Genomic DNA, 57,671 nt, shown 5'->3' on the forward strand with positions numbered 1-57,671 from the left:
CCGCCGGGTCCTCCGGGCCCACCCGGCCCGGTGGTCCCGGTGGGCCGGGTGGGCCCGGAGGACCCGGCGGTGGTCCCGGTGGACCCGGAGGGCCCGGGGGACCTGGCGGAGGTACCGGCGGTAATACCACCAACAACAACAGTGGCAACACCACCAACACCAACAGTGGCAACACGACGAACAATCAGGGCAACGGGGACAACGAGATTTTCAGCCCCGACATTCTCACCGGCGATGTGCTCAACAATCCCGTGAGCAATGTGCTCAACGGTAATCCGCTCAGCAACGTGCTCAACGGGACAAATCTGGGCGGCGTGAATCTCGGTGATATCGCGAATGTCGGCAACGTGGGCGACGTGCTGAGCAACGTCGGCAATCTCGGCGACACCCTGAGCAATATCGGCAGCCTCGGTGACACGCTCAACGACGTGGGCAACCTGACCAACTCGGTCGGCGACATCAGCGGTCTCGGCGACGTGACCAACACCGTCGGAAACCTCGGCGACATCACCGGAATCGGCGATGTGATCGGCGGCGGCAACACGATCGGCGATGTCACCAACCTCATCAGTGGTGCCGACGTCGGAGATCTGCTGAGCGGCAGCACGGTTGGTGATGTCACCAACCTGGTCAGCGGTGCGAACATCGGCGATATCGCCAACGGCAGCACTCTCGGTGACATCACCGGTATCAACGCGCTCAACCAAGCTGCCCAAATCGCGACCGAAATGACCGACGCCTTCAACGCCGTGCAAATCGGCGACGCCTTCCTCGGCAACCTCAGCGCCCCCGTCACGGTGGTATCCGGTTCCCTCGGCGGCGTGAGCGGCGTCCTCAACGGCATCAGCCCGATCAGCAATATCTTCAACGATTTCAGTGATATCGGCGATGTGGGTCATGTGCTCGAGGAGCTGGCCATCGGCAATTTCGTTTCCGCGCTCAACAATGTGGGGAATGTGGGTGACGTGATCGGATCCGCCGGGGATATCAGCGGAATCGGTTCCGTGGGTGATGTGAGCAATGTGGTGGGGAATGTGGTCACCGATGTCGGTTCCGTCGGAGATGTGCTCGGTGATGTGACGAATACCGGTGATGTGGTCGGCGGCGTGCTCAACGGCGCCGGCTCGATCGGCGATGTGACCAATGTGGTGAATCAGGTTGTGGGCGACCAGAACCTGAGCAATGTGCTCAACGGGGCCGGGTCTGTGGGTGACGTGATCGGGGATGTCACGAATGTGGGGTCGGTGTCGGAGGTGCTGAACGAGGTGGGCTCGGTCGGCGAGGTGACCAACACGGTGGGGGATGTGAGCAATGTTGTCGGGTCGGTTGCGGGTGACATCGGGTCGATCGGTGAGGTGAGTGAGGTTGTCGGTGGGGTCGGCAACGTGAGCAACGTGGTCGGGGATCTCACCGAGGTGGGCAATATCGGCAGCGTGGTCGGCTCTGTCGGCGACGTCACCCAGAACATCGGTGATGTCACCGGGATCGGCGGGTCTGTGGGTGATGTGCTGTCCGACATCGGAAGTGTCGGCGGGGATGTGGGTTCCATCGGTGATGTGAGCACTGTGGTCGGTGACGTGGTCGGCGGGGATGTCGGCAACGTGATCGGCGGCGATGTGAGCAATGTCGTCAACGACGTGGTCGATGGCGACGTCCTCGGCTCCGTCGTTTCCGTGGGTGACGTGACCGATGTGGCCGGCACTGTCATCGGCGGTGATGTGCTCGGTTCGGTCGGCGACATCGGTTCCGTCGGTGACGTTCTCGAGGGCGGCATCGGCAACGTGACCCAGTCGATGGGCGACCTCACCGGAATCGCCGGTTCGGTCGGCGAGGTAACCGGCATCGCAGGCGACTTCACCGGTGTAGCAGGCGATCTCGCCTCCATCGGCGACATCTCCGGCGTAGCGGGCGACCTCACGAATACCGTCGGCGACCTCACCGCGGTCGGCGGCGACCTCGGCGCCGTGACCAACACGGTCGGTGACCTGACAGCGGTCGGTGGCGACCTCGGCTCGATCAGCGACGTGACCAGTACGGTCGGCGACCTGACCGGCGTCGGCGGAGACCTCGGTTCGATCAGCGAAGTCACCGGCGTGGCAGGCGATCTCACAAACACGGTCGGCTCCGTAAGCGACGTGACCGGTGTCGCCGGCGACCTGATCGGCACGGCAGGCGACATCGGTTCCGTCAGCAACGTGGTCGGCGATGTGGGTTCGGTCGGCGGCGACGTCGTCGGCTCCGTCGGCGACATTACCGGCATCGCGGGTTCGGTCGGTGAGGTCACGGGCGTAGCGGGCGACCTCACCAACACCTTCGGCGATGTGACCAACACTGTTGGGTCCGTCGGCGACATCACCGGCGTAGCAGGCGATCTCGTCGGCGGTGACGTCTCCGGTGTCGCCGGAGACGTGATCGCCTCGGTCGGTGATGTTTCCGGTATCGCCGGCGACGTGAGCGGTGTCGCGGGCGACGTCACCGGCGTGGCCGGCGACGTCATCGGTACCGCGGGCGACATCGGATCGGTGAGCAGTGTGGTCGGCGATGTCGTCGGCGGCAATGTGGTCGGCGATGTGTCCGGCGTAGCGGGCGACCTCACCAACACTTTCGGCGACGTGACGTACACCGTTGGTTCCGTAGGCGACATCACCGGTGTCGCAGGCGATCTCGTCGGTTCCGTCAGCGACGTGTCCGGCGTAGCCGGGGATGTGACCGGCGTGGCAGGCGATATCGGTTCCGTCGGCGACGTGGTCGGTGGTGATGTGATCGGCTCGATCGGCGACGTCACCGGCATTGCAGGCGACGTGAGCGGCGTCGCGGGCGACGTGACCCAAACCGTCGGCGATATCGGCAGCGTCGGCGGTGACCTGACCCAGAGCGTCGGCGACATCGGCAGCGTCGGCGGTGACCTGACCAACACCATCGGATCGGTCGGCGATCTCACTGGCATCGCAGGCGACTTCACAGGAGTCGCGGGCGACCTGACCCACACCGTCGGTGGCGACCTCACCGGAATCACCGGGGACCTCACCAACGTCGGCTCCGTAGGCGACCTCACCGGCATCGGTTCGATCGGCGACCTGACCGGTGTGGCGGGCGACCTCACCAACACCGTCGGTTCCGTCGGCGACGTGACGAACGTGGTGGGCGACGTCGCTTCAGTCGGCGGCGACTTGACCAACACCATCGGCTCCATCGGTGATATCACCGACGTCGGCTCGATCAGCGAGGTCACCGGGGTAGCCAGCGATCTGACCGGCGTCGCTGGTGACGTGAGCGGTGTTGCCGGCGACCTGACGAATACGGTCGGCTCGGTCGGCGATGTGGCGAACAACCTGACCGGCGTCGCGGGCGACGTAACGGGTGTGGCGGGCGACCTCACCAACACCGTCGGCTCGGCCGGAGACCTGACCGGTGTGGCAGGCGACGTACTCGGCAACTCGGGCGACATCACCGGAGTCGCGGGCGATGTAGTCGGTTCGGTGGGCGACGTGACGCAGACCGTCGGCGACGTCTCGGGCATCACGGGCGAGATCGGCGACGTAACCGGCGTCGGCGGCGACATCCTCGGCACCGTCGGCTCCATCAGCGACGTCACCAACATGGTCGGCGATATCTCCGGTGTAGCAGGCGATCTCACTTCGACCGTCGGTGATGTGACCGGTATGGCCGGCGACATCTCGGGTGCCGCAGGCGATCTTACGAACACCGTCGCCTCAATCGGTGATTGGACGAACACCGTCGGTGACATCACCGGCGTCGGCGGTGACCTGCTCAGCGACGTGACCGGTACGGTCGGCTCCGTCGGCGACGTGTCGGGCGTCGCGGGTGACCTGACGAACTCGATCGGCGACATCTCGGGTGTGGCAGGCGATCTCACTCAGTCCGCCGGCGACGTGACCGGCGTGGCCGGCGACCTGACGAACACCATTGGCTCGGTCGGCGATTGGACCAATACGGTCGGTGATGTCACCGGCATCGCGGGCAGCGTGGTCGGCGATGTGACCGGCGTTGCAGGCGACCTCACTCAGAGCATCGGCGACGTGAGCGGAGTCGCCGGCGACCTCACCCAGACCGTGGGCGACGTGAGCGGCGTTGCGGGCGATGTGTCCGGCGTGGCGGGCGATCTGACTCAGACCGTGGGCGACGTAAGTGGAATCGCCGGAGACGTCACCGGCGTGGCAGGGGATCTCACCAACACTGTCGGCTCGGTCGGCGATCTCACCAGCACGGTCGGAGATCTGACCGGTGTGGCCGGAGACGTGTCGGGGGTCGCAGGCGATCTGACCGGCGTGGCAGGGGACCTGACGCAGACGGTCGGTTCGATCGGCGACGTCACCGGTGTCGCGGGCGATCTCACCAACACGATTGGCGATCTGACCGGCATCGCGGGTGATGTGTCCGGTGTCGCGGGCGACCTGACGAACACGGTCGGCGATGTGAGCGGCACCGTGGGCTCCGTGGGCGACTGGACCAACACCGTGGGCGACTTGACCGGTGTGGCCGGTGACCTCACCAACACCGTCGGCTCCGTCGGCGACCTGACAGGTGTCGGTGGCGACCTGATCGGCTCGGTCGGCGACGTGAGCGGCGTGGCAGGCGATCTGACCAACACCGTAGGCAACATCAGCGACGTGACCGGTCTCGCCGGCGATCTCACCAACTCGGTAACCGGTGTCGCAGGGGATGCGGGCAGTGTGGTCGGTTCGGTCGGCGACGTCACCGGTGTCGCGGGCGACCTCACCAACACTGTTGGCTCCGTGGGTGATTGGACGAACACGGTCGGCAACCTCACCCAGTCCGTGGGCGACGTGACGGGCGTAGCGGGCGACCTCACTCAGTCGGTCGGCGACATCAGCGGAGTCGCGGGTGACCTGACCGGAGTGGCGGGCGATCTGACGCAGACGGTCGGCAACATCAGCGATGTCACGGGCATCGCGGGTGACCTCACCGGTGTCGCCGGGGATCTGACGAACACAGTCGGTTCGATCAGCGACGTGACCGGGGTCGCGGGTGATCTCACCAATACGGTCGGCTCGGTGGGTGACGTGACCGGTGTTGCGGGCGACCTCACGCAAACGGTAGGCGATGTGACCGGAACCGTTGGCTCCGTCGGTGATTGGACCAACACGGTCGGCAATCTGACCCAGTCGATCGGCGATGTCTCTGGGGTCGCGGGTGATCTGACCGGTGTGGCCGGTGACCTCACCAACACAGTCGGCTCGGTCGGCGATATCGCGGGTGTGGCAGGCGATCTGACGCAAAACGTCGGCGACATCACCGGTATGACCGGCGATCTCACCGGCGTCGCCGGGGATCTGACCCAAACCGTCGGCTCGGTCGGCGACGTGACCGGAGTGGCGGGCGATCTCGCGCAGACGGTCGGCAACATCGGTGACGTGACGGGTGTCGCCGGCGATGTCCTCGGCTCCGTCGGCGATGTGACCGGAACCGTTGGATCCGTCGGTGATTGGACCAACACCGTGGGCGACGTAACCAACGCCGTCGGCTCTGTCGGCGACGTGACCAACACGGTGGGCGATCTGACCGGCGTCGCGGGCGATCTCACCCAGACCGTCGGCAACATCAGCGACGTGACCGGCGTCGCCGGGGATCTCACCCAGACCGTTGGGGCCGTCGGCGACGTGGCGGGCGTGGCCGGCGATCTCACCAACACGATCAGCGATGTGACCGGCACCGTCGGATCCGTCGGCGACATCACCGGCGTGGCCGGAGATCTCACCGGCGTCGGCGGCGACCTGCTCAGCGACATCACCGGCAACACAGGCGATCTCACCGGTGTGGCGGGCGCCCTGACGCAGACGGTCGGTTCGATCAGCGACGTGACCGGTGTCGGTGGCGACCTCGTCGGGGACGTGACTGGAATCGCGGGCGATTTGACCGGCAACTCCGGTGACCTGACCGGCATTGCAGGTGACCTCACCGGGGTGGCGGGCGACCTGACCGGGTCCGTCGGTTCGATCGGCAACGTGACCGGCGTCGGCGGTGACCTCCTCAGCGACCTCACCGGCAATTCGGGCGACCTGACCAACACGGTCGGCGACATCACCGGTGTCGCCGGTGATCTACTCACCAACTCGGGCGACATCAGCGGTGTTGCAGGCGATTTGACCAACACTGTCGGTGATGTGAACGGTGTCGCAGGTGGCTTGGTCAACAATGCCGGTGACATCACCGGCGTGGCGGGTGATCTGGTCGGCTCGGTCGGCGACATCACCGGCAATACAGGCGATTTGACTGGCATCGCTGGTGACATCACCGGCGTGGCGGGCGGTCTCGTCAACGGGGATGTGACGGGTGATCTGATCGACGGCACGGTCGGTGACATCACCGGCGGCCTGGTGAACGGGGACGTGACCGGTATCGCGGGCGATCTGACCGGCGTGGCGGGCGGCCTTGTCAACGGGGATGTGACGGGCGATCTCATCGACAACACCGGCACGATTGCCGGGGTCGCAGGTGATGTGATCGGCAACAGCGGCGACATCACCGGTGATCTGATCGACGGTGAGGTGACCGGCATCGCGGGCGATCTGACCGGCGTGGCGGGCGGTCTCGTCAACGGGGATGTGACCGGCGATCTCATCGACAACGCGGGCACCGTCACCGGCGTCGCGGGCGACCTGGTCGACACCGGCGATATCAGCGGAATCGCGGGCGATCTCGTCGGCTCGGTCGGCGACATCGGCAACAGCGGTGACCTGACCGGCGTCGCGGGCGACGTGATCGGCAACAGCGGCACCATCGCAGGCGACCTGGTCGACAACTCTGGCGACATCATCGGGACCGTCGGAGACATCTCCGGAGTCGCGGGGGATCTCACCGGCGTGGCGGGGGATCTCACCGGAAACACCGGGGACCTCACCGGCGTCGCCGGCGATCTGACCGGCGTGGCGGGCGGCCTGGTCAATGGCGACGTGACCGGCGATCTCATCGACAACCCCGGCGATATCACCGGTGGTCTGATCAATGGTGACGTGACCGGCGACCTGATCGACGGCACCGTCGGCGACCTCACGAACGTCGGCAACATCAGCGATATCACCGGCGACCTCGTGGACGTGACGGGCGTGGTGGGTGGCCTCGTCAACGGCGACGTGCTCAGCGACATCACCGGCAATACCGGTGATCTGACCGGCGTGGTCGGCGATATCACCGACAACGGCGACATCGGCGGCGTGATCGGTTCGGTCGGTGACATCACCGGCAACAGCGGCGACCTCACGGGCGATCTGCTGGACAACACGGGCGACATCGGCGGCACGGTCGGTGACATCACCAACTCGGGTGACATCGGAGGCCTAATCGGCTCGGTAGGCGACATCACCAACAACGGCGATATCGCCGGCCTAGCAGGAGGACTCGTGAACAACACCGGAGACGTGGTCGGTGACATCACCGGCAACAGCGGAGATCTGACAGGCATCGCGGGCGGCTTGGTGAACGGCGACATCACCGGCGACCTGCTCGACAACTCGGGCACCGTGGTCGGCGATCTGGTCGACAACTCGGGCGCGATCGGCGGCGTCGTCGGCGACATCACCAACACGGGCGAGCTCATCGGGGACATCACCGGCAACAGCGGTGACCTGACCGGCGTCGCGGGCGACCTGGTCGACAACTCCGGCGGGATCCTGAGCGACATCACGAACAACGGTGATATCGCCGGTGTCGCAGGAGGTTTGGTGAACGGCGACCTCACGGGTGTGGCCGGCGACCTCGCCGCAGGCCTGGTCAACGGCGATATCACCGGTGTAGCAGGCGATCTCACCGGCGACCTGCTCGACAACAGCGGTGACATCGGTGGCCTCATCGGCTCGGTCGGTGACATCACCGGTGCGGGCGATGTCACCGGAGTCGCGGGCGATCTGACCGGCGTGGCGGGCGGCCTGGTGAACAACACCGGTGACATCACCGGCGACCTGCTCGACAATTCGGGCGCCATCGGTGGCGTGGTCGGCGACCTCACGAACACGGGCGACCTCACTGGCGGCCTTGTCAACGGCGACCTCACCGGTGACCTGATCGACGGCGATTTCACTGGCGCTGCAAGCGATCTCATCGACAACACCGGTGGCATCGGCGGCCTCATCGGCTCCGTCGGTGACATCACCGGCAACACGGGTGATCTCACCGGCGTGGCGGGCGACCTGACCGGCGGACTGGTCAACGGCGATCTCACCGGCGATCTGGTCGACGGCGATCTGACAGGTATCGCCGGCGGCCTCGTCAACGGAGACATCACGGGAGATCTGCTCGACAACTCGGGCGATTTGACCGGTGTGGCAGGCGATCTCACTGCGGGCCTTGTCAACGGCGATGTTGTGGGCGACCTGGTCGACGGTGACATCACGGGTGGTTTGGTGAACGGCGATTTGACCGGTGTCGCAGGCGATCTCACCGCAGGCCTTGTCGGCGGCGACGTTGTGGGCGACGTGGTGGGCGGTGACTTGACCGGCGTCGCAGGCGGTTTGGTGAACGGCGATGTGCTCAGCGACCTCACCAACACCGGTGACATCACGGGCATCGCGGGTGGCCTGACCTCGAACACAGGCGACATCACCGGCGGTCTGGTGGGTGGCGACGTTGTCGGTGACATCACCGGCGATCTCATCGACAACTCCGGCGACATCGGTGGCTTGGTCGGCTCGATCACCGATAACGACATCACTGGTGGCCTCGTGAACGGCGATGTGATCGGGGACGTCACCGGCGGTCTGGTCAACGGAGACGTCACCGGCGATCTCATCGACGGTGGCCTTGCCGGTCTCGTGAACGGAGACGTGACGGGTGACCTGATCGACGGCGACATCTCAGGTGTGGCAGGCGACATCACCGGCGTCGCGGGTGGCCTGATCTCGAACGCGGGCGACATCACCGGCAGCCTGGTGGGTGGCGATGTGATCGGCGATGTCACCGGCGATCTGGTGGACGGCGACTTGACCGGCGTCGCAGGCGATCTCACTGCCGGCCTGGTGAACGGCGACGTGGTCGGCGACGTCACTGGTGGCTTGGTGAACGGGGACGTGACCGGCGATCTCATCGACGGTGGCCTCGTAGCCGGCCTGGTCAACGGCGATATCACCGGCGACTTGCTCGACGTGACGGGCGGCCTCGTCAACGGCGATGTGACGGGTGATCTGGTCGACGGCGACATCACGGGCATCGCGGGCGGGCTGGTCTCGAACACCGGTGACATCACCGGCGGACTGGTGAACGGCGATCTGACCGGTGTTGCGGGTGACCTCACCGCAGGCCTGGTGAACGGGGATGTAACCGGCGATCTCTTCGACAACTCGGGCGATATCGGCGGCCTGGTGGGTTCGATCACCGACAACGACATCACCGGCGGTTTGGTGGGTGGCGACGTGGTCGGCGACATCACCGGCGGCCTCGTGAACGGCGACATCACCAACGGTGACTTGACCGGCGTCGCAGGCGATCTCACCGCAGGGCTGGTCAATGGCGATCTCGTCGACGGTGATCTGACCGGTGTCGCGGGCGGAATCCTCAACGGGGACATCGGGGATGTGACCGGTGATCTGGTCGACGGTGACGTCACCGGCGGTCTGGTCAACGGCGACATCGTCAACAACATCAGCGACATCACCGGTGCCGCAGGCGGACTCGTGAACGGCGATGTAGTCGGCGATATCGTCGACGCGGGCGACATCACCGGCGACCTCGTCGACGGCGATCTGACCGGCATCGCAGGCGGAATCGTCAACGGGGACATCGTCGGTGACATCACCGACAGCGGTGTCCTCACCGGCGACTTCCTCAACGATCTGTCCGCGGTCACCGGCGGCGTGGTCAACGGGGATGTGCTCAGCGACATCACCGGTGCCGCGGGTGGCGTGGTGAACGGCGACATCACCGACAACGACATCGTCGACGGTCTGGTGAGCGGCGACGTGCTCAGCGGCATCACCGACAACGACATCACCGGCGACCTGGCCGACAACGTGGGCAACGTGACCAACACCGGCGACGTAGCCAACCTGATCGGCCTCACCGGCTTGGCCGCCGCGGTCACCGGCATCGCGGGCGACGTCGGCACCGGCGACCTCATCGGCAACTTCGACCTCACCGGCCTGGCGAGCGACCTCTTCGACAACTCCGGCGACATCACCGGCGTCGCAGGCGGTCTCGTCAACGGCGACGTTGTCGGCGACATCACCGACAACGACCTGGTCGGCGGCATCCTCAACGGCGACATCACCAACACGGGCGACATCGGCGGCCTGGTCGGCGACGTCACCAACACAGGTGACATCGGTGGCCTGGTCGGCGACATCACCGACGTCGGCAACGTCACGGGCGACCTCCTCGACGGAGATCTCACCGGAATCGGCGCCATCGGCGACGTGACCGGCGACCTCGTCGACGGCTCCCTCGGGGACGTGACCGGCGACCTGATCGACGGTTCGATCGGCGACATCACCGGCGACCTGGTCGATGGCGGCCTGGTCGGCGACCTCACCGGAGTCGGCGCCATCGGTGATGTGACGGGCGACCTGATCGACGGTTCGATCGGTGACATCACGGGTGATCTGGTCGATGGCGGCGTCGTCGGCGATCTGACGGACGTCGGCAACATCACCGGCGACCTGATCGACGGAGGCCTGGTCGGCGGTCTGACGAACGTCGGTTCGATCGGCGATATCACCGGCGACCTGACCGATGTCGGTTCGGTCGGTGACATCACCGGCGACCTCATCGACGGCGACATAGTCGGCGACCTGACGGGAGTTGCCGGGGACCTCAACGGCATCGGTGACGTCACTGGCGATCTGATCGACGGTTCGGTGGGCGACATCACCGGTGACCTCGTGGACGGCGGCGTTGTCGGTGACCTGACCGGAGTCGCGGGCGATCTCACGGGCATCGGCGACATTGCCGGTGACTTGGTCGACGGTGACATCGGCGGTGATCTCACCGGTGTCGCAGGCGACCTGACCGGGGTCGCAGGCGACATCACCGGCATCGGCGCCATCGGTGACGTGACGGGTGATCTGGTCGACGGTTCGGTAGGCGACATCACCGGCGGTCTCGTAGGCGACCTGACCGACGTGGGCAATGTCGGCGACGTGACCGGCGATCTGATCGACGGAAACCTGGTCGGCGATGTCACCGGCATCGCCGGAGACCTCACGGGCGTCGGCGCCATCGGGGACATCACCGGCGACCTTGTAGACGGTGGCATCGTCGGCGACCTGATCGACGTCGGTTCTGTCGGTGACATCACCGGCGACCTGGTCGACAACGACTTCACCAACGTGGGCAACGTCGCAGGCATCGTGGGCGACCTGACCGACGTCGGCACCATCGGCGACGTGACCGGCGGCCTCATCAACGGTGACGTGACCGGAGACCTCATCGACGGTGGCTTGGTAGGTGACCTGACCGGCGTCGCAGGCGATCTGAACGGGATCGGCGACATTACCGGCGACCTCGTGGACGGTGACTTGTTAGGAGACCTGACCGGTGTGGCGGGCGACCTCAACGGCATCGGTGACGTCACCGGGGACCTGATCGACGGAGGCGTCGTCGGGGATCTCACGGGAGTGGCAGGTGACCTGACCGGTGTGGCGGGCGACCTCAACGGCATCGGCGACATCACCGGCGATCTGATCGACAACGACTTCACCGACGTCGGCAACATCGCCGGCATCGTCGGCGACCTGACCGAAGTCGGAACCATCGGCGATATCACCGGTGACTTGGTCGACGGCGGCATCACCGGTGACCTGATCGACGGTGACCTCACCAACATCGGATCGATCGGCGACGTGACCGGAGACCTCATCGACGGTGACCTCACCAACATCGGATCGATCGGCGACGTGACGGGCGACCTCATCGACGGTGACGTCACGGGCGATCTGATCGACGGCGGCCTCGTCGGCGACGTGACGGGCGAGCTCATCGACGGTGACGTCACGGGCGATCTGATCGACGGCGACCTCGTCGGCGATATCACCGGCGATCTGATCGACGGCGCTACCACGGGCGACCTCATCGACATCACTGACAACGACCTCATCTCCAACCTGACCGACATCGACGTGACCGGCATCGCCGGTGACCTGACCAGCACGGTGGGCGACATGACCGGACCTTTGAGCGGTAACGACATCTCGGGCACGATCGGCGACATCCTCAGCGGCAATGGCGGCGGGGGAGGTGGCGGCGGGACCGGTGACGTCACCTGGGTCGGCGACCTGGTGAGCATCACCGACTCGTTCAGCGACGTCACGAATGTGTTCGGTGATTGGTCGAGCATGATCGGCGACATCAGCGGTTCCTTCGGCGACCTGTCCGGCGCGTTCGAGAACCTGAACGTGAGCGATGTCTTCGGCGACGTGACCGGGGTCTCGGGCGACTGGTCCGCCATGATCGCCGGCATCAGCGACAACGCCCTCGAGATCACCGGCTTCGGCATCGGCGTGGTGAGCGAGCTGGTGAACGTGTCCGGCGACTGGAACAACACGGTCGAGGGCATCACCGGCAGCTTCGGCGATGTGGTCGGCATCGGCGGTGACGTGCTGAACGTCGGCGGCGACCTGGTCGGCTCGGTCGCGGGCGTGGGCGGTTCGGTCGGCGACATCACGGGCTCGCTCACCGGCGTGGCGGGCGACCTCACCGGCATCGGCGGCAACCTGTCCGACGTGTTCGGCGACGTGACCGGCTCCTTCGGCGACCTCACCGGTTTCGGTGGCGACGTCACCGGTTTCGTCGCCGACCTGACCGGCATCGGCGGTGACCTGACCGGCTCGGTCGGCGACCTCACCGCCTTCTTCGGAGACTTCACCGGTATCGCCGGTGACGTGGCCGCCTTCACGGGCGACCTGACCGGCACCTTCACCGGTGTCGGTGGCGACCTGATCGGCTCGGTCGGTGACCTCACCGGCGTCGGCGTGACCGGCGTTGTCGGCGAGGTGGTCGGCGATGTGACCGGCTCGGTCGGTGACATCACCGGCGCGACCGGGCTGATCGGTGATCTGGATCTGGCGAACACGATCGGCGACGTGACCGGCTCGGTCGACGTCGGCGATATCGGTGGTGATGTGACCGGCGTCTTCGGTGACATCGCGGGAGATGTGACCGGAGTCGTCGGCGCAGTCGGCGACGTGACCGGGGTGGTAGGCGACCTTGACCTTTCTGGAATTGGGGATGTGAGTGACATGGGTGACATCAATATCGGCGGCGAGAACAACATTTTCGGTGCGGGCCTCAACGATGTGAACGGCATCGGCGACAACTTCGGCGGCATCGCCGACAACTGGGAAGACGTGCAGATCCAGGGCATCGGCGGCCAGGTCGACGAATCGCTGAACAACTTCGGCGGCCTCGGCAACGGCGTGCTGGCAGGTGCTCTCGGCGAGGGCCTGGTCGGCGGCGACCTCACCGGAATCGGCGCCCACGATGTCACCGACGCGGTGGACGTGAACGACGTGTTCGACGGCGATGTCGCCGGCGTGGCAGGCGGCCTCCTGAACGGCGAGGGCGGCCTGGCCGGTGCGGGCGGTCTGCTCAGCGGCAACGACGTCACCGATTTCGCCGACTTCACCGACATCACCACGAACGGTATCGGTGCCGCGATCGACGAGAGCTCGGTCCTCAACGACGTGGTCGACGGCGGTGTGGCCGGTGTGGCAGGCGGTGTCCTGAACGGCGAGGGTGGTCTGGCCGGCGCGGGCGGCGTCTTCAACGGCAACACCTTCGAAGACATCACCGCCAACGGCGTCGGCGCCGCGGTGGACGACGTGTCCGATGTGGTCGACGGCGGCATCCTGTCCGGCAACACCTTCGAGGACATCACCACCAGCGGCATCGGCGCGGCGATCGACGAGAGCTCGGTCCTCAACGACCTGGCGGCGGGCGGCGGTATCGGCAACGGCAACGTGGTCGGCGGCATCGTCGGCGCGGTGACCGGCGACGGCGACGGCGGCCTGCTCGGCACCGGCGGCGTGCTCAACGGCGACGGTGGACTGGCCGGTGCGGGCGGCGTGCTCAACGGCGACGGCGGCCTGCTCGGCGCCGCGGGCGTCGGCAACGACCTGCTGGCAGCGGGCGGTGACGGCGGCCTGTTCGGCGGCGCCGAGGACACCACCATCAACGGCATCGGTGCCGCGATCGACGAAAGCGCGATCCTCAACAACGTGAACGTCGAGGACATCACCGGCATCGGCGGCAACGTCGACGACATGGGCGGCATCCTCAACGGTGACGGCGGCCTGGCCGGCGCGGGCGGCGTCCTCAACGGCGGCCTGCTCGGCGGCGGTGACGGTGGCCTGCTCGGTGGTGTCACCAACACCGGCGACGTCACCGGCGTCGGCGATCTGGTCGACGGCGGCGTGGCCGGAGTGGACGACGGCATCCTCAACGGCGCGGTGTTCGAGGACATCACCACCAATGGCATCGGTGCCGCGATCGACGAATCCAACGTGCTCAACAACATCACCACCAACGGCATCGGTGCGGCGATCGATGAGTCGAACGTCCTCAACGATGTGGTCGACGGTGGCGTGGCGAGCGGCCTGCTCGGTGGCGAGGGCGGCGTGCTCGGTAACGCGGTGTTCAACGACATCACCGCCAACGGCATCGGCGCCGCGATCGACGAGTCGTACGTGCCGATCCTCAACGATGTGGTCGACGGCGGCGTCGCCTCCGGTCTCCTCGGCGGCGAAGGCGGCCTGCTCGGCGCCGCGAACTTCGAGGACATCACCGCGAACGGCATCGGCGCCGCGATCGACGAGAGCCCGATCCTCAACGACGCCGTCGACGACGGTGTGGTGGACGTCCTCAACGGCGCCGCCTTCCAGGACATCACCGCGAACGGCATCGGCGCCGCGATCGACCAGAGCCCGATCGGCAACGACCTGGTCGACGGCCTGATCAACGGTTCCAACTTCGAGGACATCACCGGTGTCGGCGGCAATGTCGACAGTGTCGGCGGCGTCATGAACGGCATGACCGACGTGCTGAACCCGACCGCGGTGGCGGGCCTGTTCAGCAACGGTCTGACGGGCAGCACCCACGAGAACACCGGTTCGACGAACTCCTCGCCGTACAGCAACGCCACCTCGGCGGCCTCGGACGGTGCGGCATCGGCGGCCAACGCGGCCAGCGCGTTCACCGGCGCGGCGGCCTCGACCGCGGGCCTGGCCGGCCTCAGCGACGACGACCTCGGCTTCGACCTGGGCAATACCTTCGACAACGCGGGCCTCACCGGCATCGCACCCGGTGAACCGAACCCCTCGGGCACCGGCCTGGAGACCGGCTTCGGCCCCCTCGACGCGGTGACCGGCGCGATCACCGGCGACGCGACCGGTGCCGGCCTGCTCGACGGTGTCCTGCCCGGTGACGACGCGACCGGCGGACTTCTCGGCGGAGTGCTCCCCGACGGCGACCCGGGCGAGGTCCTCCCCGGTGGCGACGTGGCAAACGACCTGGTCGACGAGGTGCTGCCGACCATGCACACCATGCCGTACGAGGACGGGAACCTGGTCGGCTCGGGCCTGGAGACCGGCTTCGGCGCGGTGGAAGGTCTCACCGGCGGCGGCCTCCTGGGCGACGTGCCCACCGAGGTGGTCGGTACGGGCGAACCGTTCGACACCCTCACCGGCGCCGGCTCGGCGGTCGGCGACGCGGTCGAAGCCCCGGTCCCCGGCTACGACTACACGCCGATGCCCACCACGGCACCGGACGCCTCCGACACCACCGGCGCGGCGACGGGCGGCCTGTCCGACACCACCGAGGCGGCGACCGGCGGGGTCTACGACACCACCGAGGCGGCCACCGGCGGCGTCACCGAAACCCTGGACAGCGTGGATGTGGGCGGCGCCTTCGGCCCGGGCCTCGGTGCGACCGACACCGGCCTGCTGGGCGACTCGTCGAGCACGACCACCCCGGAGGCCGACGACGGTGGCCTCCTCGGCGGCGGCCTCCTCTGAGGATCGTCATGACGACTCCGGCGAAGACGTCGGCCGCACCGTCGGCAGCCACCCCGCTGCTGACGGTGCTCGGCGACACGATCGAGGCGGCGCGCGCCGCCGACCGCGACGACCTGGTCGTCCGGTTGGAGGCGGTCGCGCAACGGGTCAGGGATCCGCGCAGGCGGATCGTGGTGACCGGTCAGCTGGAACAGGGCAAGAGCCGTTTCGTCAACGCGCTGCTCGGGCTGGATGTGTGCCGGGTCGGCGACGACCAGACCACCACCATCCCCTTGCAGCTCGAGTACGGTGCCGTCCCGCGCGCCGAGCTGGTGCTCACCGCGCCGGGCGCGAGCGACATTCGCGTGGAGGTGCCGTTCGACGAGATCGGTTCCCTCGACGCCCGCAGCCCGTACGCGCAGGGCCGCCAGATCGCGCGGATCGAGGCGGCGGTGCCGAATCAGCTGCTCAGCGAGGGCATCGTGCTGGTCGACACCCCCGGCGTCGGCGGCCACAGCAGCGCGTATTCGGCGGCCGTGCTCGGCATGGTTCCGGCCGCCGACGCGGTGCTGCTGCTGAGCGACGCCTCCACCGAACTCACCGAGCCCGAGCTGTCGTTCCTGCGGCAGGTGAAGGAACTGTGTCCGACGGTCGCGGTGCTGCTCACCAAGGTGGACATGTATCCGCATTGGCGTCAGGTCGCCGAGGCCGATCGCGGGCACATCGCCCGGTCGGGCCTCGATATCCCGATGCTTCCGGTGTCGTCGCTGCTGCGCGCGCACGCGTTGCGTACCAGCAATGCCCAGCTCGGTCGCGAGTCCGGTTTCGGTGCGCTGTTCGCGTTCCTGAAGGAACAGGTCGTCGCCCGCGACCAGGTGTCGACCAGGGCCGCGGTGGCACGCGAACTGCATTCGGCGGCCGAACATCTGGCCCTGGTCCTCGGCAGCGAACTGATCGCCCTGCGCGACCCGGAACGTTCCGACGACGCGATCCGCGAACTGCAACGCGCCCGCACCGCCGCCGAGGACCTGCGCCGCAGCTCCGGCTACTGGCAGCAGACCCTGCAGGACGGCATCACCGACCTGATGAGCGATATCGACCACGACCTGCGCGAACGTCTGCGCGCGGTGGCCCACACCGCCGAGGACTGGATCGACGAACACGATCCGGGCAGGCACTGGCAGGCCATCGCCGAATGGCTCACCGGCACGGTCGACACCGCCCTCGGCGACAACCTGCTGTGGACGCACACCAGGGCCGAAACCCTGGCCGAGCGGGTCGCCGAGCATTTCGGCAAGGCCAGCGCCGTCGACCTGCCCGATGTGGACAACGCGATGGACGCCGAGGGCACGGGCGCGGCGGCGGGCACCCTGGCCGGTCTCGAACCCGATATCAGCGTCACCAGCAAGGTCCTCGTCGGCTTGCGCGGTTCCTATGGTGGCGTGCTGATGGTCGGTCTCGCCTCCACTCTGGCCGGCCTGGCGCTGTTGAATCCGCTGTCGATCGGCGCGGGTGTGCTGGTCGGCGGCAAGGCCTACAAGGACGACAAACAGTTGCGCCTGGCTCGCAAACGCGCCGAGGCCAAGGCGGCGGTGCGACGTTTCGTCGACGATGTGGCGTTCCAGGCGGGCAAGGAGGCCAAGGACCGCATGCACCGCATCCACCGGGCCCTGCGCGACCACTTCACCGGTGTCGCCGAACGCAGCCTGCGTTCGATCGACGCCTCGCTGAAGGCCGCTCAGGATGCGGCGAATTCGGCGGTGAACAGCCGGTCGGGTCGGCGCGGTGAGCTCGAACACCAGCTGGTGCGGGTCGCCGAGTTGCGCCGCTACGCCGACGGCATGCTCGAGCTCACCTCGACGCCGGGCAGGCAGCGTTCGTATTCGGCGCCCTCGCCCGGTGTGCGGCCGGTGCCCGGCGAGGACGGACGCAGGTGAACGTCGTGTTCGCTCCGGCGCGCGAGGGTGTGTTTAAGTGAACGAATGATGCTCGCCGCGCCCGAAGTGGAGGCCGCGCGCCGATGAGACACTATCGGCCCGAATCCCCGCTTCCCGGCGGCGGGCCCACCGCACCCCTGACCGGCGCGGGCGAGGCGCACCGGCTCGTCGAGGCCGCCGCGCGGGAACTGCGCGACCCCGGCGCCCGGCAGTTGATCGACGAATGCGCCGAGCGGTTGCGTCAGCCGTTGCGGGTCGCGCTGGCCGGTTCGATCAAGGCGGGCAAGTCGACGCTGCTCAACGCCCTGGTCGGGCAGAGCATCGCCCCCACCGACGCCACCGAGTGCACCCGCGTGGTCACCTGGTATCGCAGCGGAACCACCCCGACGGTGACGGCGTTCGCGGCCGACGGCGCGTCGGCGAACGTGGCGGTCCGCCGAGGTGCCGGCGCGCACGGTCTCACCTTCGAGCTGTCGGGTCTGCGCTGGCAGCCACCGGGTACGCACGCCGTCGACCACCTGGAAGTGCGCTGGCCGACGGCCGAGTTGTCGCGCACCACCATCATCGACACGCCGGGCACGTCGTCGCTGTCGCACGAGGTGTCCGAGCGAACCATGCGCCTGCTCACCCCCGCCGATATCGAACCCGACGCCCTGCGCATCCCCGGCGCCGACGCCGTGGTCTACCTGCTGCGTCGCCTCGACGCCACCGACGTGCATTTCCTCGAGCAGATCGGTTCGGGTGGTCCGGCCGGTCCGCTCGGTGTGGTCGGGGTGGTGTCGCGAGCCGACGAGATCAGCGCCGGCCACATCAATGCCCTGAATTCGGCGCGCGATGTGGCGTCCCGCTTCGCCACCGAGCTGGAACGCACCGGGTTGTGCCAGGCGGTGATCCCCGTGGCGGGCCTGCTCGCTTTCGCCGCCGCTACCCTCACCCAGCCCGAGTACGCCGCGTTCGCAGCCCTGGCCGGGTTGCCTGCCGACACCCTCGAACTGGCCCTGCTCTCGGCCGACCGGTTCTCGCGCCCCGATATCGAATTGCCGGTATCGCCGCTGGTCCGCGCCCAATTGCTGGACCGGTTCGGCATGTTCGGTGTGCGGATGGCCACCGAACTCGTGCGCACCGGCGTGCGCGACGCGGCGTCGCTGTCGGCCGAGCTCGGTGCCCGCAGCGGCATCGACGAGCTGCGCCGGGTCCTCGACGTGCAGTTCGGTCAGCGTGCCGAACAGCTCAAGGCCCATTCCGCGCTCACCACCCTCGACCGGGTCATCACCGCCCACCCCGGCACCCCCGCCGACGAACTGCTGCCGCGCGTGCGCACTCTGCTCGCCGACGTCCACGGTTTCGCCGAGTTGCGCCTGCTCGGCCGGTTGCGCGCCGACGAGTTGCCGCTGCCGCCCGACGACCTCGCCGAACTGTTCCGCCTGGTCGGCGGCGCCGGCGTCGCCCCGCATGTGCGCCTGGGCGTACCCGCCGACACCGACCCCGCGACGATGCGCGCCCACGCGCTCGAAGCGGCGCGCAAGTGGCGCACCAGATCCCGGCATCCGCTCATCGACAAGACGACAGTCGAGGCGTGTCTGACCGCCGTACGCAGTGTCGAGGGAGCACTCTCCCAGCTACCGGGCTGATCCTGTCTCCCAATTATTTCGCCGATCGATTGGGCTTGTCGCTGCTCGATACGGCATGATTCCGCCGTGACCACGACGATCGGCGACCCCGTCCGGGTATTGACGGACGCGCAATGGGCGCTGCTCGAAATGCTGCTGCCCACCTCGGCGGGCCGTGCGGGCCGTGACTTCGCCAACAACCGTCTCGTGATCGAGGGGATGCTGTTCTGGCTGCGTAGCGGGATCGTGTGGCGTGAGCTGCCCGCCGAATTCGGTCCATGGCAGACGGTCTGGAAACGTCAGCGCCGCTACCAGGCCGACGGCACATGGGACCGTCTGCTCACCGCCTTGGCCGCCATGGCCGACGACGCGGGCAACCTCGCCTGGATGCGGCGAGATATTTAGGAGACACCGATTTTTCGGCTCCGAAAAGGTCACACTCTTCATCGGTAACGATTTCGTTGCGGAATCGGACTAGCTTTCCGAACACTCGCATGGCCAAGCGTGAAAAGCACCCACCGACAGACGAGTACGGATCGCAGCGCTTGCGCCGATCTGGAGGAGCTGACCCGAATGAACCCCACCGCGATCCTCGAGTTCATCCTGAACCTGCTGCGCGATCCCCAAGCCGCAGCAAACTATTGCGCCAACCCCGTCCACGTCCTCTGCGAAGCCGACATCACCGCCGCAGCCGTCACCACGGCCGCCGACATCGAGACCGGCCTGGAAACGACCGTCGACCTCGGCGCCACCGTGGGCACCGGCCTGACTGCTGCCGCTGATGTGTCCGCCGGTCTCGGCGCGTCTGTGGGCGCCGGTCTGGGTGCTGTCGCTGATGTGTCTGCTGGTTTGGGCGCGTCTGTGGGTGCCAGCTTGGGTGCTGCCGCCGATTTGTCTGCTGGTTTGGGTGCGTCTTTGGGTGCTGCCGCTGACGTTTCCGCCGGTCTCGGTTCGTCTGTGGGTGCCGGCCTGGGTGCTGCCGCTGATGTGTCCGCCGGTTTGGGTACGTCTGTGGGTGCCGGGCTGGGTGCCGCCACTGACACAACCACAGGTATCGGCGCGACCCTGAACACCACCCTCGACGCGGCAACCGACGTAGCAGCGGGCCTCACAACAGGTTTGGGCGCCGGCGTGAACCCAGGCCTCACAGCTGCCACCGACATCGCCGTCGGCCTGGGCACCATCAGCAGCACAACAGCTGATCTGGGTGCAACCACTGACATCACCCTCGACGCGGTGACCACCGCAACTACCGGCCTCGGAGCCACACTCGAAGCCGCAACCGACGTAACCACCGACCTCACGGCCGGTCTCGGTGCAGGCGCGGACGCCGCCGTCGACCTGGGCGCCGACACCACCGCAGACCTCGGCCTCGAACTGACCGCCGCCACGAATAGCGCAGTAGACGAGACCCTTTCGTTCGGACATGATTCGGTGATCGGTGCCGCAACCGGTCTCGATTCCGCCCTCGAGTCGGTGACCACCGCCGGTGCCGACCTCTCCGCAACGACGGGAACCGACCTTGGAATCGGTGCCGCCGTCACAGGTGCACTCGACGCCACCACGGGTGTCGCCGCCGGCCTCGGCACGACTGTGAGCGGCCTGACGGCAGCAACAACCGACGCCGACCTCGCCGTCTCCGCGGCACTCGGCGCCACCAACGCTGCCGTCCAAGCCGGAATGTCCGGCAGCGCTGCTGCGACTACCGGCCTCGAAACCGGCCTCACGACCGCAGGCTCGATCGGCACGAACGCTGCCGCCGACCTCACCGCCGGCACCGCTATGGGCGTGGAATCCGCTGTTGGCGTCGATCTGACCTCTGGTCTTTCGGCCGTGGGTGCGCTGGGCGTGGAAACCTCGGCGGACCTCGCCTCGAATGCCGCTGCGGGCGTGGAGGCCGCTGCGGGCTTCGGCGCGACTTCGAGTCTCGCCGCCGGGGGTGCGCTGGATACTGTCGCCGATCTGGCCGCCGACTCCACGGCGGGCCTGAACGCCGCCGCTCTGTCCGGTGTGGGTTCGTTGGGTTCGGGTTTCGATGCCACTGCTTCCGGTTTGACCGAAGGTGTTGTGGGGGCGGGCACTTCCGTTGGTGGCGCCTTCGAGACGGGTCTCGAAACAGGGCTTTCGGGGACGGGTGGGATCGGGATGCAGGTCGGTGCGGCCGCGAATGCCGGTGCTGCTGCGGCGACTTCGCTGACTGGTGCGGTCGCCTCGACTACACAGATCGGCCTCACCGGTGCGGGCGCCGATCTCTCCGCCGGTCTCACGGGCGCCGCGGCCACAGCGGACCTCGGCACGCAAATCGCGGCAGGCCTGTCCACCGGCGCAGCCGCAACTCTCGGCGCTCCCTTCACCGCCGCCCCGGCCACCGGCCTCGAAACCGCCCTCACCACAGCCTTCAACACCGACTTCTCCGCAGCCTCGACCGTCGACACCACTGCTGAGCTCGTGTCCACGTCGGACTTCGAGACCGCACTGGTCGGCGCTGCGAACACCACCACCGCCCTCCAGTCCACTCTCACCGGCGCAGTAGCGAACTCGACCGGCATCACCACCGGCCTCGGCGGCCTCGCCACCGTTGGAGCCCACGCTTCTACAGACGCCGCCGCCAACGCAGCCGCCTCTGCCGAAGCCGCAGCCGGCGCTACCGCGAACGCCGCAGCCGGTTTCTCCACGAATGCCGCAGCCGGCTTCGGCGCGAACGCGGCAGCCGACATTGCCGCGGAAAGCGCAGCCGACGTCACCGGCACCGCCGACGCCGCACTGGGCGCGGCAGCCACCGCGGCCACCGGTGCCGGAGCCACGGCCGCAGGCGCGATCGACACCACCGCCGACGTAACAACCTCCACCACAACAGGTCTCGAACTCGGCCTCGGCACAACTCCCGACTGGTCAACCGAAACCGGCGTAGCCGCAGGCCTCGGCTCGACCATCCAGTCCGGGCCGCAACTCGATTCCACCTTCACCACAGCCACCGGCTCGGAATCCGCCATCGGGGCGACCACCGGCTTCGAAACCGTGGCATCAACCGGCGTGGACACCGCCTTCACCTCGGAGACCTCCATGAATCTCACCGGCGAAGCCGCCGAACCCACCTCGACCATCGATTTCACCTCGGCCGCCGACACCTGGTCGACGGTCGACGTGGACAGCGCCTTCGGCCCGGCCCTCGACGATTCCCCGCTCTCCGGCGGAACGGGCCTGCTCGACAGCTCGTTCACCGCCCCGGAGACCCCGTTCGACGCCCCTGAAGCCCTGTAGTTCAGGCCGATGGATTCGTTGCTGTCGGTTCTCGACAACACTGTCGCGGCGGCTCGTGCCGCGGGTCGCGACGACCTGGTCGCCCGCCTGGAGACGGCGGCGGTCCGGGTGCGCGACCCGCGGCGGCGGATCGTCGTCGCGGGCCAGCTGGATCAGGGCAAGAGCCGTTTCATCAACGCGCTCCTCAATGTCGAGATCTGTCCCGTGGGCGACGACGTCACCACCCGTTTCCCGATGCAACTCGCCTACGCACCGCAGCCGCGCGCTGAATTGGTGCTGGCTGCAGCATCTTCCGAGGAGGAGCGCCTCGAGTTCCCGATCGCCGATCTGCCCTCGATCGACCACCGATCCGCGGCAGGCAAACAAATCCTGCGCATCGAGGTCCACCTTCCCGCCGACCTGCTCGCCGACGGCATTGTCCTCATCGACACCCCCGGTATCGGCGCCCGAACGACGGCCGGCACGCTCGGTGTCCTGGAAATGCTCCCAGCGGCCGACGCCGTCCTGGTGATTTCCGACGCCTCAACCGAACTCACCTCCCCGGAGCTCACCTTCCTGCGGCAAGCATCCGAACTATGCCCGGCCACAGCGGTTCTGATGTCGAAAACCGACCTCTACCCGCACTGGCGCCAGGTCTTCGAAGCCGACCGGGAGCACCTGCGCAAGGCGAACCTCGACCTCCCCCTGCTCCCGATCTCGGCCCTGCTCCGCTCCCACGCTCTGCGCCTGCAAGACGCCCAGCTGGGCGCCGAGTCCGGTTACGGGCAGCTCTATCAATTCCTGCGTGAGCAGGTGGTCGCCCGCGACGAAGCCGCGACCCGCGCCGCCATCGCTCGCGAGATGTCCTCGGCTGCCGAGCATCTGGCACTGGCTCTCGGCAGCGAGCTCGTCGCCCTGCGCGATCCGCGACAAGCCGCAGCCGCGGTCGGCGAGCTGCAGTCGGCCAAAGCCCGCGCACAGCAACTGCATCGCCGCACTGCCGCCTGGCAACAAACCCTCGCCGACGGCATCACCGACCTGGCCGGCGACGTCGACCACGACCTGCGCGAACGCCTCCGCGAGATCGCTCGCACCGGCGAGGAGTGGATCGACGACCACGACCCCGGGCGCCACTGGGGTGCCATCACCGAATGGCTCACGAGCACAGTCGATTCAGCCCTGGGCGACAACCTGCTCTGGGCGCACTCGAGAGCGGAAACCTTGGCCGACAAGGTGGCCGAACACTTCCTCGAGCTGGGCACCGTAGACCTCCCCGCCGCCTTGGACCCCTCCGGCTCCACTCACCGCACCGGCACGCTGGGCGACCTCGAACCCGATATCGGCGTTCTGTCGAAGGTCCTGGTCGGTATGCGCGGTTCCTACGGCGGCGTCCTGATGGTCGGTCTCGCAACGACTTTCGCGGGCCTGGCCCTGCTGAACCCCATCTCCCTCGGCGCGGGCGTGCTCGTGGGCGGCAAGGCGTACCGTGACGATAAGCAGGCCCGCCTCACCCGCCGCCGCACCGAGGCCAAGAACGCCGTCCGCCGCTTCCTCGACGACGTGGCCTTCCAAGCGGGCAAGGACTCCCGAGACCGCATCCACCGCATCCACCGCGCCCTGCGCGACCACTACGCGGGCATAGCCGAACGCAGCCTCCGCTCCATCGACGAGTCCCTCACCGCAGCCCAGGAAGCAGCCTCCGCCGAGGCCACCCACCGCACCCAGCGCACGGCAACCCTCCAACAACAACTCACCGCCGTAGCCGCCCTCCGCAACCACGCCACCACCCTCGCGAACCCCGCCCGCCCGCTGGCGCCGAAGTAGTCCTCCTTACGCGGCCCGCACGCTCATCTCCACGTGCATCCCGGCAGCGACGACCATATTGACCAGCGAATCAAGGCTGAACAGTCCGATCTTGCCGCGCATCAGGTCCGACACCCTCGGCTGCGTCACGCCGAGCTTCTCGGCGGCCGCCACCTGTGTCCATCCTGACCGCTCGATGTGCTCGGTCAGCGCCATGATCAACCGCGATCGCAACCGCATGTTCTCCGCTTCCTGTGGGGTGTCCTCGATCGCATCCCACACGCTGTCGAACGTCTCGCTCATCAGCGCTCTCCCTTCCCACTCGCAATACCGGCCTGCGCGTACCGCTTCGTCGCCAGCGCCAGATCAGAATCCGCCGTCTTCTGAGTCTTCTTCTGGAAGCAGTGCAACACAAGGATGCGATCAGCGAGTTTCGCGAGGTAGATGACGCGGAAAGCGCCATTGTCCTGTCGAACTCGTATCTCGCACACCCCGAGGCCGACGGACCGCATCGGTCGCCAGTCGGTCCGACCGGACAATCACATCCGTCGATGTGTGGGAACGCGCTCGTCGGCGTCACGATCCAGCATCACCCGTCGCACCTGAGCCTCCTCCTAGCAAGAATGGCCGACGGGTGGGGAAGAATTTTTCGGGTGGCGGGAATGAATCGCCGCAGCTGCTGGTTGTGCAGATCAACGATGTTGAGCGCATGTCACTCAAGTTCGGGTTGACGCCCGGCGGAGCCGACAGGCAGGATTGAGCGCATCACGCTCAGCGTTGCTGGCAGTTGTCGTCAATTATCAGGAGGAACCCACTATGGCTCGTGCGGTCGGAATCGACCTCGGGACCACGAACTCTGTCGTCTCCGTGCTGGAAGGCGGCGAGCCGGTCGTCGTCGCGAACTCGGAAGGCTCGCGCACCACTCCGTCGATCGTCGCGTTCGCGAAGAACGGTGAGGTTCTCGTCGGTCAGCCTGCCAAGAACCAGGCCGTCACCAACGTCGACCGCACCATCCGCTCGGTCAAGCGCCACATCGGCACCGACTGGACCGTGGAGATCGACGGCAAGAAGTACACCCCGCAGGAAATCTCCGCGCGCACGCTGATGAAGCTGAAGCGCGACGCCGAGGCCTACCTCGGTGAGGAGATCACCGACGCGGTCATCACCGTCCCGGCCTACTTCGAGGACGCCCAGCGTCAGGCCACCAAGGAAGCCGGCCAGATCGCCGGTCTGAACGTGCTGCGCATCGTCAACGAGCCCACCGCGGCCGCGCTGGCGTACGGCCTGGACAAGGGCGACAAAGAGCAGACCATCCTGGTCTTCGACCTCGGTGGTGGCACCTTCGACGTCTCGCTGCTGGAAATCGGCGAGGGCGTCGTCGAGGTCCGCGCCACCTCCGGTGACAACCACCTCGGTGGTGACGACTGGGACGAGCGCATCGTCAACTGGCTCGTCGACAAGTTCAAGGCCAGCTCGGGCATCGACCTGACCAAGGACAAGATGGCCATGCAGCGTCTGCGCGAGGCCGCCGAGAAGGCGAAGATCGAGCTGTCCTCCAGCCAGAGCACCTCGATCAACCTGCCCTACATCACCGTCGACGCGGACAAGAACCCGCTGTTCCTCGACGAGCAGCTCACCCGCGCCGAGTTCCAGAAGATCACCTCCGATCTGCTGGACCGCACCCGCGCGCCGTTCCAGTCCGTCATCAAGGACGCCGGCATCAACGTGGCCGATATCGACCACGTCGTGCTCGTCGGTGGCTCCACCCGTATGCCCGCCGTCTCCGACCTGGTCAAGGAACTGACCGGTGGCCGTGAGCCGAACAAGGGCGTGAACCCGGACGAGGTCGTCGCCGTGGGCGCCGCCCTGCAGGCCGGTGTGCTCAAGGGTGAGGTCAAGGACGTCCTGCTGCTCGATGTCACCCCGCTGTCGCTGGGTATCGAGACCAAGGGTGGCGTGATGACCAAGCTCATCGAGCGCAACACCACCATCCCGACCAAGCGCTCGGAGACCTTCACCACGGCCGACGACAACCAGCCGTCGGTGCAGATCCAGGTGTTCCAGGGTGAGCGCGAGATCGCCTCGCACAACAAGCTGCTCGGCTCCTTCGAGCTGACCGGCCTGCCCCCGGCCCCGCGCGGCGTGCCGCAGATCGAGGTCACCTTCGACATCGACGCGAACGGCATCGTCCACGTCACCGCGAAGGACAAGGGCACCGGCAAGGAGAACAAGATCAAGATCCAGGACGGCTCCGGCCTGTCCAAGGAAGAGATCGACCGGATGGTCAAGGACGCCGAGGCGCACGCCGCCGAGGACAAGGCCCGCCGTGAGGAGGCCGAGACCCGCAACCAGGCCGAGTCGCTGGTGCACCAGACCGAGAAGTTCATCTCCGACAACGAGGACAAGGTCCCGGCCGACACCAAGTCGAAGGTCGAAGAGGCCATCGCCGACGCCAAGAAGGCGCTCGAGGGCACCGATATCGCCGCCGTGAAGTCGGCGGTGGAGAAGCTGGCCACCGAGTCGCAGGCCCTGGGCCAGGCGCTCTACGAAGCCAGTGCGGCCGAAGGCCAGTCCACCGATGGCGCGGGCCCGAACACCGCGGCCGACGACCAGGTCGTCGACGCCGAGGTTGTCGACGAGCCGGTTGATACGGAGAAGAAGTGACCGAGGCCAACTCCGAACAGGAATTGATCGAGGACATCGTCGAGGAGCCGGACGCCGCTGAGGAGGCGGCGTCCGACACCGAGACCGAACCCGAGGTCGAGGCGGCACCGGAGAGCGACGAGCTCGCCGAGCGCACCGCCGACCTGCAGCGGCTGACCGCGGAGTACGCGAACTACCGCCGCCGGGTCGAGCGCGATCGCCAGGCCAATATCGACGCGGCCAAGGCGAGCGTGGTCACCGAATTGCTCGGTGTGCTCGACGATCTGGACCGCGCCAGGGCGCACGGCGACCTGGATTCGGGCCCGTTGAAGTCGGTGGCCGACAAGCTCGAGACCGCGCTCACCAAGCAGGGCCTGGTCGAATTCGGTGCTGTCGGTGACCCGTTCGACCCGACGCTGCACGAGGCCGTGCAGCACGAGGGTTCGGGTTCGGAGCCGGTGATCGGCGTGGTCATGCGCAAGGGCTATCGGTTCGGCGATCGGGTGCTTCGGCACGCGATGGTCGGGGTAACCGATCCCGAGACCCCGGGGGCATCGGATTCGGATGCCGACGCCGATAACGAATAGCGTGAGAGGAGGAGATGCCCGGTGAGTCAACGGGAGTGGATCGAGAAGGACTTCTACAAGGAGCTGGGTGTCTCCTCCGGCGCGTCGCAGGACGAGATCAAGAAGGCCTACCGCAAGCTCGCGCGTGACCTGCATCCGGACTCCAACCCGGGTGACACGAAGGCCGAGGAGCGGTTCAAGGCCGTCAGCGAAGCGAACGCGGTGCTGTCGGATCCGGCCAAGCGCAAGGAGTACGACGAGACGCGGCGCCTGTTCGCCGGTGGTGGTGGGCGCGGCTACGGCGGCGGCTTCACTCCCGGTGCGGGCGGCGGATTTTCGCAGGACTTCAACCTGGGCGACATCTTCGGCCAGCCCGGCGCTGCCGGTGCAGGCGACGGTGGCCTCGGCGATCTGCTCGGCGGCCTGTTCAACCGGGGCGGGCGCGCGTCGAGCCGTCCGCGTCGCGGCGCCGATGTGGAAACCGAGACCACGTTGGGCTTCCGTGAGGCGGCCCAGGGTGTCACCGTTCCGCTGCGGATGACGAGTCCGTCACCGTGCACCACGTGTCACGGCAGCGGCGCCAAGCCGGGCACCAGCCCGCGCGTGTGCCCGCATTGCAACGGCGCGGGTGTGGTGAGCCGCAATCAGGGTGCGTTCGGTTTCAGTGAACCGTGCGACGACTGCCGCGGCACCGGCTCGATCATCGACGACCCGTGCACCGATTGCGCGGGCACCGGCATCCAGAACCGCACCCGCACCATCACCGTCCGCATCCCACCGGGTGTCAGCGACGGGCAGAAGATCCGGCTCGCCGGTCAGGGTGAGGCGGGCCTGCGTGGCGCGCCGTCGGGTGATCTGTATGTCACGGTGCACGTGAGTCAGGACAAGGTCTTCGGCCGTCAGGGCGACGACCTCACCCTGGTGCTGCCGGTGAGCTATGCCGAATTGGTGCTCGGGACAACCGTTTCGGTGCCCACGCTGGACGGCCGGGTCGGTGTGAAGGTGCCCCCGGGTACTGCCGACGGGCGTATCCTGCGGGTACGTGGCCGGGGTGTGCCCAAGCGCGGTCCGGCCGGTGGTGCAGGTGACCTGCTGGTGACGGTGAAGGTCGCGGTTCCGCAGGCTCTCGATGCCGAGGCGACCGAGGCCCTGAAGCGGTACCAGGAGGCGGAGAAGGCGAGCGGTTTCGATCCGCGTGCAGGATGGGCAGGTGCTTGATGTCCCCGCGCAGCGAGCTCAGCGCCCGGAGGAGGTAGCGCAGCGTGACCACGGAGGGCGTCGGGAGCGGCGCAAATCAGGATCCGGCTCCGAAGTCTGTGGGTTCCTCGCGAGCCGAGTTCTTCATGATCTCGGTGGCGGCTCAGTTGGCGGGGATGCACGCGCAGACGTTGCGTACCTACGACCGGCTGGGTTTGGTCACCCCGCAACGTACTTCGGGTGGCGGACGCCGTTACTCGGCTCGCGATGTGGAGCTGTTGCGCGAAGTGCAGCGGCTGTCGCAGGACGAGGGCGTCAACCTGGCGGGCATCAAACGCATCATCGAGCTCACCAATCAGGTGGAGGCTCTGCAGCAGCGGGTGGACGAGATGAGCGCGGAGCTGGAGCGGTTGCGGGCTGGTTACCGGCCCGATCTGTCTCCGCCGCAACGCAGTACCGCGCTCGTGGTGTGGCAGCCACGTCATCGCCGCTGAGGCACTCGTTCCACCGAGCCCCCGGTTCGCTTGTCCGCCACGGCGGTCGCGGATCGGGGGCTCGTTCGTGTGCTGGTCAACCCCCGGCGATCGGCTGGTGACTATCCAGCAACTCATTTATTTTCGATCTTGCCGTCCGGAAGTAGAAGCGCGCGGCGAGGACGTCCGAATTCCGGGCCCAATCGGTCACGTCCACGCCTCATTCACGGGCTCTAGGTCTGTTTCTTTGGCGCGCCACTGGGTCTGTATCCAGTTTTGTCAGAATTACATGCGTGATGTTTAAGAGTACGATTCCTAAGCTGGCAAACCTCGCCTAGACTTCTCGCATCGGCTGCTGACGAGTGTCCTCCCAGCCCGTCACTCGCCGGCGCGACAAGCGTTCGATGGCGAAACGAGGTTGTGACACATATGGATTCGCGGACTGTCGCTTTGATCCGTACCACGTTCAAGGCGGTTGCTGCGGAAGAGGGTGGGTCCGAGACGCTGGCGAGGTCGTTCTACTCGATCCTGTTCACGGACTACCCCGGTGTCCGCGATTTCTTCCCAGCCGCCATGGATGCCCAGCGCGACCGCCTCGTCCATGCGATCTCCTACGCGTTGGACCGGCTCGAGGAGCCCGACAAGCTGTTGCCGTTCCTCGCTCAGCTCGGGCGCGACCATCGCAAGTACGGCGTGCAACCGGCGCACTATGTGGCGGTGGCCAATTCGCTGAAGTCGGCGATCCGTTCGTGTGTGGGCGAGGAGATGTGGACCGACGAGGTCGCCGCCGCCTGGGACGAGGGCCTGGCCAATATCAGCGGCGCGATGATCGGTGCCGCCGACAAGGAAACCAGCCCCGCCGCGTGGACCGCCACCGTCGTCGAGTGCCGCGAAGTGTTGCGCAACCTGTCGATCGTCCGGGTCCAGCTCGAGCATCCGATGGAGTACGCGGCAGGCCAGTACATCAGTGTGCAGGTGCCTTCGCGTCCGCGTATGTGGCGTTACCTGTCACCCGCCAATCCCGCGAACAGCAACGGCGAGATCGAATTCCACATCCGCAGTGTGCTGGGCGGCTGGGTGAGTCCGGCGATCGTGTCGCACACCACCGTCGGCGACCAGTGGTTACTCGGTGCACCCCTCGGCGGTCTCGGCGTTCCGCGCAACACCAAGCGCAAGATGCTGATGATCGGTTGCGGCACCGGCATCGCCCCTTTGCGCGCCCAGATCATGGCGATGGCCCAGCGCCGGGTGAACCCGAAGGTCCACCTGTTCGTCGGCGGCCACCACCCCTGCGACCTCTACGACCTCCAGGTCCTGAGCCAACTTGCCGTCGCCAACAAATGGCTCACCGTCACCCCCGTCACCGAGAACGAAGAAAACCCCTGGTGGTACTACGATTCCGGCGAACCCCAGGTCGAACTCCCCGGCCTGGAACCCCGCATGACCGGCCAGATCGGCAAGGTAGTAGCCGCCTTCGGCCCCTGGGCCGACCGCGACGTCCAAATCGTCGGCTCCCCCTCCATGGTCCAAACCACCAAGTTCCGCCTCATGGCCGCAGGCACCCAAGCCAAATCCATCCGCCACGACCCCTTGTTCTGAGCCGATCTCAGGTCGTGCGCGGACAGGTCTCGATCCGCAGCGACATCGCGGTCGAGGCAAGGCGGCCGAGCAGGTGCGGGTGGAAGTACATGGAAGGAAAGCTTCCCCCTGACATTTCGGCTTGCACCAAGATTTCGCCGCCAGGACGGTCTTGCGAAGTCATCGACCTGTCAGGCCATTCGTCCAGAAATGCGCTGACCGCATCGTCAGCGCACCAGCTCACGACCGTCCGATGGAAAGGCCCATCCGGATGCCCGGTCGATTCGGTTTGTATGACCGGAGTGGCCGGGTCTGGATCGTCGGTCGCCCCCGAGATGACATCCACATCCAGGGATAGTCCGGAAGCTGCCAGCAGCCTCAGCGCCGCAGCCGAAAGGGCGATGACCGGCCCGCCCTGCCCGTCGGTGTCGACCGCGACGCTCAGACACCCGGACGTCTCTCGCGCCGAGAGAATATGCCGCAATCGGTCACTGATCGGCGCGAGTTCGTCGAGGGCTCGGTTCACCTGCTCGCCGACGTGACCGGCGCAGGCAGCCAATTCGAGCACCCAACCATCGGAACTCCTACGCAGTTCGGGTGTAGGCCCTGCCTGTCCGGCTCGCCACTGATCGGTCGGCACTCGACATAGCGCCGCCGTGATCTCCTCTGGGTCGAAAGTGCCGGTCAGGCGCAGTGAAGCGACAACCTCGAAAAGGGCGATGTTCAAGCACCTTCGGAGGTGATGTTGGCTGGGGGTGTTCCGCCGGCGACGAGGCGGTCGGTGGTGGTGGCGACCATGGCGGGGGAGCCGCAGATCAGGACCTGGTGCTGGTCGAAGGGGCCGTGGGCGGCGGCTACGTCGGCGAGGGTGCCGTGCAGCATTTCCGAGGGGGCGAAGCCGATGTCGACGCGGGTCTGTTCGTGCCATTCGTCGCGGATCGGTGGGTCGTCGGGGCTTTCGACCACGGGAATCACCGTGAGCCAGGGCAATTCACCCGACAGCAGGTACAGCATGTCGGCGGCGTAGAGGTCGCGTGGGCTGCGGCCGCCGAAGAAAAGGTAGGTGCGTGGCGGGGTTTCGCGCCGGGCGAGGTCGAGGATCTGGGCGCGCATCGGCGCCAGTCCGGTGCCGCCGGCGATCATCACCACTTCGGCCGCGTCGGGATCGACGGCGAACACGGTGTGCGGTGCGTTGATTCGCCATTGATCGCCCGGCTGGGTGTCGGCCACGATCGACCCCGAGCACCACCCGCCCGGCACCGTCCGCACATGGAATTCAAGTTTGCCGTCCAGCGAGGGCGGCAGCGCGGGCGACAGCCGCCGCCGCACCCCCGGATGCTGCGGCACTTCCACCTCCACCGACCCGCCCGCGGCGAACGGGACGAAGTCACCGATCAACCGGATCACGGCCAGATCGTTGCGCAGCCGATGATGACCGACAACGGTCGCCGTCCAGGCGGGGTGGGGAAACTCGTTGCTCATCAGTCACTTTCGCGCGGTCAGCCGACGGGATCGGCCGCGATGATATCGGTCGGGGTGCCCGCCCGGATGAGGGCGCGGCGGGTGTCGTCGATCATCTTGGCTGATCCGGCGATCTGGATCTGCCGATCGGCCCAGGCGCCGAAACTGGTGACCACCGCACCGAGGTTCCCGGTGAGCCTGCGGTGCATGCCCGGTGGCGGCTCCGACGGGGTGGGCGGATACCACCACGGGTTGTCGGGCTCCTCGCACACCGGCACGATCGTGAGCCACGGATTCGATTGCGACAGCTGCCACATGTTGTTCACGTCGTACAGGTCCCCGGGGAAGCGTCCGCCGATGAAGAAGTGCACGCGCGGGTTGATACCGCGCTGACTCATCTCGATCAGCTGTGCGCGCAGCGGTGCGATCCCGGTGCCCGAGCCGATCATCAGCACGTCACGCCCGGATTCGCGGTCCACCTGCAGCCCGCCGAGCGGTCCGGCGATCTTCCACCGGTCGCCCACCTTGGTGTCGTTCACGATGGCCGGGCTCACCCAGCCGCCACTCACCCGCCGCACATGGAATTCGATCTCGCCGTACGGGTTGGCGGGGATGGCGGGCGAGAGGTAACGCCACATGTTCGGCCGTTGCGGCACCGCGATCGGCACGTACTGGCCCGCCTTGAACGGGATCGGGCTGTCGGCCTGCAGCCGGACGATCGCCAGATCGTCGAGTACCCGGCGATGACCGACCACCGTCGCTTCCCAGTACGGCTGCGATTTGTCCTGGTTGGCACCGATCGCCATGGCCGCCGAGATCACGATGGTGACATCGCGCCAGCCCTCGTCGAGTTCCCGGTTCCAGCGGTTGCCGTGGTAGGTGCGCAGCGCACCGAGCAACGCGAGCCCCGCCATGTCGTAGTGGTCGGCCTCGACCCCGTACTTGCGGTGGTCGCGCGCCAATTGCTCGAGGAACCGCTGGGCGCGGTCGAAGTCGTCGAGATGTTCGAGGACGAACTGCACCGCCGTGGTCAGCCGTTTGGGCTGCATGTCCATGGTGGGCGGAAAGAGATCACGCAACCTTGGGTCCTGTGCGAACAGGTGTCCGTAAAAAGCCCTGGTCAGCCGCTCGGGGCCGCCCGGTGCCTCCATCACTCCGCGAAAATCGGCGCGGACCAGCGCAAGCGAACGCGCATCCACGTCGTCAAGCTCCCTTTCCTAGAATTGTTGCCCGGTAGCCCCGCCCCCGCGGCGGACGCCGTCTCAAGTATCCCCTGAAAACGCCAGCTCGGTGCAGGGATGCTCATCACGCCTCGCGGATCGTATGCCCAGCGCTGCCGTGCGTCCGCGAGTTCGCGTCATCGATATGGGTCGGTGATCTTCCGTAGTTCCTCGAGCGCCCCGCGCAGCGCGGTCGACCGTCGCGGCCCGAGGTGGGCGAGCCATTCCGACTCCACCTGGCGCGCCGCCTGATTCGCGACCTCGACGGCCCGTGCCCCTTTGTCCGATGGTCGCAGCAGCCGCGCGCGGCCGTCGCTGGGGTCGGGTTCGCGTCGCAGGTACCCGGCGCGCACCAGCTGGTCGACGAGCACCCCCGCGGTCTGCTTGGTGACCTGCGCCTCGGCGGCCAAGTCGGTCAACCGCGACCCGTCCGGCCCGATCCGCGCGACCAGTCGCGCCTGGGCCGGGGTCAGGTCGTCGAAGCCGCCCTCGCTCAGCGCGTCGAGTACCCGCCGCTCCATCTCCCGGTACGGGATGAAGAGCAGAACTCCGAGATTGAGCTCGTCAGCGGGCATGGCACTCCTTGATTCGGTCAGTAATGCTGACTATATTAGTCAGAAAGGCTGACTACAAGGAGCCGAGCATGGACCCCGATCAGTACTGGCGAACCATCACCGATCAGCGCCGCGCCATCGCCGGGCTCCTGGCCGAGCTCACTCCCGCCGAACTCGACGCCCCCTCGCTGTGCACGGGCTGGCGCGTCCGCGATGTCGCCGCGCACGTCGCGCTGGCACCCCAGCCCCCCGGCCCGCTCGCCATGCTGCGCGAGGCCGCCCGCGCCCACGGCAGCTTCCACCGCCTCAACCACGACCTGGCCGTCCGCTACGCCGACACCACCCCCGACCTCGCCACCGCACTCGCGAGGCTGGCCGATTCCCGCGACCTGCCCGTGGTCACCGACCATCGCAACATCCACTTCGACGTGATCGTCCACGCCCAGGACATCGCCCGCCCGCTCTCGCGCACGATCGAAGTCGACGCGCAGGCGTGTGTGGTTGCCGCACAGCGTGTCTGGACGATGGGCTGGCCGTTCTGGGCCCGCCGCCGGCTACGCGGTGTGTCCCTCGTGGCCGACGACTCCGCATGGGCCGTTGGGACCGGCCCCGAAATCCACGGCTCCACGCTGGATCTGCTCCTACTTCTCACCGGAAGACCGAGCGTTCTGCCCGCCCTGACGGGCGCAGGTGTGGAGTCGCTGACCGCACGATGAGAGGCCGGCTGCTGCCGGTTTGCTCACCCCTCGAGCCCGGTTCCGGGTCCGAGGCCCGTGCTAATCTCCCAGGTCAAAGCAGTGGACCGGCGAGAAGGGGTGGGGATGAAACGGGCGGGGATGGCGATAGTGCTCGCGGGTCTGGCGGTTGTCGGGGCGACCGGATGCGAGGACGGGACGTCGACGTCGAAGGGGACGACTACGACGGCCAAGCCGGTGTTGTGGAATCCGTGTACGGAGATTCCTGATGCGTTGTTGACGGAGGTGGGGGTCGACCCGGCGACGGAGGAGAAGGGGGTTGCGGGTATTCCGCAATCGGGGTGGGAGATCTGTGGCTGGGAAGGCCCGAATTACTCACTCACCGTGTACACGACCAGTAAGAAGGTCGAGGAGTTCGAACAGAAGCCGGGGAACGTCGATTTCCGTGACGTCACCATTGCCGGTCGATCAGGCCGCGAGTTCCGGGTCGCTGGTGCCTCGAAGCACCTCGACTGTGACGTCGTCTTTCCGAGCTCGCAGGGTGTGGTCCAACTGCAGGTACTTGGCTCTCCATTGATCGACGACCTCGAGGACCCGTGCGCGACTCTGGCGACTGTGGGCGAGGTTCTAGTGCCCACGTTCCCGAAGTAGGCAGGTCGCCCGATGGCCGAAGCGAACCCGTACGACAACCTGCTGAGCCAAGCCAAGGCCGGTGCGGTCTATCTGAATGACGAAGCCGCCGCCTACCACATGTTCAAAGCCTGCGACGTGCGCCTGAACGACCTCCGCGGATTACGCGATTCTGTGCGACGAACACAGGCTGTGAGCGGCTTCGGTGATTTCCAGATCGCAAAGGACCTCGAAAGGAAGTTTCTCCTCCAAGCGACGGGGGAGGAGAACTCGATCGACAATGTCATCCTCAAAGACATCGAAGCCGTGCAGCGATTGCGCGAAGTCTTCGCCCTCTCGTTCAAACGTCTCACCGGAACCGATATCGAAAACGCCAACGCCATGGACTACATCTCCGAGCAGGTGACCCCATGACCGGCATGCAGAGCATCAACGGCCTCGACCTCTACGGCAAGCTGCGCGACCTGGTCTCCTTCTCCGGTGACGACGGCGAACTCGACGGTTCCGAAATCGCCGACATCCAGGACGAATACAACGACCAGCGCGCAGTCACCCGGCAGAAGGCGAGCCAGCTCGGTTTCGACGGCGAATTCCGTCCGCGAACGGTCGTCGAGAACAACCTGTTCGCCGGTACCGTCGCCGAGCTTCGCGCCAAGGTCGACAAGATCGATCTCGATGCCGTCAACGATCTGATCGGCGCGTGGACCGAGATCTCCACCCGCAACGCCACCTCCCTCGACGAGTTCCGCAAGCAGATCTCGCGCGGGATGTCGCCCGATGTCTGGGCGGGTTCGGCCGCGAACGCCGCCGCCCAGACCGTCGCGGCCTACGACACCACGGGCAAACGGGTCACCACCGCGGCCGCCCTCACCAGCAACAAACTGGTCGAGTTGCGGACGGGCCTCGAACCGACGAAACGTCTTGTGCCCCATAAGCCCGAGCACCGCAGCGGCGTCGACAACTTCACCGGCCTGTTCACCGGCCGAGCGTGGCGCGATGACGATGTGGCGGAGGAGAATGCGCGGGTCGAGGCGGTGCGTGTACTCCAAACCGTCTATGCGCCGGTCGTTTACGAGTCCGACACGAATGTTCCGGTCATTCCGATCCCCAAGGCTGTGGACAACGCTGGGGATCCCGAAATTCCCGGTGGTGGTGCACGTCCCGGCGATCAAGACTCGCCCACCGGTCAGCCCGCGGCGACACCGAGCACGCCCGCGGCTGTCACCCCGGCGACCGACCCCGGCGAAACGCCCGGCGACACCTCCGCCGACGACGAAGACCAGAATTCTTCCGAGGACGACACCCCACAAGCCACCGACCCCTCGTCGACCACCCCGGCCTCGACGACTCCCGCCGCGACCACCCCACAATCGACGACTCCAGGATCTCCCGGAAGTTCGAGCAGCACAGGCCTTCCCGGTGGCGGCTCACCGGGCTCAGGCGTGCCGGGTGCCGGTTCCCCCGGCGCCAGTTCGCCGGGGGCGGGTGCGGCGGTACCCGGCAACCCCGCGTCGGCCGGTGCAGGGGCGAACCGTGGCGGCGGAGCGGGCGCTGCGGGCCGCTCCGGGATGCCCGGGATGATGGGCCCGGGCGCGGGGCGCGGCGGCGGCAAGGACGACGAGTCGACCAAGGACATCCCCGACTACCTCGTCACACAGGAGAACGGCGAGGAGCTCACCGGCCTGGACAGCCTGCCCAAGATGGTCCCGCCCGTCATCGGCGCCGACTGAGTGCCGATCTCGATGGAACAGAGTAGATTTCCCGTGCGCACCTGGCATCTCACCGCCCTCGACTTCCGCACCCTGTGGGAAGCCGCGGGGCGCGACGTCCTCCCGTACCCCTTACATCACCAGTACACCGACGTCGAGACCTACGCCGAGGTCCTGCGCCTGCGTCGCAAGGCCGCCGAGAACCTGATGGCCGAATTCGACTCCGACCTCGACCGCGCCATGGCCGCCCTGCTCGCACCGCACGCCCGCGTCGAGGTGGCGGGTGCGTCGCGCGGCGTGCGAACCATCCGCGCCCACGGCGGCACCCGCGACACCTACGCCTCCCTCGCCGTGCAGGCCCCCGGCGACACCCGCAACCCCGGCGACATCACCTTGCACTTGATGACCCCCAACGCCCTGGCCGCCGCCGTCCTCTCCACCCTCCCCAAAGTCTCACCCGGCCGCGGCCGCGAATTCCGCGTCACCGCAGCCGAACTCGCGGCCCCCCGCCCGCACACCCGCGACCGCTGGAACCCCACCCCCCGAGAACAACTGGAAACCTTCCTCGCCAAACCCACCGACACTCTCACCCACATCGGCGTCTACGCCCACGCCAGCGTCGACAACCGCCACACCGAAGGCCGCGACGACTTCCAGCTCCACGACCTCCCCGGCGACGGCCGCTACGTCTTCTACGGCGAAACCACCTTCACCGTAAAACCCACCACCCCCACTCGAATCCACAAAACCCTCACCACCATCCTCGAATCCACCGCCACCAAAGCCCGCACCGGCACCTACCGCCCGGCCTGATCGTCGAGGGCGCCCGGTCGAGGTCGGCTGCAGCCCCGGCAGCTCGAGGCGGGTGGATCAGATGGCCAGCACGGTCTTTCCGCGTGCACTCCCCGCGCCGAGTACGGCGGGTGCGGCTTCCAGCGGCACCGTCATCTGGACCGGGACCACCACATCGCCTGCCGCCACGCGCCCGAGCAAACGGCTCAGTTCCGGACCGCGCCCTTTGGATTCGAAGTTGCCGCCGGTGATGCCGCTCTCGGTGAGTGCCTGTTCGTCGGCGGCCCAGACGGTGGAGTAGGCGTGGCCGCCGCGGCGAACGAGGGTGGCGTGGTCGGCGAAGGCCGGTGCGGTGCTGACCAGGTCGAACAAGACGTCGATGCCGTCGGGGTGGGTGAAGCGCACGGCGTCGACGATGTTCGAGTCGACCTGGGTGGAGGGGTCGTGCGGGTCGGTGCGGACCTGGGTGTAATCGACGGTTTCGGCGGCGCCGAGGCGGGCGACCTGGTCGGTGGCGTCGGCGCGGGCGGTCGCGATCACGTGGGCGCCGGCGATATTGGCCAGCTGCACCAGAAAGGAACCGACACCGCCGGTGGCGCCGACGATCAGCACGGTCTGGCCGGGCTGGATGTGGGCGGCGTCGACCAGGTCCTGGGCGGTGAGCCCGGCGATGGGCAGGGCGGCGGCGGCGACCGTGGTGATGCCGTCGGGGATCTTCACCAGCGTGGCGTCCTCGGGAACCGTCGCGTACTGGGCCCAGCTGCCGTGGCCGGCGGGGGCGGTCAGGAATTTGCCGACCACCTTGTCGCCCACGGCGAACGAGGTGACGCCCGATCCGACCGCCGACACGGTGCCCGCGCCGTCCACGCCGAGGATCATCGGGAAGTCGGTCGGCATTTTTCCTTCGAGCAGCCCGTCGGCCATCTTCAGGTCGAACGGGTTGACCCCCGCGGCGTCCAAGGCGACCTGCACTTCACCCGGACCGGGTTCGGGCACCGGCATATCGGCGAGTTCGGGAGTGGCACCGAACTTGTGAACCACGATGGCGCGCATGGTCGACAACTCCTCGTATCGGGGGTGATCCAGGCACCGCAATCCTAGGCTGAGGGGGCTCCGACATGCGGCGTAGCGTGAGGCGGCGTGGCGAACCGGCGAGAAAAAGATTAAGTTGAGCGGAACAGACTCAACTTTGCCGACGTTGAACAAGTCGATACCGGAATTACCCCGAGGAGACCAGTGGACTCGTTCAATCCCACCACCAAGACCCAGGCGGCCCTGACGGCCGCCCTGCAGGCCGCGTCGGCGGCGGGCAACCCGGAGATCCGTCCGGCGCACTTGCTGGTGGCGTTGCTGGATCAGACCGATGGCATCGCCGCCCCGCTGCTCAAGGCCATCGGTGTCGACCCCGCGACCGTCGAACGGGAAGCGGGCGACATCGTCGACCGGCTGCCGCGCGCCACCGGCGCCACGACCACACCGCAGCTCGGCCGTGAGGCGCTGGCCGCGATCACCGCCGCGCAAAGGCTGGCCACCGAACTCGGCGACGAATACGTCTCGACCGAGAACCTGCTGGTCGGCCTGGCCGACGGCAGCGGCGAGGTGGCCGAGCTGCTGCGCAGACACGGCGCCACTCCCGAAGCGTTGCGTGATGCCTTCACCACGGTGCGCGGCAGCGCGCGGGTCACCAATCCCGACCCCGAAGCCTCCTACCAGGCACTCGAGAAGTACTCCACCGACCTCACCGAGGCCGCCCGCACCGGCAAGCTCGACCCGGTGATCGGGCGCGACACCGAGATCCGCCGTGTGGTGCAGGTACTGTCGCGGCGCACCAAGAACAACCCGGTGCTCATCGGCGAACCGGGCGTCGGCAAGACCGCCATCGTCGAGGGCCTCGCCAAGCGCATCGTCGACGGTGACGTGCCGGAGTCGTTGCGCGGCAAGAAGGTCGTCTCCCTCGACCTCGGCGCGATGGTCGCGGGCGCGAAGTATCGCGGCGAGTTCGAGGAGCGGCTCAAGGCCGTGCTCGACGACATCAAGAACAGCGCGGGCGAGATCATCACCTTCATCGACGAACTGCACACCATCGTCGGCGCGGGCAGCACCGGCGACTCGTCGATGGACGCGGGCAACATGATCAAACCGCTGCTCGCGCGCGGTGAGCTGCGCCTGGTCGGCGCCACGACGCTCGACGAGTACCGCAAGTACATCGAGAAGGACGCCGCGCTGGAACGTCGGTTCCAGCAGGTGCTGGTCGGCGAGCCGACGGTGGCCGACACCATCGGCATCCTGCGCGGCATCAAGGAACGCTACGAGGTGCACCACGGCGTGCGGATCACCGACTCCGCGCTGGTGGCGGCCGCGACGCTGTCGGACCGCTACATCACCTCCCGCTTCCTGCCGGACAAGGCGATCGACCTGATCGACGAGTCGGCGTCGCGGCTGCGGATGGAAATCGACTCGCGCCCGGTCGAAATCGACGAGGTGGAGCGCGCGGTGCGCCGACTCGAGATCGAGGAGGTCGCGCTCGAGAAGGAGACCGACGAGGCGTCCAAGCAGCGCCTGGAGAAACTGCGCCAGGAACTGGCCGACGACCGCGAGAAGCTCAACCAGCTCACCACCCGCTGGCAGAACGAGAAGAACGCCATCGACTCGGTGCGCGGGCTCAAGGAGGAGCTCGAGCGCCTGCGCGGCGAATCCGAACGTGCCGAACGCGACGGCGATCTCGGCAAGGCCGCCGAGCTGCGCTACGGCCGCATCCCGGCGCTGGAGAAGCAGCTGGCCGCGGCCGAAGAGGCCAGCGGTGCGGCCGCGAGCGGTGAGGTGATGCTCAACGAGGAGGTCACCCCGGACGACATCGCCGATGTGGTGTCCTCGTGGACCGGTGTGCCGGTGGGGCGGATGCTCGAAGGCGAAACCGCGAAACTGCTGCGGATGGAGACCGAGGTCGCCGGGCGTGTCGTCGGCCAGGAAGAGGCCGTGCAGGCGGTGTCCGACGCCGTGCGCCGCTCGCGTGCCGGGGTGGCCGACCCGAACCGGCCGACGGGCTCGTTCATGTTCGTCGGGCCGACCGGTGTCGGTAAGACCGAGCTGGCCAAGTCGCTGGCGGAATTCCTGTTCGCCGACGAACGCGCCATGGTCCGCATCGATATGAGCGAGTACAGCGAGAAGCACTCGGTGGCTCGCCTGGTCGGTGCGCCTCCCGGTTACGTCGGCTACGACCAGGGCGGTCAGCTCACCGAAGCGGTGCGCAGGCGGCCGTATTCGGTGGTGCTGTTCGACGAGATCGAGAAGGCACACCCGGACGTGTTCGACATCCTGCTGCAGGTGCTCGACGAGGGCAGGCTCACCGACAGCCAGGGCCGTACGGTCGATTTCCGCAACACCATCCTCATCCTCACCTCCAACCTGGGCGCCGGTGGCACCAAGGACCAGGTGATGGACGCGGTGCGCCGAGCGTTCAAGCCGGAGTTCCTCAACCGGCTCGACGACGTGGTGATGTTCCACGCGCTCGACGCGAAACAGCTGGAGTCGATCGTCGACATCAACCTGCGTCAGCTGCAGAAGCGGTTGTCACAGCGCAGGCTCACCCTCGATGTCACCGAGGAGGCCAAGCAGTGGCTCGCGGTGCGCGGTTACGACCCCGCCTACGGCGCGCGCCCGCTGCGCAGGCTGATCCAGCAGGCCATCGGCGACAGCCTGGCCAAGGAACTGCTCTCCGGCACGGTCACCGATGGCGACACGGTGTCGGTGAGTGTGGACGACGCCGCCGACAAGCTGGTCGTCGGCCGCGAAGTTGTCCACAGTTCATGATTTATCCACAGCCCGGTGCGTAGGACCCTCTCTACGCGCCGGGCTGACCTACGCTGGGGACATGACGAATCCGAACGATCCGTGGGGACAACGCCCGGAGGATTCGCCGACGGAACGGCTGGGTTCGCCAGGGAACGAAACCACACGGCCGTACGGCGGTGGGTTCGACGAGTGGGGCCAACCGTCGAACCCCACCCAGGCGTTACCGCCGCACGACGCTCAATGGGGACCGTATGAAAGTGGTTATCCCGCAGAGCAACCCGCACCCCAACCGGCCTACGGGCAGGGATATCCGCCCGCCCCGCCGCCGGGCTACGGGCCGCCGCAGCAGCCCGAATATCCACCGCGACCACAGGACGGCGACCAGGAACCGCCGAAGAAGCACACCGGCCTGTGGATCGCGCTCGGCCTGGCCGTCGTGGCGCTCATCGCCTTCGGCGGCATCCTGGCCGGTCTGATGCTCACCGGTGGCGGCGGTTCCGACGACGACACCGCCGCCGCACCACCCACCACCCAGACCCTGCAACCACCGACCAGACAGACCACCCCGACCGCGCCGCCGAACGCGAGCGGCCTGCCCGGCTTACCCGGCCTCGGCGGCACCGAAGACCTCGGCGCCACCATGGGCAGCATCACCGCCAACACCGGCTCCGAGATCACCATGAGCACCCTCGGCGGGTCGAGTGTGCGGGTGCTGATCGACGAGGCCACGCAGGTGATCTCGCTGAGCACCACCAAGGCGAGCGAACTTCCGGTGGGTGACATGGTTATGGTGCAGGGCGACAAGAACCCAGACGGGTCGATCCGCGCCAAGATCATCATCAGCACGGCGCTCCCGAGCGGCCCCCGATGAGCGACCCGCGCGTCGAATCCCCGGTGCTACCGGGCAATCACGGCGACGGCTGGATAGGCTAGGCGACGATGACGGCTATGTGGTTCGGCTTGGCGGCGATCGCACTCGTTGGTGCGGTCGTACTGCTGTATTTCGATCGGGTCCAGCGACAGCGCACCGGACACGCCCGCCAGGTGTGGGCGAAGTCCCAGGGCTATACCTATGTGTCGGTGGAGCCCGCCCTCGCCTCGACGTGGCGGCGCGGCGCGCTGACCAAGCTCGGGTACCTGTCCGCGGTCGACGTGGTCTCCGGCATCCGCAAGGGCGAGAAGTTCGTGCTCTTCGACCTGGAAGACGCCGCCACGCTGGTGGCCGTGCGCCGCCAGATCGGGTCCGAGATCGACGTCGACATGCGGCTCAAGACCGCGTCGCCGCCCAAGGACCACGATCTGGAACTGCTCGGCGCCATCGGCGACCGGGTCGTGTTCGCCACCGACCCCGAGATCGCCCGGCACGCCGTCGACCAGCGGATGGTCGGCTTCATCGAATCCCTGTCCGATACCGTGCAGATGCTGTGGAGCGAGGGCAACTGGACCCTCGGCATGCTCCCGGTCGGCAGCGGGTCCAAGGACTGGGAGACCGCGATCGACGCCGTGCTTCGCCTGTCGGGTCTGCTGCACGTGCTGCCGCCGGTGGCCGAGCCGAACGAATACACCCGTCCCCGTTCGGGAATCGGTGAACCCTCGCCCGACGGGTTCCGCGACGAGTACGACGACGACTACGCTCCGGCCGCCCGCGTGCCCGATACCGACGGCCGCGCCCGCTTCCCCGGTCCCGACGACGAAACCGATGTCGACGACCACTACGGCCGCGCCGCCGAACCGCTGTTCCCCGCGCGCCCCGCCCAGGCACCCGAGGACGACTACGACCGCCTGCCGCCGCGCAAACCCGCCTTCGCGGCCGACCCGGATTTCGATCCCGACCTCGACGACCCGGATTTCGAGGACCAGCCCGCACCCGGCCGCCGTCCGCTCGGCGAACCGCCGAAGCGCCCGTCGCTCGCCGTCGTCCCGGAACCGCGCCCGCGTGTGGAGCCACCGCGTCCGCGCGCGGAAGACCCGCGTCCGCGCGCGGACGAGCAGCGTGCCGACGACGAGTCCGACCAGCCCGGCGGCCCCTTCCACCCCGGCTTCCGCCCCTACCAGGGCCCCGTCCCGAAGTGATCCCGATGCCGTGACACGGCATCATCCGTCGACCCGAATCGACCAGCTATGACCGATATTCCCGCGCGCCTGCCCGGTGCGTCCCGACCCGTCGCCCTGATCACCGGCCCCACCTCCGGCATCGGCCTCGGCTTCGCCCATCGCCTCGCCGCCCTCGGCTACGACCTGGTGCTTGTCGCCAGGAACGAGGTGCGGTTGCGTGGCCTCGCCGACGAACTCGGCCGCCGGTACGCCACCTCCGCCGAGGTCCTCGTCGCCGACCTCGCCGATGACGACGACCGCGCCCGCGTCGCCGAACGTGCCGAGGCCGGCCTCCAATTCCTGGTCAACAACGCCGGTTTCGCGCACTCGGGGGAGTTCTGGACCCTCGAACCCGCCGAGTTGCAGGCCCAGCTCGATGTGAACGTCACCTCGGTCGTGCAGCTCACCAGGGCCGCACTCCCCGCGATGATCGCGGCCGCGTCCGGTTCGATCGTCAATGTGGCCAGCGTGGCGGGGCTCGTGCCCGGCCGCGGATCCACCTATTCGGCGTCGAAGGCCTATGTCGTCGCCTTCACCGAAGGTCTCGCGGGCGGACTGTCCGGCACCGGTGTGCGCATCCAGGCCCTGTGCCCCGGCTTCGTGCACACCGAGTTCCACGAGCGCGCCGGCATCGAGATGAGTTCGCTGCCCAAGGCGCTGTGGCTCGAGGTGGACCAGGTGGTCGACGGCTGCCTGCACGACCTGGAAGCGGGCCGGGTCATCAGCGTTCCCGGCCTGCAGTACAAGGTCATCACCACGGTGGCGGGGATGGTTCCGCGCACCCTCATCACGCGGCTCAATCGCGGCCTGTTCAACGCACGCGGCAGGACCTAGGGCATGGCGTGGGCCCCGGCGGCGGCAGCGTAGCGTAATCGCGCAGGGCCCACGCAGATGACCGAAAGGAAACCGCATGATCGACCAGGCACGTCAGGCGCTCACCGAAGCCGATCGCGACCAGTTGGCCGCGCTCGTGCGCGAGCTCGCGGTCGTGCACGGCAAGGTGACACTGTCCTCGGGCAAGGAGGCCGAATACTACGTCGACCTGCGCCGCGCGACGCTGCACCACCAGGCCGCCCCGCTGATCGGGTCGCTGCTGCGTGAGCTGGTCGCCGACTGGGACTTCGACGCCGTCGGTGGGCTCACCATGGGCGCCGATCCCGTCGCGATGGCCGTCATGCACGCGCCCGGTCGCCCGATCGATGCCTTCGTCGTCCGCAAGGCCGCCAAGGCCCACGGCATGCAGCGCCAGATCGAGGGCCCCAACGTCGTCGGCAAGCGGGTGCTGGTGGTCGAGGACACCACAACCACGGGCAATTCGCCGCTCACCGCCGTGCGCGCGCTGCGCGACGCGGGCGCCATCGTGGTGGGTGTGGCCACCGTCGTGGACCGCGAAACCGGTGCTGACCAGGTGATCGCCGCCGAGGGGCTGGAATACCGGTCCATCCTCGGTCTCGACGACTTGGCTCTGAGTTAGCCTGAACATCGGAAAACTCGGACGGCGACGAAGCCGTCCGGCAGGTGAGAAGGACGTGTGAGTCACCCGTGGTGAGCATTGCAGTTAACAAAGGTCGCGACAACGTCGCGATGCTCGGGATCGGTGCCTACCGCCCGCAGCGCATCGTCAGCAATGCCGAGGTGTGTGAGGTTCTCGACTCGACGCCCGACTGGATCTTCGAACGCACCGGCATCCACAACCGGCGCTGGATCAGCGGCGACGAGACCATCCGCTCGATCGCGGCGGCCGCGGGCGAGCGCGCGCTGAAGAACAGCCCGGTCGACCGCGCCAAGATCGGTGCGGTCCTGCTGTGCACCTCGAGCTGGCTCAAGCTCACCCCGCACGGCGCGCCGTCGGTGGCCTACGACCTCGGCCTCAACGGTGTGGCCGCGTTCGACCTCACCTCCGGCTGCGGCGGCTTCGGCTACGGCCTCGGCGTCGCCGCCGACCTGATCCGCGCCGGTTCGGCCGAATACGTGCTGGTGATCGGCGCCGAGACCATGACCGTCGGTCTCGACCCGACCGACCGTGGCACCGCGATGATCTTCGGTGACGGCGCTGGCGCCGTCGTCGTCGGCCCGGCCGAGGAGAACGGCATCTCGCCCACGGTGTGGGGCAGCGACGGCGAGAACGCCGAAGCCATCGCCCAGGACGTCGACTTCCTCGCCTACATGAACAAGGCCCAGGCCATGCAGGGCACCGATCCCGAGGTGGAGCCGGTCGGCCGCATGTCGCTGCACATGGAGGGCCCCAAGGTCTTCCGGTGGGCCGCGGTCACCCTGCCGCGCGCCTTGTCGGCGGCGCTGGACGCCTCCGGTGTGGCCAAGGAGGACATCGAGGTGTTCATCCCGCATCAGGCCAATGCCCGCATCAACGAGCTGATGAAGAAGAACCTCGGCCTCGCCGAGAACATCCCGATGGCCAACGACATCGAGAACACCGGCAACACTTCGGCCGCCTCGATCCCGCTGGCGATGGAGGAGATGCTGGTGACCGGTAAGGCCAAGGGCGGTCAGCTGGCGCTGCTGCTCGGCTTCGGCGCGGGCCTGAGCTACGCGGGCCAGGTCGTCACCTTGCCGCCCGCCCCGAAGGAACCGAGCTTCTGACGATGCGTCCGTTGCGCGCGGGCTATCTCGCGGCGGCGGCGGTCACCGTTTTCGGTGCCGTCACCGGCCGCGAACGCCTGCAATGGGTGGCCAAGCCGCTGCTGATGCCGCTGCTCGCGGCCGACGCGGTGACCAGTGGCGCTGTCGACCCGGCCGAGCGTCGGATCTTGCTCGCCTCACTGGCCGCCGCCACCGTGGGCGACGTCCTGCTCATCGACCCGGACGACGACCGCCGCCTCATCGCGGGCGCGTCGTCGTTCGCGGTGATGCAAACGGGATACTCGCTGCTGTGGTGGCAGCGTGGGGCCCGTCCCCGTCCCGAGATCGCCGTGCCGCGTCTGCTCGCCTGGGCGGGCGCGGCCGCGCTGCTCCGTGCCAAGGCCCCGGCACTTGCTCTGCCGCTCACCGCGTACGGCGCGACGCTCGGAACCGCCGCGACCCTCGCCTCGGACCCTGCCCTGGCTCCCGACGCGAAAAACATTGCCGGACTGAACATTCCGAACGAGGACCCGCGCAGCCGCTACGGCTCGGGCGCGTTGCTGTTCACCGTTTCCGACGGCCTGATCGTCCTGCGCCGCCTCTTCGCGAAGTCCGAAAGATCCCGCCGCATCACCGAAGGCATCATCCTCGCCACCTACGCGGCGGCCCAGTACCACCTCACCGTCGCACCACCGACCCGGGCTGCGACAGCCGCCGACCAGAAGGTGCGCTGAACGCGGCTCGAGTTGCACCCTGACTGCCGCGACGGCGACTGGGCGGCATGGGTGCACCAGGACGCGAGCGTCGACCCTCAGGCCGGGTCGACGCGTGCCGACCCGCCGGTCAGCTCACCGCGAGGAACGTCAGGACGGTCGCACCGATACGGATGATGTCACCATCGCCCAGCAAAGCCCCACTGTCGATGGGCAATTCGTTCACATAGACACCATTGGCCGAATGCAGATCCTTGATCAGCAGGCCGGCACGGCTGGGCATGATGTGGGCGTGGTAGCGGCTCGCCTTGGGGTCGTCGAGGACCAGTTCGTTGTCGGTCATGCGCCCGATTCGCAAGCCGCCGTGCGGAATCGGGATGGTGCGGCCGTCGGCGAAGCGCAGGTTGCCGTTGCGGATCGAGCGCGGCACCTCGGTGACGGTCTCCGTCATCGCGGCGGCGACCTGCTCGGATCGCTTGAAGGCCTGCACATTCAACGGTTCCTGGCGAAGGACGCGCTGCTCGAGTTCGATCAGCGCGGCGCCCGGGTCGATGCCGAGTTCCTCGGCGAGGACGGAACGAACCCGGCGGCACGCCTCGAGCGCGTCGGCCTGACGACCAGACAGGTACAGCGCGGTGATGAGCTGACCCCACAGCGGTTCGCGCAGCGGGTTCTCGTTGGTCATGGTGACCAACTCGCCGATCACCGAAGACGAACGCCCACAGGCGATTTCGGCATCGATGCGGGCAGAGGCGGCGAGCAGTCGCTCCTCGTTCATCGCGGTGGCGAAACCGTCGGCGAACTGCAGACCGGCCAGGTCGGCCAGCGCACGCCCCGACCACTCCCGCAGCGCCGCGCCGAACAGGTTGGCCGCACCGGGGTGGTCACCGGCGTCGAGGCAGCGCGAACCGGCCTCGCGTGCGTTCTCGAAGCGGCCCAGATCGCAAGCGGTGTCGGGGATTTCGAGCCGATATCCGGCGCCCTCGGTGCGCAGCACCTGTGCGGAGTCGATTCCGGCGTTGCGCAGCGCCTTGCGGATATTGGAGACGAACACCTGCAGGCTCGCCGCGTACGAGTCGGGCGGATCCTCGTTCCACACCATCTCGGCGAGCACAGCCGACGACACCGCGCGCCGCCGGTTGACGGTGAGCGCGGCAAGCAGCGCGCGCGGCTTGGGCCCGCCGACCGCTACCGGCTCACCGCCGACGAGCAGTCGAACGGGCCCGAGCACACGGACATCAAGACTCATGAGCTCGGGCCCCGTTTGTTCGATACCGAATTCAGGAACCGCTGACGGAGCGACCGGCCGACTTGAGGTCGTTGCAGGCCTCGAGCACGCGCGCGGCCATCGAGGACTCGGCCTTCTTCAGGTAGCTGCGCGGGTCGTAGGTCTTCTTGTTGCCGACCTCGCCGTCGATCTTGAGCACACCGTCGTAGTTGGTGAACATGTGCCCGGCGACGGGGCGGGTGAAGGCGTACTGGGTGTCGGTGTCGACGTTCATCTTCACCACGCCGTAGCGCAGCGAGTCCTCGATCTCGGACTTCAGCGAGCCCGAACCGCCGTGGAAGACGAAGTCGAACGGCTGCGCGTCGGCGTCGAGGCCGAGCTTGGCGGCCGCCACGCGCTGGCCCTCGGCCAGCACCTCGGGCTTGAGCACCACGTTGCCCGGCTTGTACACACCGTGCACGTTGCCGAAGGTGGCGGCGAGCAGGTACTTGCCGTTCTCGCCGGCGCCGAGCGCGTCGATGGTCTTCTCGAAGTCCTCGGGCGAGGTGTAGAGCTTGTCGTTGATCTCGGCCTCGACACCGTCCTCTTCACCGCCGACGACGCCGATCTCGACCTCGAGGATGATGTTGGCGGCCTTCGAGAGCTTGAGCAGCTCCTTGGCGATCTCGAGGTTCTCGTCGATCGGGATGGCCGAGCCGTCCCACATGTGCGACTGGAACAGCGGGTTGAGGCCGTTGTTCACGCGCTCCTGGGAGATGGCGAGCAGCGGACGCACGTAGGTGTCCAGCTTGTCCTTGGGGCAGTGGTCGGTGTGCAGCGCGATCGTCACGTCGTATTTCGCGGCGACCACGTGCGCGAACTCGGCCAGCGCCACCGCGCCGGTGACCATGTCCTTCACGCCCTGGCCCGAAGCGAACTCGGCGCCGCCGGTGGAGAACTGGATGATGCCGTCGCTCCCGGCCTCCGCGAAGCCCTTGATGGCGGCGTTGATCGTCTCCGACGAAGTGCAGTTGATAGCCGGGAATGCGAACGAGTGCGCCTTGGCCCGGCCGAGCATCTCGGCGTAGACCTCCGGAGTCGCGATAGGCACAGCAGTGACCTCCGTCTGTGGGGAGCAAAAAACCAATTCTGTCAGGCCACACCCTAGGTTAGGAAGTGATCGATGAGTTCACCGGCTGGTTTCCACCTCCTCGCCCACACCCATTCACTTCACAGCCGCGACCGGTACTGTGGGGCCCGTGACTTTGCTGGCGGTTTCCGATGTGATGACGCACAACCTCGCGTTGACCCAGTTGCTGGACCCGATGTATCTGCTCCAGGACACGTGGCTGAAGAACGCGGTGCTACCCGCCATCCTGGCGATTGTCTTCATCGAGACCGGCCTGCTGTTCCCGTTGCTGCCCGGTGACTCGCTGCTGTTCACCGGTGGCATGCTGGCCGCGCAGGGCAGCCCGAACATCTGGGTGCTCGTCCCGCTGGTGATCGCGACCGCGTTCGCGGGCGACCAGTGCGCGTACTGGATCGGGCGAAAAATCGGGCCCGCGATCTTCCGTAAGGAGGACAGCCGCTTCTTCAAGAAGCAATACGTCGTCGAGACCCACGAGTTCTTCGAGAAGCACGGCCCCAAGACGATCATCCTGGCCAGGTTCGTGCCGATCGTCCGCACGTTCATGCCGGTGCTCGCCGGTGTGTCGAAGATGAGCTACCGCAAGTACGTGGCGTTCGACATCGTCGGCGCCGTGCTGTGGGGCGGCGGTGTGACGATCATCGGTTACTTCCTCGGCAATGTGCCCTTCATTCGCGACCATGTGGAAGCGATCTTCCTGCTGATCGTGTTCGTCTCGATCCTGCCCGCCATCATCACCGTCGGTAAGAAGGTCGTGCTCGCGCGTCGCGCTGTCCCGGTTGTCCCCGTGGTGCCCGCCGAGCCTGCCGAACTGGCCGTCTCGACGAACAAGACGCTCTGATCGACGTGACAGCGGGACCATCCACCTACGCCGTCGGCAGCTTCGATCCGCTGGTTTCGGCCGGGCCCGCTGTGGTCTGCACGGTCGTGCTGGTGTTCGTGTTTCTGGAATGCGCGTTCATCATCGGGCTGTTCCTGCCCGGCGATTCGATGCTGATCACCGCGGGTATCGTGCTCGCCTCCCACGCCAACGGCGAAGCGCAGGTGTGGGGGCTTTCCGTCGGCACCATGCTGGCGGCGATCGCCGGGAACCAGGTGGGATACCTGGTCGGCCAGCGCACCGGCCATCGTGTGGTCGCGCGCAAGAACGGCCGCTACATCAATACCGAGAACTTGGCGAAGGTGACGCATCTGCTGGAACGGCACGGGTTCTTCGCGGTGATGATCGCCCGCTGGATCCCGTGGGTGCGCACGCTGTGCCCGATGGTCGCGGGCGCGGCCGGGATGGATCACCGCAAGTACACGATCGCCAGCACCATCGGCGCGATCATCTGGGCGCCGGTGCTGCTGCTCATCGGCTATTACGCGGGTGAGTTCCTCGAGCGGGTGTCGTGGTTGATGCCCGCGGTGATCGGCACCCTGGTCGTCGGCCTGATCATCGGCACGGTGATCGGCATCCGGCACTACCGCCAGGAAATGGCCAAGCCCGCCGAGGACTACGAAGTCGAGTGCGAGGCGGGTGTCGGCGAGCGCTAGAGGCCCGCGGCGCTCACCTGGTAGGCGGCTTCCATCAGCATCCAGCCCGACAGCTGCACCGACAGATCGCGTTCGGGAACCACCGACGCGGTCACCGAACCACCCGCGGTGAACTTGCCCGCGCCCGCCGAACCGCCCGGCAGGCGGGCCGGTTTGCTCCAGTCGTAGCCGAACAGCGGTTCGCCCTCCACCTCGAGGCGGTTGCTCCAGGCTGCGGTGGCCGAGGTCTTCACGATGGCCGCGGCGATGCGGCGCGCGGCCTCGGGGCGTTTGCCCTCGCCCGGCAGCATCAGCGCGACGACGGCCAGGTAGCGGGCGAGGATGCCGTTGAACAGGCCGCCGTCGCCCCCGCCACCGCCGGAGATCACCAGTCGGTGGGTCATGTGGTCTTCCACCGCGTCGACCAGGTCGACGGTGCGGTCGATGTGGCGGTCGTCGTCGGTGTGTACCGCCAGCTCGGCTTCCAGGCCGAGCACCACACCCTGGCAGTAGGTGAACGTGGGTCGTTCGATCTCGCCGGAGGGCAGGTGGATGCCGTCGAGGACGAGACCGGTCGCCGGGTCGCGCAGGGTGTCGTGCAGCCAGTCGGCCATCTGCTGGGCGCGTTCGACCTGGCCGAGTCGCAGCAGGGCGATGCCCGCGGGGCCGTTCGCCGGTGCGTTGTAGAAGTCGGACCGCACCCGCCACGGGATGCCGCCGCCGACCCCCGGGTTCCACGAGCTGTAGAGCTGCTGTTCCAGGGCGAGCAGACCGCCACGCGCCGCGCTGAGTTCCTGGGTGCGTTCGGCGCGTTCGAGTGCGATGGCCAGCCAGGCCATGTCGTCGTAGTAGCGGTTGGTCCAGCCGGTGATGTTGCGCATGCGGTGCGAGCGCGCGATGGCGGCGATGCGCCTGCGCCGGGCCGGTGTCGGTACCCGGTTCGCGGCGTCGATCGCGCAGTCGAGCAGGTGCGCCTGCCACCAGTAGTGCCAGCTGCCGAACAGGCGTTCACGCCGGGTGGCCGGCCAGCCGACGACACCCAATTCCGTTCCGGGACAACCCCACAGCGCGCGCAGGTGGCGCGAGATGATGGCCGATTCGGCCATGTCGGCGCGTTCGGACCACAGCGCAGGGGTCGGTACGGATCCGGTATCAGTCGGCTGCGGGCGCCGGCCCCCACGCGAGGTCATGGGGTCCATGTTGCCAGGTCGGTGTGCATGCGGGGCAAGGAAATTGTGGTCTGTGGCGACCGGTGTGGCGTGGCAGACCTGATGTGACGCGCGGGGTTCAGGTGATCGGCCAGGCCAGTGACAGATCGGCGTGCTGACGGATCCAGGTGTGCATGGCGATACCTGCCGCGACACCCGCGTTGATGCTGCGGGTCGAACCGAACTGGGAGATCGAAACCGTGAGGGCGGCAGCGTCTTTCGCGTCGTCGCTGACGCCGGGTCCCTCCTGGCCGAACAGCAGGAGGCATTCGCGCGGCAGCTGGGCGGTTTCGAGCGGCACCGAGCCTGGCACATTGTCGACGGCTACCACGGTGAGTCCTTCGCGGGCGGCGTAGTCACGCAGCTCGGTCAGGTCGGCGTGGTGGACCAGGTGCTGGTAGCGGTCGGTGACCATGGCGCCGCGCCGGTTCCAGCGGCGCCGGCCGACGATGTGCACCGCGGCGGCGGCGAAGGCGTTGGCGGTGCGGACCACGGTCCCGATATTGGCGTCGTGGCCGAAGTTCTCGATGGCCACGTGGAAGGGGAAGCGGCGGGCGTCGATGTCGGCGACGATCGCCTCGCGCCTCCAGTAGCGGTAGGCGTCGACCACATTGCGGCGGTCGCCTTCGGCGAGCAGCACCGGGTCGTAGCGCTCGTCAGTGGGGGCGGGCGTGCCGTACTCCTGCTCCCACGGGCCGAGACCGTGTGGATGTTCACCCCACTCGGTGGGTCCCGCGACGTCGGCCTCTGGTTCGATCACCCGCAGGATGCTAGCTCAGTAGGTCGATGTGTCCGCCGACGCACCGATCACCATGAGCACCACCGCGAGCACGATGAACAGCAGCATGATGCCGAGCATCGCGGAACCGATGATGCCCATGATGTAGCCCGCGTACACCTGCGAACGGCCGCCGATCGTGCCGTTGGACGCGTCGATCTCGGCCAGCGCCGACTTGGCCTTCAGCCAGGCGAACGGCGCGGTGAGACCGCAGAACGACACCCCGATCACCCCGAGCACCAGCACGAGGGTCGACTCCGGGTGGTCCGGCGGGCGGTAGTAGCCCTGCCGCGGTAGCGGGTAACTCATAGGCCGCATGGTAGCCGGGGCATCAACCCTGCTCGGTCATCATCGGGGGATCCGGCTCGGGGGTGGGCAGCGCGACCAGGGGGCTGCCCCGGCGCAGGGTGCGCTGCCAGCGCAGCGGATCGTAGACGGCGGGTTCGGTTTCCTCGATGAACTGCCGGATGAGCGTCACGAAGCGGTCCGGATCGAAGTGGTGCGGGAAATGACCGGCGCCGGTGAAGATTTCGATGCGACTGCCCGGGAATGCACGATGCGCGCGGGTGGCGTGTCCGGAGGGGATGACGGTGTCGCGGGTGCCGCCGATGACCAGGGTGGGCAGGTGGGCGGCCAGGTAGCCGCGATCGAGCATGGTGATGGTCTGCCCGCGCCGGTCGGCTGCCGCGCGGATGGTCCGGAGGAAGGCGTTGCGGGCGCCCGATTCGGCCAGGCCGCCGTAGAGGCGGAGCACGTATTCGGCGTCGGGTCCGAGACCGAGCCCGCCGACCGCCGTGACCAGCGGGATCGCGGCACGCACCACCGTACGCACCGGCCAGCTGGTGACGGCCATCAGCGCCGGCCCGGCGCCCGCGATCGTGGCCAGCCGGAACGCCGGGTGCACGCCCGCACCCATGCCGGCCGGGCACACCAGCGCGAGCCGCTCGACCTTCTCCGGGAACTGGTAGGCGAACTGCAGGGCGACCCCGCCGCCGAGCGAATGCCCGACCACGGTGACCCGTTCGACGCCGAGCACGCTGAGCAGGTCACGCATGCCGTTGGCATAGGCGGCTACCGCGTAGTCGGCGCGCGGCTTGGCGGATTCACCGTGCCCGAGCAGGTCGGGTGCGATGACGGTGTAGTGCTCGGCGAGCGCGTCGAAGACAGGAGCCCAGGTCCCGGAACTGTCGGTGATGCCGTGGATGAGCAGCACCGGCGGACCTGTCCCGGCCATCCGGTACGCACGCCGATACCCGTGCACCTCGATGAACCGCACATTCCCGTTCATCAACGAAGCGTGCGCGCGGGGTGTTGCGGGACGACAACACGCAGGTAAGCGACATGTGACACCGCGTATCAGCTACGCGGTGCACAGGGCTTCGCCTCAGGTCAGGCGGATTTCCGCGGCGGCGCGGCCGAAGAGCTTGCGGCCCTCCGAGGTTCCGCTCAGCAGCACGGTGGCCGCGCGGCGGTCGGTGTCGATCGACTTGATCTTGCCGGAGAACTGGATCTCGCCCGCCGCGGTCGGTGGGACCGGGACGAAACCGGAGAAACGCACGGCCAGCTTCTCGATGGCGGTCGGGTCACCGAGCCAGTCCGTGAGGTACTGGGCGGCCAGGCCCATGGTGAGCAGGCCGTGGGCGACGACGGTCGGCAGGCCGGCCAGTTCGGCGGCGCGGTCGCTGAAGTGGATCGGGTTCGGGTCGCCCGAGACGCCCGCGTAGTTGGCGAGGTCGCCACGGGTGACGCGCGCGGTGGCGACCGGCAGCTCCATGCCCTTGGTCAGCGATTCGAACCCGGGGCCGGTGTGCACGGGCACGAACTCGCGCGGCGGCACGGCGGGAGCGGGGCCGGTGCGGCGGATCAGCAGGTCGTCGGCGATGCCGGTGTCGCCGGGACGGGGATGCATGCTGATGTTCTCGACGGCCTCGACGATATTGGGGTCGACCTCCACGCCGCGGCGCGCGACGATGGTCGTCGTCCCCTGCACCGCCACCTCGTCGTGCTGGTTCACCAGCTTGAAGCCGACATTGACGAAGTCGTTGTCGGCGAACTGGCGGATCGACTCGATCTCGATCTCCGTGCGGATCCGGTCGCCTGCCAGCATCGGGCGGAAGATCTCGAACACCTGGTCGGTCTGCAGCACCTGCGACAGGTCGTACTCGGTGAGTACCCCGTCGAGCAGGGCGCGGGTGGCGCTCATCCCGATCACCGACGCGAAGGTCGGCGGTGCGATCACCGCGTCGTAGCCGAGCTTGCGGGCGTCGACCTCGTTCTGGTGCGCGAGGTGCGTGTTCTGCACCGCCCGGGCGAATTCGCGGATCTTCTCGCGCCCCACCTCGTAGTGATCGCGGAATCCGAAGCGCTGGCCCACCAGCGCCGCCTCCGGGACCACAGCTTCGATGTCCGGCTGCGACGTTGTGTGTTCCGTGCTCATGATCCGAAAAATGATACTGGGTGCACAGTGCCCGATACCAGTTATGTGTGACCCGTCATAGCACCTCTGACCGGCGCTACGACGGGTCATCGCCGGTTCAGGGTGCTGCCGTGGGGTCGCACACCTTCCAGCCGCCGTCGGTCTTCTGCAGGTCGAAGGTGCGTGCGGTGCGCTTGGATTCCGCCGCCGTGTACACCGTGGCCTCGGCCAGCGCCGTGTCGTCGGTGATCCGCACCGCGTCCACGCTGTCGACCACCGGAATGGACCCCTGCTCGGTCGAGAGCTGATGCACGCCCTGGAACTGCTCGGTGCTGATGCCCTGGTAGAAGTCGTGCAGCTGCCCGCAGGTGGTGGACCTCAGAGTTTCGAGATCACCGGCGCGCAGTGCGTCGGTGTACTCACCGATCACCGCCCGCACCTGCCCCTCCGGCGAATTGTCACCCGTCGTCATCAGCACGACGCCCACGATCAACGCGATGACGAGCACCGCTGCACCCGCCGCCGCCAACAGCAACCGCTTCGAACGACCCGCCCCTGCGGCGTTCGCCTGCTGCTGCGGTGCGGCCCCTTGCTGACCCGGCTCGATCCGCTGCGGAGGTGCGACTTGCCGCTGCCCATCCGCCAGGTGGTGCGCGGGCCGCGTCGGCTGGATGTCAGCAGGAGAAGGTGCCCCTGGCCCCTGGCCACGAGCAATACCCGCCCCTTGCGCACCATGCTGCGCCGACGGGCGCGTCTCCTCGACCCCTGGTCCCTGCGGTCCGCGAGGAGCTCCTGCCCCTTGCGGACCCTGGGGTGCCGACGGGCGGGTCTCCTCGATCCCTGGTCCTTGCGGTCCGCGAGGAGCTCCTGGCCCTTGCGGACCCTGGGGTGCGGACGGGCGGCTGTCCTCGGCCCCTGTTTTTTGCAGTCCGCGCGGAACTCCCGGTCCTTGAGGTGCCGATGGCCGTGCGTCTTCGGCCCGTGGTCCTTGCGGTCCGCGAGATGCCCCCGGTCCTTGCGGCCCTTGCGGCCCTTGCTGTCCGCGCGGCCCTTGGGATGCGGATGGCCGTGTGTCTTCGACGCCGGCTCCCTGCGGTCCGCGGGGAGCGCCCGGCCCCTGGGGTCCTTGCGGTGCGGACGGCCGTCTGTCTTCGGCCCCGGCCCCACGGCCCCCCTGCGGTCCCGACGGGCGCGCGTCCTCGACACCGGGCCCCTGCGCTCCCTGCTGCCCTGCCTGCCTTGGCCCCGCAGGACCGCGCGGCGTGCTGGGCGGCGGCGTCACGGCCCGCCCACCGACAACCCGATCCGTCCCTCGCTGCACCGGAAAAGTGGTGGTAGGCGCATCCGCGGGATTGACCACGCGCATAGCAACGGTCTGATCCTCCGACCCGGATTCGCCCGTGCCGGAAGAACTCTCGCCCTTCTTCGACAACCCGCCGGCCCCGGCAGCAGCCCCAGCTCCAGCCGCAGCGGCCGTAGCCCCAGCCGCACCGCCGAGAGCTTTGCCGCCGCTCCCACCCGTCTGGTCCTGCGCCCGGGCATCCCCGCGCTGCTGCCCGGAACTCGTGGAGAACTTCTCCGTCGCATCCGAGCCCTGCGAATCACCCTCACGCACAGCGGATTCAGAGCCAACAGGTCGAGGCTGCCCCGCATCGTTGCTGCCACGCGACTCTTCTCGCGCACCACGGGCGTCGGGTGCTCCAGCCCGCTCGATGTCGCGTGCAGTCTGCTCCCCGCGCGAATCATCTTGTGTCGCTTGAGTATCCGCGGCTACGGCCCGTTCGACCGCGTTCGGGCGCTGCTCGCCACGCTGCTCATCAACCCCCGAGTGGTCCACGCGCTCCGCGTCGCCTCGGCTCCCCGCCGAAACGCCACTGTTTGCTGCGGAAGTGTCACGGTTGGTGGACGCACCGGAGGGTTCGATCGAATCGCTTGTGCCGGGTCCGGATCCACGCGCGTCAGTGGGCGCGCCCTGCTGCCCGGCGTTGGGGCGATCACCCGGCGCCATCCCGACGGTCGGCACATCTGCCGCACCCTGCTCGCCTCGATCGGTAGACGTCGACGGTCCGCGTCCGGGGATCCGCATCGCGGTGGTCGGCGCATCGGCCCCACCGAGGCCTGCGGGATCAGGCTGTACCGGCGAATCGCCTTCGCCGC

The 57,671-nt window shown here is 67.7% G+C and carries 40 protein-coding genes; 25 read left to right on the forward strand and 15 right to left on the reverse strand.

All coding sequences use genetic code 11. The features are described from left to right. The first annotated feature begins 236 nt into the window (after positions 1 to 236). From HYG95_RS19820 to HYG95_RS19845, 6 genes are all read left to right on the forward strand, one after another. The gene (locus HYG95_RS19820) at positions 237 to 15,977 is read left to right on the forward strand and encodes a hypothetical protein (RefSeq protein WP_181699869.1); all 15,741 of its coding nucleotides are present in this window, start codon (positions 237 to 239) and stop codon (positions 15,975 to 15,977) included. An 8-nt stretch (positions 15,978 to 15,985) separates the two neighbouring features. After that, on the forward strand, positions 15,986 to 17,893 hold the full coding sequence (locus tag HYG95_RS19825) for a dynamin family protein (protein WP_181699871.1): 1,908 nt from the start codon (positions 15,986 to 15,988) through the stop codon (positions 17,891 to 17,893). 83 nt (positions 17,894 to 17,976) lie between these two features. After that, on the forward strand, positions 17,977 to 19,524 hold the full coding sequence (locus tag HYG95_RS19830) for a dynamin family protein (RefSeq protein ID WP_181699873.1): 1,548 nt from the start codon (positions 17,977 to 17,979) through the stop codon (positions 19,522 to 19,524). A 66-nt stretch (positions 19,525 to 19,590) separates the two neighbouring features. Continuing rightward, positions 19,591 to 19,908: a transposase gene (locus tag HYG95_RS19835; protein ID WP_181699875.1), complete on the forward strand. Its 318-nt coding sequence runs from the start codon at positions 19,591 to 19,593 to the stop codon at positions 19,906 to 19,908. 168 nt (positions 19,909 to 20,076) lie between these two features. After that, positions 20,077 to 22,764 carry a hypothetical protein gene (locus tag HYG95_RS19840; protein ID WP_181699876.1) on the forward strand — a complete coding sequence of 896 codons (2,688 nt, stop codon included), beginning with the start codon at positions 20,077 to 20,079 and terminating at the stop codon, positions 22,762 to 22,764. Positions 22,765 to 22,773: 9 nt separating this feature from the next. After that, positions 22,774 to 24,567: a dynamin family protein gene (locus HYG95_RS19845; RefSeq protein WP_181699878.1), complete on the forward strand. Its 1,794-nt coding sequence runs from the start codon at positions 22,774 to 22,776 to the stop codon at positions 24,565 to 24,567. A 6-nt stretch (positions 24,568 to 24,573) separates the two neighbouring features. Here the strand turns inward: HYG95_RS19845 and HYG95_RS19850 are convergent, their stop codons facing one another. Beyond that, on the reverse strand, positions 24,574 to 24,849 hold the full coding sequence (locus HYG95_RS19850; protein ID WP_220139629.1) for a helix-turn-helix domain-containing protein: 276 nt from the start codon (positions 24,847 to 24,849) through the stop codon (positions 24,574 to 24,576). Continuing rightward, on the reverse strand, positions 24,849 to 25,085 hold the full coding sequence (locus tag HYG95_RS19855) for a type II toxin-antitoxin system RelE/ParE family toxin (RefSeq protein WP_255495559.1): 237 nt from the start codon (positions 25,083 to 25,085) through the stop codon (positions 24,849 to 24,851). Before HYG95_RS19855 ends, HYG95_RS19850 begins: the two co-directional genes overlap by 1 nt. Positions 25,086 to 25,362: 277 nt before the next feature. On the opposite strand from HYG95_RS19855, the gene dnaK reads away from it, so the two are divergent. The 5 genes from dnaK (at position 25,363) to HYG95_RS19880 (ending at position 31,024) form a co-directional block, all read left to right on the forward strand. Further along, positions 25,363 to 27,210, forward strand: a complete 1,848-nt coding sequence (gene dnaK, locus HYG95_RS19860) for a molecular chaperone DnaK (protein WP_181699882.1) — start codon at positions 25,363 to 25,365, stop codon at positions 27,208 to 27,210. Then, the gene (grpE, locus tag HYG95_RS19865; RefSeq protein ID WP_181699884.1) at positions 27,207 to 27,776 is read left to right on the forward strand and encodes a nucleotide exchange factor GrpE; all 570 of its coding nucleotides are present in this window, start codon (positions 27,207 to 27,209) and stop codon (positions 27,774 to 27,776) included. Before dnaK ends, grpE begins: the two co-directional genes overlap by 4 nt. A gap of 21 nt (positions 27,777 to 27,797) precedes the next feature. Then, positions 27,798 to 28,973: a molecular chaperone DnaJ gene (dnaJ, locus tag HYG95_RS19870; protein ID WP_181699886.1), complete on the forward strand. Its 1,176-nt coding sequence runs from the start codon at positions 27,798 to 27,800 to the stop codon at positions 28,971 to 28,973. Positions 28,974 to 29,098: 125 nt separating this feature from the next. Beyond that, complete coding sequence (locus HYG95_RS19875; protein ID WP_181699946.1) at positions 29,099 to 29,446, forward strand: heat shock protein transcriptional repressor HspR; 348 nt, start codon at positions 29,099 to 29,101, stop codon at positions 29,444 to 29,446. A gap of 408 nt (positions 29,447 to 29,854) precedes the next feature. Continuing rightward, a complete protein-coding gene (locus tag HYG95_RS19880; RefSeq protein WP_181699889.1) occupies positions 29,855 to 31,024 on the forward strand; it encodes a globin domain-containing protein in 1,170 nt (389 codons plus the stop codon). Positions 31,025 to 31,031: 7 nt separating this feature from the next. Here the strand turns inward: HYG95_RS19880 and HYG95_RS19885 are convergent, their stop codons facing one another. The 4 genes from HYG95_RS19885 to HYG95_RS19900 all read right to left on the reverse strand — a co-directional run bounded on the left by HYG95_RS19885 (position 31,032) and on the right by HYG95_RS19900 (position 34,259). Then, the gene (locus tag HYG95_RS19885; protein ID WP_181699891.1) at positions 31,032 to 31,730 is read right to left on the reverse strand and encodes a DUF4279 domain-containing protein; all 699 of its coding nucleotides are present in this window, start codon (positions 31,728 to 31,730) and stop codon (positions 31,032 to 31,034) included. Next, on the reverse strand, positions 31,727 to 32,485 hold the full coding sequence (locus HYG95_RS19890) for an FAD-binding oxidoreductase (RefSeq protein ID WP_181699893.1): 759 nt from the start codon (positions 32,483 to 32,485) through the stop codon (positions 31,727 to 31,729). Before HYG95_RS19890 ends, HYG95_RS19885 begins: the two co-directional genes overlap by 4 nt. A 17-nt stretch (positions 32,486 to 32,502) precedes the next feature. Then, positions 32,503 to 33,663, reverse strand: a complete 1,161-nt coding sequence (locus HYG95_RS19895; RefSeq protein WP_181699895.1) for an FAD-binding oxidoreductase — start codon at positions 33,661 to 33,663, stop codon at positions 32,503 to 32,505. 158 nt (positions 33,664 to 33,821) lie between these two features. Beyond that, positions 33,822 to 34,259 carry a MarR family winged helix-turn-helix transcriptional regulator gene (locus HYG95_RS19900; RefSeq protein WP_181699897.1) on the reverse strand — a complete coding sequence of 146 codons (438 nt, stop codon included), beginning with the start codon at positions 34,257 to 34,259 and terminating at the stop codon, positions 33,822 to 33,824. A gap of 68 nt (positions 34,260 to 34,327) precedes the next feature. On the opposite strand from HYG95_RS19900, the gene HYG95_RS19905 reads away from it, so the two are divergent. From HYG95_RS19905 to HYG95_RS19925, 5 genes are all read left to right on the forward strand, one after another. Then, positions 34,328 to 34,954: a maleylpyruvate isomerase family mycothiol-dependent enzyme gene (locus tag HYG95_RS19905; protein ID WP_181699899.1), complete on the forward strand. Its 627-nt coding sequence runs from the start codon at positions 34,328 to 34,330 to the stop codon at positions 34,952 to 34,954. A gap of 105 nt (positions 34,955 to 35,059) precedes the next feature. Then, positions 35,060 to 35,584 (forward strand): DUF3558 domain-containing protein, encoded by a 525-nt coding sequence (locus tag HYG95_RS19910; RefSeq protein ID WP_181699901.1) that lies wholly within the window; start codon positions 35,060 to 35,062, stop codon positions 35,582 to 35,584. Positions 35,585 to 35,596: 12 nt separating this feature from the next. Beyond that, positions 35,597 to 35,977 (forward strand): hypothetical protein, encoded by a 381-nt coding sequence (locus HYG95_RS19915; RefSeq protein WP_181699904.1) that lies wholly within the window; start codon positions 35,597 to 35,599, stop codon positions 35,975 to 35,977. Continuing rightward, positions 35,974 to 37,293 carry a hypothetical protein gene (locus HYG95_RS19920; protein WP_181699906.1) on the forward strand — a complete coding sequence of 440 codons (1,320 nt, stop codon included), beginning with the start codon at positions 35,974 to 35,976 and terminating at the stop codon, positions 37,291 to 37,293. The genes HYG95_RS19915 and HYG95_RS19920 overlap by 4 nt, the downstream gene beginning before the upstream one ends. Before the next feature lie 33 nt (positions 37,294 to 37,326). After that, positions 37,327 to 38,085 carry an ESX secretion-associated protein EspG gene (locus HYG95_RS19925; RefSeq protein ID WP_181699908.1) on the forward strand — a complete coding sequence of 253 codons (759 nt, stop codon included), beginning with the start codon at positions 37,327 to 37,329 and terminating at the stop codon, positions 38,083 to 38,085. 57 nt (positions 38,086 to 38,142) lie between these two features. Here HYG95_RS19925 and HYG95_RS19930 read toward each other — a convergent pair whose 3' ends face one another. Then, positions 38,143 to 39,117, reverse strand: a complete 975-nt coding sequence (locus HYG95_RS19930) for an NADP-dependent oxidoreductase (protein ID WP_181699910.1) — start codon at positions 39,115 to 39,117, stop codon at positions 38,143 to 38,145. A gap of 183 nt (positions 39,118 to 39,300) precedes the next feature. Here HYG95_RS19930 and clpB point away from each other — a divergent pair, with 183 nt between their 5' ends. From clpB to HYG95_RS19965, 7 genes are all read left to right on the forward strand, one after another. Beyond that, entirely contained in the window at positions 39,301 to 41,874 is a 2,574-nt protein-coding gene (clpB, locus tag HYG95_RS19935; RefSeq protein WP_181699912.1) for an ATP-dependent chaperone ClpB, read from the forward strand. A gap of 61 nt (positions 41,875 to 41,935) precedes the next feature. Continuing rightward, a complete protein-coding gene (locus HYG95_RS19940; RefSeq protein ID WP_181699914.1) occupies positions 41,936 to 42,727 on the forward strand; it encodes a DUF5666 domain-containing protein in 792 nt (263 codons plus the stop codon). Positions 42,728 to 42,795: 68 nt separating this feature from the next. Continuing rightward, on the forward strand, positions 42,796 to 43,929 hold the full coding sequence (locus HYG95_RS19945; protein WP_255495561.1) for a hypothetical protein: 1,134 nt from the start codon (positions 42,796 to 42,798) through the stop codon (positions 43,927 to 43,929). A gap of 48 nt (positions 43,930 to 43,977) precedes the next feature. Next, entirely contained in the window at positions 43,978 to 44,784 is an 807-nt protein-coding gene (locus tag HYG95_RS19950; RefSeq protein WP_067484317.1) for an SDR family oxidoreductase, read from the forward strand. 76 nt (positions 44,785 to 44,860) lie between these two features. Beyond that, positions 44,861 to 45,424, forward strand: a complete 564-nt coding sequence (pyrE, locus tag HYG95_RS19955; RefSeq protein ID WP_181699916.1) for an orotate phosphoribosyltransferase — start codon at positions 44,861 to 44,863, stop codon at positions 45,422 to 45,424. A 68-nt stretch (positions 45,425 to 45,492) separates the two neighbouring features. After that, positions 45,493 to 46,551 (forward strand): beta-ketoacyl-ACP synthase 3, encoded by a 1,059-nt coding sequence (locus HYG95_RS19960; protein WP_181699918.1) that lies wholly within the window; start codon positions 45,493 to 45,495, stop codon positions 46,549 to 46,551. A 2-nt stretch (positions 46,552 to 46,553) separates the two neighbouring features. Then, positions 46,554 to 47,264: a lysoplasmalogenase gene (locus tag HYG95_RS19965; protein ID WP_181699920.1), complete on the forward strand. Its 711-nt coding sequence runs from the start codon at positions 46,554 to 46,556 to the stop codon at positions 47,262 to 47,264. A 109-nt stretch (positions 47,265 to 47,373) separates the two neighbouring features. Here HYG95_RS19965 and HYG95_RS19970 read toward each other — a convergent pair whose 3' ends face one another. Together HYG95_RS19970 and fbaA are read right to left on the reverse strand one after the other, a co-directional pair. Continuing rightward, positions 47,374 to 48,492, reverse strand: a complete 1,119-nt coding sequence (locus HYG95_RS19970; RefSeq protein ID WP_181699922.1) for a BTAD domain-containing putative transcriptional regulator — start codon at positions 48,490 to 48,492, stop codon at positions 47,374 to 47,376. A 31-nt stretch (positions 48,493 to 48,523) separates the two neighbouring features. Next, entirely contained in the window at positions 48,524 to 49,561 is a 1,038-nt protein-coding gene (gene fbaA, locus HYG95_RS19975; protein ID WP_181699924.1) for a class II fructose-bisphosphate aldolase, read from the reverse strand. A 172-nt stretch (positions 49,562 to 49,733) separates the two neighbouring features. Between fbaA and HYG95_RS19980 the strand changes: the two genes are divergently transcribed. Beyond that, positions 49,734 to 50,438, forward strand: a complete 705-nt coding sequence (locus HYG95_RS19980) for a DedA family protein (protein ID WP_370465850.1) — start codon at positions 49,734 to 49,736, stop codon at positions 50,436 to 50,438. A 5-nt stretch (positions 50,439 to 50,443) separates the two neighbouring features. Continuing rightward, positions 50,444 to 51,133 carry a DedA family protein gene (locus HYG95_RS19985; protein WP_181699926.1) on the forward strand — a complete coding sequence of 230 codons (690 nt, stop codon included), beginning with the start codon at positions 50,444 to 50,446 and terminating at the stop codon, positions 51,131 to 51,133. Here HYG95_RS19985 and HYG95_RS19990 read toward each other — a convergent pair. The 6 genes from HYG95_RS19990 to HYG95_RS20015 all read right to left on the reverse strand — a co-directional run bounded on the left by HYG95_RS19990 (position 51,130) and on the right by HYG95_RS20015 (position 56,022). Further along, complete coding sequence (locus tag HYG95_RS19990; protein ID WP_181699953.1) at positions 51,130 to 52,218, reverse strand: glycoside hydrolase family 76 protein; 1,089 nt, start codon at positions 52,216 to 52,218, stop codon at positions 51,130 to 51,132. The genes HYG95_RS19985 and HYG95_RS19990 overlap by 4 nt on opposite strands. A gap of 181 nt (positions 52,219 to 52,399) precedes the next feature. Further along, complete coding sequence (locus HYG95_RS19995; RefSeq protein ID WP_370465849.1) at positions 52,400 to 53,080, reverse strand: TrmH family RNA methyltransferase; 681 nt, start codon at positions 53,078 to 53,080, stop codon at positions 52,400 to 52,402. 15 nt (positions 53,081 to 53,095) lie between these two features. Further along, positions 53,096 to 53,407: a DUF4190 domain-containing protein gene (locus HYG95_RS20000; protein ID WP_181699928.1), complete on the reverse strand. Its 312-nt coding sequence runs from the start codon at positions 53,405 to 53,407 to the stop codon at positions 53,096 to 53,098. 22 nt (positions 53,408 to 53,429) lie between these two features. Next, complete coding sequence (locus HYG95_RS20005) at positions 53,430 to 54,386, reverse strand: alpha/beta fold hydrolase (RefSeq protein ID WP_181699931.1); 957 nt, start codon at positions 54,384 to 54,386, stop codon at positions 53,430 to 53,432. A 96-nt stretch (positions 54,387 to 54,482) separates the two neighbouring features. Continuing rightward, positions 54,483 to 55,535, reverse strand: coding sequence for a fused (3R)-hydroxyacyl-ACP dehydratase subunits HadA/HadB (locus HYG95_RS20010; RefSeq protein WP_181699933.1), 1,053 nt, complete (start codon positions 55,533 to 55,535; stop codon positions 54,483 to 54,485). A gap of 97 nt (positions 55,536 to 55,632) precedes the next feature. Continuing rightward, positions 55,633 to 56,022: a hypothetical protein gene (locus tag HYG95_RS20015; RefSeq protein WP_181699936.1), complete on the reverse strand. Its 390-nt coding sequence runs from the start codon at positions 56,020 to 56,022 to the stop codon at positions 55,633 to 55,635. Positions 56,023 to 57,671: the final 1,649 nt, after the last annotated feature.

Source organism: Nocardia sp. GTS18 (genome assembly GCF_013839555.1).
Lineage (GTDB): Bacteria > Actinomycetota > Actinomycetes > Mycobacteriales > Mycobacteriaceae > Nocardia > Nocardia rosealba.

What these genes read in the sequence shown, in the direction of transcription:
- HYG95_RS19950 (WP_067484317.1), top strand. Translation starts at nt 43,978, where the DNA reads ATGACCGATATTCCCGCGCGCCTGCCCGGTGCGTCCCGACCCGTCGCC.
- dnaK (WP_181699882.1), top strand. Translation starts at nt 25,363, where the DNA reads ATGGCTCGTGCGGTCGGAATCGACCTCGGGACCACGAACTCTGTCGTC.
- HYG95_RS19900 (WP_181699897.1), bottom strand. Translation starts at nt 34,259, where the DNA reads ATGCCCGCTGACGAGCTCAATCTCGGAGTTCTGCTCTTCATCCCGTAC.
- HYG95_RS20000 (WP_181699928.1), bottom strand. Translation starts at nt 53,407, where the DNA reads ATGAGTTACCCGCTACCGCGGCAGGGCTACTACCGCCCGCCGGACCAC.
- HYG95_RS20005 (WP_181699931.1), bottom strand. Translation starts at nt 54,386, where the DNA reads ATGAACGGGAATGTGCGGTTCATCGAGGTGCACGGGTATCGGCGTGCG.
- HYG95_RS19915 (WP_181699904.1), top strand. Translation starts at nt 35,597, where the DNA reads ATGGCCGAAGCGAACCCGTACGACAACCTGCTGAGCCAAGCCAAGGCC.
- HYG95_RS19830 (WP_181699873.1), top strand. Translation starts at nt 17,977, where the DNA reads ATGAGACACTATCGGCCCGAATCCCCGCTTCCCGGCGGCGGGCCCACC.
- HYG95_RS19920 (WP_181699906.1), top strand. Translation starts at nt 35,974, where the DNA reads ATGACCGGCATGCAGAGCATCAACGGCCTCGACCTCTACGGCAAGCTG.
- HYG95_RS20010 (WP_181699933.1), bottom strand. Translation starts at nt 55,535, where the DNA reads ATGAGCACGGAACACACAACGTCGCAGCCGGACATCGAAGCTGTGGTC.
- pyrE (WP_181699916.1), top strand. Translation starts at nt 44,861, where the DNA reads ATGATCGACCAGGCACGTCAGGCGCTCACCGAAGCCGATCGCGACCAG.
- HYG95_RS19940 (WP_181699914.1), top strand. Translation starts at nt 41,936, where the DNA reads ATGACGAATCCGAACGATCCGTGGGGACAACGCCCGGAGGATTCGCCG.
- HYG95_RS19970 (WP_181699922.1), bottom strand. Translation starts at nt 48,492, where the DNA reads ATGAGTCTTGATGTCCGTGTGCTCGGGCCCGTTCGACTGCTCGTCGGC.
- HYG95_RS19840 (WP_181699876.1), top strand. Translation starts at nt 20,077, where the DNA reads ATGAACCCCACCGCGATCCTCGAGTTCATCCTGAACCTGCTGCGCGAT.
- HYG95_RS19905 (WP_181699899.1), top strand. Translation starts at nt 34,328, where the DNA reads ATGGACCCCGATCAGTACTGGCGAACCATCACCGATCAGCGCCGCGCC.
- HYG95_RS19945 (WP_255495561.1), top strand. Translation starts at nt 42,796, where the DNA reads ATGACGGCTATGTGGTTCGGCTTGGCGGCGATCGCACTCGTTGGTGCG.
- HYG95_RS19880 (WP_181699889.1), top strand. Translation starts at nt 29,855, where the DNA reads ATGGATTCGCGGACTGTCGCTTTGATCCGTACCACGTTCAAGGCGGTT.
- HYG95_RS19845 (WP_181699878.1), top strand. Translation starts at nt 22,774, where the DNA reads ATGGATTCGTTGCTGTCGGTTCTCGACAACACTGTCGCGGCGGCTCGT.
- HYG95_RS19910 (WP_181699901.1), top strand. Translation starts at nt 35,060, where the DNA reads ATGAAACGGGCGGGGATGGCGATAGTGCTCGCGGGTCTGGCGGTTGTC.
- HYG95_RS19930 (WP_181699910.1), bottom strand. Translation starts at nt 39,117, where the DNA reads ATGCGCGCCATCGTGGTTCACAAGTTCGGTGCCACTCCCGAACTCGCC.
- HYG95_RS19850 (WP_220139629.1), bottom strand. Translation starts at nt 24,849, where the DNA reads ATGAGCGAGACGTTCGACAGCGTGTGGGATGCGATCGAGGACACCCCA.
- HYG95_RS19890 (WP_181699893.1), bottom strand. Translation starts at nt 32,485, where the DNA reads ATGAGCAACGAGTTTCCCCACCCCGCCTGGACGGCGACCGTTGTCGGT.
- HYG95_RS19825 (WP_181699871.1), top strand. Translation starts at nt 15,986, where the DNA reads ATGACGACTCCGGCGAAGACGTCGGCCGCACCGTCGGCAGCCACCCCG.
- HYG95_RS19875 (WP_181699946.1), top strand. Translation starts at nt 29,099, where the DNA reads ATGATCTCGGTGGCGGCTCAGTTGGCGGGGATGCACGCGCAGACGTTG.
- HYG95_RS19965 (WP_181699920.1), top strand. Translation starts at nt 46,554, where the DNA reads ATGCGTCCGTTGCGCGCGGGCTATCTCGCGGCGGCGGCGGTCACCGTT.
- HYG95_RS19990 (WP_181699953.1), bottom strand. Translation starts at nt 52,218, where the DNA reads ATGGCCGAATCGGCCATCATCTCGCGCCACCTGCGCGCGCTGTGGGGT.